This window comes from Pantoea sp. SM3 (assembly GCF_000963995.1).
GTDB lineage: Bacteria > Pseudomonadota > Gammaproteobacteria > Enterobacterales > Enterobacteriaceae > Pantoea > Pantoea rwandensis_B.
This window is the reverse complement of the sequence record NZ_JZRD01000026.1, coordinates 1-57403: the sequence shown is the minus strand read 5'-3', so window position 1 is coordinate 57403 and position 57403 is coordinate 1. Positions and strand designations below refer to the sequence as shown.

At 53.5% G+C, this 57403-nt stretch carries 56 protein-coding genes and 1 other RNA gene (1 of these 57 cut by a window edge); 34 read left to right on the top strand and 23 right to left on the bottom strand.

Going from position 1 to position 57403, the window contains the following annotated elements; translation table 11 throughout:
- The 6 genes from lepB to rpoE form a co-directional block, all read right to left on the bottom strand.
- Nucleotides 1-77, bottom strand: partial view of a signal peptidase I gene (gene lepB, locus VI01_RS15775; RefSeq protein WP_034825616.1) — the start only. The gene continues 895 nt to the left of window position 1, outside the view; the window shows 77 of its 972 coding nt (coding positions 1-77); its start codon is at nt 75-77; the stop codon falls past the left edge of the window.
- Nucleotides 78-86: 9 nt separating this feature from the next.
- Nucleotides 87-1886 (bottom strand): translation elongation factor 4, encoded by a 1800-nt coding sequence (gene lepA / locus VI01_RS15770; RefSeq protein WP_038645354.1) that lies wholly within the window; start codon nt 1884-1886, stop codon nt 87-89.
- Between the two features lie 218 nt (nt 1887-2104).
- Nucleotides 2105-2569, bottom strand: a complete 465-nt coding sequence (gene rseC, locus VI01_RS15765; RefSeq protein ID WP_038645352.1) for a SoxR-reducing system protein RseC — start codon at nt 2567-2569, stop codon at nt 2105-2107.
- On the bottom strand, nt 2566-3522 hold the full coding sequence (gene rseB / locus VI01_RS15760; protein WP_034825608.1) for a sigma-E factor regulatory protein RseB: 957 nt from the start codon (nt 3520-3522) through the stop codon (nt 2566-2568). The genes rseC and rseB overlap by 4 nt, the downstream gene beginning before the upstream one ends.
- Complete coding sequence (gene rseA / locus VI01_RS15755) at nt 3522-4181, bottom strand: anti-sigma-E factor RseA (RefSeq protein ID WP_034825605.1); 660 nt, start codon at nt 4179-4181, stop codon at nt 3522-3524. The genes rseB and rseA overlap by 1 nt, the downstream gene beginning before the upstream one ends.
- Before the next feature lie 27 nt (nt 4182-4208).
- On the bottom strand, nt 4209-4787 hold the full coding sequence (gene rpoE / locus VI01_RS15750; protein WP_045815861.1) for an RNA polymerase sigma factor RpoE: 579 nt from the start codon (nt 4785-4787) through the stop codon (nt 4209-4211).
- Between the two features lie 442 nt (nt 4788-5229).
- On the opposite strand from rpoE, the gene nadB reads away from it, so the two are divergent.
- On the top strand, nt 5230-6849 hold the full coding sequence (gene nadB, locus VI01_RS15745) for an L-aspartate oxidase (protein ID WP_045815860.1): 1620 nt from the start codon (nt 5230-5232) through the stop codon (nt 6847-6849).
- On the opposite strand, the gene VI01_RS15740 is transcribed toward nadB, so the two are convergent.
- Complete coding sequence (locus tag VI01_RS15740; protein WP_045815859.1) at nt 6834-7583, bottom strand: tRNA1(Val) (adenine(37)-N6)-methyltransferase; 750 nt, start codon at nt 7581-7583, stop codon at nt 6834-6836. The two genes, nadB and VI01_RS15740, sit on opposite strands and share 16 nt — an antisense overlap.
- 137 nt (nt 7584-7720) lie before the next feature.
- Between VI01_RS15740 and srmB the strand changes: the two genes are divergently transcribed.
- The gene (gene srmB, locus VI01_RS15735; RefSeq protein WP_034825597.1) at nt 7721-9049 is read left to right on the top strand and encodes an ATP-dependent RNA helicase SrmB; all 1329 of its coding nucleotides are present in this window, start codon (nt 7721-7723) and stop codon (nt 9047-9049) included.
- 196 nt (nt 9050-9245) lie between these two features.
- On the opposite strand, the gene grcA is transcribed toward srmB, so the two are convergent.
- Nucleotides 9246-9629 carry an autonomous glycyl radical cofactor GrcA gene (gene grcA / locus VI01_RS15730; protein WP_038645342.1) on the bottom strand — a complete coding sequence of 128 codons (384 nt, stop codon included), beginning with the start codon at nt 9627-9629 and terminating at the stop codon, nt 9246-9248.
- Nucleotides 9630-9893: 264 nt separating this feature from the next.
- On the opposite strand from grcA, the gene ung reads away from it, so the two are divergent.
- A complete protein-coding gene (gene ung, locus VI01_RS15725; protein ID WP_045815858.1) occupies nt 9894-10571 on the top strand; it encodes a uracil-DNA glycosylase in 678 nt (225 codons plus the stop codon).
- Between the two features lie 49 nt (nt 10572-10620).
- Here ung and grpE read toward each other — a convergent pair whose 3' ends face one another.
- Nucleotides 10621-11199, bottom strand: a complete 579-nt coding sequence (gene grpE, locus VI01_RS15720; RefSeq protein ID WP_038645340.1) for a nucleotide exchange factor GrpE — start codon at nt 11197-11199, stop codon at nt 10621-10623.
- Between the two features lie 122 nt (nt 11200-11321).
- Here grpE and nadK point away from each other — a divergent pair, with 122 nt between their 5' ends.
- The 3 genes from nadK (at nt 11322) to bamE (ending at nt 14479) form a co-directional block, all read left to right on the top strand.
- Entirely contained in the window at nt 11322-12200 is an 879-nt protein-coding gene (gene nadK, locus VI01_RS15715; protein WP_034825588.1) for an NAD(+) kinase, read from the top strand.
- 85 nt (nt 12201-12285) lie between these two features.
- Nucleotides 12286-13947 (top strand): DNA repair protein RecN, encoded by a 1662-nt coding sequence (gene recN / locus VI01_RS15710; protein WP_045815857.1) that lies wholly within the window; start codon nt 12286-12288, stop codon nt 13945-13947.
- 184 nt (nt 13948-14131) lie between these two features.
- Nucleotides 14132-14479, top strand: a complete 348-nt coding sequence (bamE, locus tag VI01_RS15705) for an outer membrane protein assembly factor BamE (protein WP_038645338.1) — start codon at nt 14132-14134, stop codon at nt 14477-14479.
- 54 nt (nt 14480-14533) lie between these two features.
- Here the strand turns inward: bamE and VI01_RS15700 are convergent, their stop codons facing one another.
- Both VI01_RS15700 and VI01_RS15695 read right to left on the bottom strand, forming a co-directional pair.
- On the bottom strand, nt 14534-14824 hold the full coding sequence (locus VI01_RS15700) for an RnfH family protein (protein ID WP_045815856.1): 291 nt from the start codon (nt 14822-14824) through the stop codon (nt 14534-14536).
- A complete protein-coding gene (locus VI01_RS15695; protein WP_034825580.1) occupies nt 14817-15251 on the bottom strand; it encodes a type II toxin-antitoxin system RatA family toxin in 435 nt (144 codons plus the stop codon). The genes VI01_RS15700 and VI01_RS15695 overlap by 8 nt, the downstream gene beginning before the upstream one ends.
- Before the next feature lie 158 nt (nt 15252-15409).
- Here VI01_RS15695 and smpB point away from each other — a divergent pair, with 158 nt between their 5' ends.
- From smpB to VI01_RS15685, 3 genes are all read left to right on the top strand, one after another.
- A complete protein-coding gene (smpB, locus tag VI01_RS15690) occupies nt 15410-15892 on the top strand; it encodes an SsrA-binding protein SmpB (protein WP_034825578.1) in 483 nt (160 codons plus the stop codon).
- 44 nt (nt 15893-15936) lie between these two features.
- Nucleotides 15937-16298: a transfer-messenger RNA gene (ssrA, locus tag VI01_RS24985) on the top strand.
- A 201-nt stretch (nt 16299-16499) separates the two neighbouring features.
- Nucleotides 16500-17354 (top strand): PA4780 family RIO1-like protein kinase, encoded by an 855-nt coding sequence (locus tag VI01_RS15685; protein ID WP_045815855.1) that lies wholly within the window; start codon nt 16500-16502, stop codon nt 17352-17354.
- Nucleotides 17355-17444: 90 nt separating this feature from the next.
- Here the strand turns inward: VI01_RS15685 and VI01_RS15680 are convergent, their stop codons facing one another.
- Nucleotides 17445-17786, bottom strand: coding sequence for an NIPSNAP family containing protein (locus tag VI01_RS15680; RefSeq protein ID WP_045815854.1), 342 nt, complete (start codon nt 17784-17786; stop codon nt 17445-17447).
- Between the two features lie 287 nt (nt 17787-18073).
- Between VI01_RS15680 and VI01_RS15675 the strand changes: the two genes are divergently transcribed.
- A complete protein-coding gene (locus tag VI01_RS15675) occupies nt 18074-18430 on the top strand; it encodes a hypothetical protein (protein ID WP_038645311.1) in 357 nt (118 codons plus the stop codon).
- A gap of 116 nt (nt 18431-18546) precedes the next feature.
- Entirely contained in the window at nt 18547-19203 is a 657-nt protein-coding gene (locus tag VI01_RS15670; RefSeq protein ID WP_038645309.1) for an epoxyqueuosine reductase QueH, read from the top strand.
- Nucleotides 19204-19242: 39 nt separating this feature from the next.
- On the opposite strand, the gene VI01_RS15665 is transcribed toward VI01_RS15670, so the two are convergent.
- The gene (locus tag VI01_RS15665) at nt 19243-19920 is read right to left on the bottom strand and encodes an SDR family oxidoreductase (protein WP_045815853.1); all 678 of its coding nucleotides are present in this window, start codon (nt 19918-19920) and stop codon (nt 19243-19245) included.
- Nucleotides 19921-20078: 158 nt separating this feature from the next.
- A complete protein-coding gene (mgtA, locus tag VI01_RS15660) occupies nt 20079-22802 on the bottom strand; it encodes a magnesium-translocating P-type ATPase (RefSeq protein ID WP_045815852.1) in 2724 nt (907 codons plus the stop codon).
- Nucleotides 22803-23603: 801 nt separating this feature from the next.
- On the opposite strand from mgtA, the gene VI01_RS15655 reads away from it, so the two are divergent.
- The 5 genes from VI01_RS15655 to VI01_RS15635 are packed head-to-tail and all read left to right on the top strand — an operon-like array spanning nt 23604 to nt 28559.
- A complete protein-coding gene (locus VI01_RS15655) occupies nt 23604-25172 on the top strand; it encodes an ABC transporter substrate-binding protein (RefSeq protein ID WP_045815851.1) in 1569 nt (522 codons plus the stop codon).
- Entirely contained in the window at nt 25172-26224 is a 1053-nt protein-coding gene (locus VI01_RS15650) for an ABC transporter permease (RefSeq protein ID WP_034825508.1), read from the top strand. Before VI01_RS15655 ends, VI01_RS15650 begins: the two co-directional genes overlap by 1 nt.
- A complete protein-coding gene (locus VI01_RS15645) occupies nt 26221-27078 on the top strand; it encodes an ABC transporter permease (protein ID WP_034825506.1) in 858 nt (285 codons plus the stop codon). Before VI01_RS15650 ends, VI01_RS15645 begins: the two co-directional genes overlap by 4 nt.
- Complete coding sequence (locus VI01_RS15640; RefSeq protein WP_045815850.1) at nt 27068-27901, top strand: ABC transporter ATP-binding protein; 834 nt, start codon at nt 27068-27070, stop codon at nt 27899-27901. The genes VI01_RS15645 and VI01_RS15640 overlap by 11 nt, the downstream gene beginning before the upstream one ends.
- A complete protein-coding gene (locus VI01_RS15635; RefSeq protein WP_045815849.1) occupies nt 27894-28559 on the top strand; it encodes an ABC transporter ATP-binding protein in 666 nt (221 codons plus the stop codon). Before VI01_RS15640 ends, VI01_RS15635 begins: the two co-directional genes overlap by 8 nt.
- 57 nt (nt 28560-28616) lie before the next feature.
- Here the strand turns inward: VI01_RS15635 and VI01_RS15630 are convergent, their stop codons facing one another.
- Genes VI01_RS15630 through VI01_RS15620 form a run of 3 tightly spaced genes read right to left on the bottom strand, consistent with a single transcriptional unit; the run spans nt 28617 to nt 31228 of the window.
- Entirely contained in the window at nt 28617-29402 is a 786-nt protein-coding gene (locus tag VI01_RS15630; RefSeq protein WP_045815848.1) for an ABC transporter ATP-binding protein, read from the bottom strand.
- The gene (locus VI01_RS15625) at nt 29402-30247 is read right to left on the bottom strand and encodes an ABC transporter permease (RefSeq protein WP_045815867.1); all 846 of its coding nucleotides are present in this window, start codon (nt 30245-30247) and stop codon (nt 29402-29404) included. The genes VI01_RS15630 and VI01_RS15625 overlap by 1 nt, the downstream gene beginning before the upstream one ends.
- 21 nt (nt 30248-30268) lie before the next feature.
- Entirely contained in the window at nt 30269-31228 is a 960-nt protein-coding gene (locus VI01_RS15620; protein ID WP_156149369.1) for an ABC transporter substrate-binding protein, read from the bottom strand.
- 229 nt (nt 31229-31457) lie between these two features.
- On the opposite strand from VI01_RS15620, the gene speG reads away from it, so the two are divergent.
- Nucleotides 31458-32003, top strand: a complete 546-nt coding sequence (speG, locus tag VI01_RS15615) for a spermidine N1-acetyltransferase (RefSeq protein WP_034825496.1) — start codon at nt 31458-31460, stop codon at nt 32001-32003.
- A 95-nt stretch (nt 32004-32098) separates the two neighbouring features.
- Here the strand turns inward: speG and VI01_RS15610 are convergent, their stop codons facing one another.
- The 4 genes from VI01_RS15610 to VI01_RS15595 all read right to left on the bottom strand — a co-directional run bounded on the left by VI01_RS15610 (nt 32099) and on the right by VI01_RS15595 (nt 35425).
- Nucleotides 32099-32521, bottom strand: coding sequence for a hypothetical protein (locus VI01_RS15610; RefSeq protein ID WP_038645291.1), 423 nt, complete (start codon nt 32519-32521; stop codon nt 32099-32101).
- A gap of 96 nt (nt 32522-32617) precedes the next feature.
- Nucleotides 32618-33553: a homocysteine S-methyltransferase gene (gene mmuM / locus VI01_RS15605; RefSeq protein WP_045815847.1), complete on the bottom strand. Its 936-nt coding sequence runs from the start codon at nt 33551-33553 to the stop codon at nt 32618-32620.
- Nucleotides 33543-34952, bottom strand: coding sequence for an S-methylmethionine permease (gene mmuP, locus VI01_RS15600; protein ID WP_045815846.1), 1410 nt, complete (start codon nt 34950-34952; stop codon nt 33543-33545). The genes mmuM and mmuP overlap by 11 nt, the downstream gene beginning before the upstream one ends.
- A 134-nt stretch (nt 34953-35086) precedes the next feature.
- Nucleotides 35087-35425 carry a DUF2002 family protein gene (locus tag VI01_RS15595; protein WP_038645285.1) on the bottom strand — a complete coding sequence of 113 codons (339 nt, stop codon included), beginning with the start codon at nt 35423-35425 and terminating at the stop codon, nt 35087-35089.
- 149 nt (nt 35426-35574) lie between these two features.
- On the opposite strand from VI01_RS15595, the gene VI01_RS15590 reads away from it, so the two are divergent.
- The 11 genes from VI01_RS15590 to emrB all read left to right on the top strand — a co-directional run bounded on the left by VI01_RS15590 (nt 35575) and on the right by emrB (nt 47907).
- Complete coding sequence (locus VI01_RS15590) at nt 35575-35892, top strand: DUF883 family protein (RefSeq protein ID WP_045815845.1); 318 nt, start codon at nt 35575-35577, stop codon at nt 35890-35892.
- Nucleotides 35893-36224: 332 nt separating this feature from the next.
- Nucleotides 36225-36467 carry a redoxin NrdH gene (locus tag VI01_RS15585; protein WP_038645282.1) on the top strand — a complete coding sequence of 81 codons (243 nt, stop codon included), beginning with the start codon at nt 36225-36227 and terminating at the stop codon, nt 36465-36467.
- 4 nt (nt 36468-36471) lie between these two features.
- A complete protein-coding gene (gene nrdI, locus VI01_RS15580; RefSeq protein WP_038645280.1) occupies nt 36472-36876 on the top strand; it encodes a class Ib ribonucleoside-diphosphate reductase assembly flavoprotein NrdI in 405 nt (134 codons plus the stop codon).
- Nucleotides 36855-38993 (top strand): class 1b ribonucleoside-diphosphate reductase subunit alpha, encoded by a 2139-nt coding sequence (nrdE, locus tag VI01_RS15575; protein ID WP_075564110.1) that lies wholly within the window; start codon nt 36855-36857, stop codon nt 38991-38993. Before nrdI ends, nrdE begins: the two co-directional genes overlap by 22 nt.
- Before the next feature lie 8 nt (nt 38994-39001).
- Nucleotides 39002-39961: a class 1b ribonucleoside-diphosphate reductase subunit beta gene (nrdF, locus tag VI01_RS15570; protein WP_045815864.1), complete on the top strand. Its 960-nt coding sequence runs from the start codon at nt 39002-39004 to the stop codon at nt 39959-39961.
- 412 nt (nt 39962-40373) lie between these two features.
- On the top strand, nt 40374-41570 hold the full coding sequence (gene proV / locus VI01_RS15565) for a glycine betaine/L-proline ABC transporter ATP-binding protein ProV (protein ID WP_045815844.1): 1197 nt from the start codon (nt 40374-40376) through the stop codon (nt 41568-41570).
- A complete protein-coding gene (proW, locus tag VI01_RS15560; RefSeq protein WP_045815843.1) occupies nt 41567-42787 on the top strand; it encodes a glycine betaine/L-proline ABC transporter permease ProW in 1221 nt (406 codons plus the stop codon). Before proV ends, proW begins: the two co-directional genes overlap by 4 nt.
- Before the next feature lie 63 nt (nt 42788-42850).
- Nucleotides 42851-43846: a glycine betaine/L-proline ABC transporter substrate-binding protein ProX gene (proX, locus tag VI01_RS15555; protein WP_038645275.1), complete on the top strand. Its 996-nt coding sequence runs from the start codon at nt 42851-42853 to the stop codon at nt 43844-43846.
- A 655-nt stretch (nt 43847-44501) separates the two neighbouring features.
- Nucleotides 44502-45032: a transcriptional repressor MprA gene (gene mprA / locus VI01_RS15550; RefSeq protein WP_034825472.1), complete on the top strand. Its 531-nt coding sequence runs from the start codon at nt 44502-44504 to the stop codon at nt 45030-45032.
- A gap of 149 nt (nt 45033-45181) precedes the next feature.
- Entirely contained in the window at nt 45182-46354 is a 1173-nt protein-coding gene (emrA, locus tag VI01_RS15545; protein WP_038649923.1) for a multidrug efflux MFS transporter periplasmic adaptor subunit EmrA, read from the top strand.
- A gap of 14 nt (nt 46355-46368) precedes the next feature.
- Nucleotides 46369-47907 (top strand): multidrug efflux MFS transporter permease subunit EmrB, encoded by a 1539-nt coding sequence (gene emrB, locus VI01_RS15540; protein WP_156149368.1) that lies wholly within the window; start codon nt 46369-46371, stop codon nt 47905-47907.
- Nucleotides 47908-47946: 39 nt separating this feature from the next.
- On the opposite strand, the gene VI01_RS15535 is transcribed toward emrB, so the two are convergent.
- Nucleotides 47947-49065 (bottom strand): tRNA/rRNA methyltransferase, encoded by a 1119-nt coding sequence (locus tag VI01_RS15535; protein WP_045815841.1) that lies wholly within the window; start codon nt 49063-49065, stop codon nt 47947-47949.
- Nucleotides 49066-49221: 156 nt separating this feature from the next.
- Here VI01_RS15535 and trxC point away from each other — a divergent pair, with 156 nt between their 5' ends.
- The 6 genes from trxC (at nt 49222) to VI01_RS15505 (ending at nt 55764) form a co-directional block, all read left to right on the top strand.
- Nucleotides 49222-49641, top strand: coding sequence for a thioredoxin TrxC (gene trxC, locus VI01_RS15530; RefSeq protein WP_045815840.1), 420 nt, complete (start codon nt 49222-49224; stop codon nt 49639-49641).
- 77 nt (nt 49642-49718) lie between these two features.
- Nucleotides 49719-50411: a tRNA-uridine aminocarboxypropyltransferase gene (locus VI01_RS15525; protein WP_038645265.1), complete on the top strand. Its 693-nt coding sequence runs from the start codon at nt 49719-49721 to the stop codon at nt 50409-50411.
- A gap of 85 nt (nt 50412-50496) precedes the next feature.
- Complete coding sequence (locus VI01_RS15520) at nt 50497-51267, top strand: YaeF family permuted papain-like enzyme (protein WP_045815839.1); 771 nt, start codon at nt 50497-50499, stop codon at nt 51265-51267.
- A gap of 43 nt (nt 51268-51310) precedes the next feature.
- Nucleotides 51311-53962, top strand: coding sequence for a bifunctional acetate--CoA ligase family protein/GNAT family N-acetyltransferase (locus tag VI01_RS15515; RefSeq protein WP_045815838.1), 2652 nt, complete (start codon nt 51311-51313; stop codon nt 53960-53962).
- 122 nt (nt 53963-54084) lie between these two features.
- Complete coding sequence (gene pssA, locus VI01_RS15510) at nt 54085-55440, top strand: CDP-diacylglycerol--serine O-phosphatidyltransferase (RefSeq protein ID WP_045815837.1); 1356 nt, start codon at nt 54085-54087, stop codon at nt 55438-55440.
- A 3-nt stretch (nt 55441-55443) separates the two neighbouring features.
- Nucleotides 55444-55764, top strand: a complete 321-nt coding sequence (locus VI01_RS15505; RefSeq protein ID WP_038645257.1) for a YfiM family lipoprotein — start codon at nt 55444-55446, stop codon at nt 55762-55764.
- Here VI01_RS15505 and VI01_RS15500 read toward each other — a convergent pair whose 3' ends face one another.
- Complete coding sequence (locus tag VI01_RS15500) at nt 55765-57069, bottom strand: MFS family transporter (protein WP_045815836.1); 1305 nt, start codon at nt 57067-57069, stop codon at nt 55765-55767.
- Nucleotides 57070-57403 lie beyond the last annotated feature (334 nt).

The window sequence follows — 57403 nt, the reverse complement described above, 5'->3', positions numbered from 1 at the left end:
TTAAAGCGATCGATACACCAGATAACACCCGTTATTAGCGTGGCGATCACCAGAATCAGGGCGAACATATTAGCCATTAAAATTCCTTATTTGCTGTCTTTACCGACATGCAGAATGGCAAGGAATGCTTCCTGCGGCAGCTCAACGTTGCCGACCTGCTTCATTCGCTTCTTACCATCTTTCTGCTTCTGCAACAGTTTCTTCTTACGGCTCACGTCACCGCCATAGCATTTCGCCAGGACGTTTTTACGCAGCTGCTTGACCGTTGAGCGAGCGATAATGTGGTTGCCGATTGCCGCCTGAATCGCAATATCGAACTGCTGACGTGGGATCAGATCTTTCATCTTCTCCACGAGGTCGCGGCCACGATACTGAGAGTTATCACGGTGGGTAATCAGCGCCAGCGCATCTACACGTTCTGAGTTAATCATCACGTCGACACGCACCATGTCAGAGGCCTGGAAACGTTTAAAGTTATAGTCCAGCGATGCATAGCCGCGAGACGTTGATTTCAGACGGTCGAAGAAGTCGAGTACCACTTCTGCCATTGGGATTTCATAGGTCAGCGCAACCTGTTTACCGTGGTAAACCATGTTGGTCTGCACACCGCGTTTCTCAATACACAGGGTGATCACGTTGCCGAGGAACTCCTGCGGCAGCAGCATGTGACACTCGGCGATCGGTTCGCGCAGTTCTTCAATATTGTTCAGCGGCGGCAGCTTGGATGGGCTATCGACATAGACAGTTTGACCATCGGTCGTCAGCACTTCATAGACCACCGTCGGCGCAGTGGTGATCAGGTCGAGATCGTATTCACGCTCCAGACGTTCCTGAATGATCTCCATGTGCAGCAGGCCAAGGAAGCCGATGCGGAAGCCAAAGCCCAGCGCCGTTGAACTCTCTGGTTCGTAGAACAGTGAGGCATCGTTCAGGCTCAATTTGCCCAGCGCATCACGGAATGCTTCATAGTCATCAGAGCTGATCGGGAACAGACCGGCATAAACCTGTGGCTTCACTTTTTTAAAGCCTGGCAACACTTTGTCAGCAGGATTTCGCTGCAGCGTTAAGGTATCGCCTACTGGCGCGCCGAGGATGTCTTTAATTGCACACACCAACCAGCCCACTTCACCGCAATTGAGTTCATTACGGTCAACCTGTTTCGGTGTAAAGATGCCTAAGCGATCAGCGTTATAGGTCTGACCGGTGCTCATCACCTTCACTTTGTCGCCTTTGCGCAGCGTACCGTTCTTGATACGAATCAGTGACACAACGCCCAGGTAGTTATCGAACCATGAGTCGATGATCAGCGCCTGCAGTGGGCCTTCCGGATCACCTTCCGGTGGTGGGATATCACGCACCAGACGCTCAAGCACATCCGGAACGCCAACGCCGGTTTTCGCCGAGCAGCGCACGGCATCAGCCGCATCAATACCAACGATATCTTCAATCTCTTCCGCCACGCGCTCAGGATCGGCCGCAGGCAAGTCGATTTTGTTCAGAACCGGTACCACTTCCAGATCCATTTCCATTGCGGTGTAGCAGTTCGCCAGCGTCTGTGCTTCAACGCCCTGACCTGCATCGACCACCAGCAATGCCCCTTCACAAGCCGCTAACGAGCGGGAAACTTCATAGGAGAAGTCAACGTGGCCGGGAGTATCGATAAAATTGAGCTGGTAAGTTTCACCGTTCAGCGCTTTGTAATCGAGCGTTACGCTTTGCGCTTTGATGGTAATGCCGCGCTCGCGCTCCAGATCCATAGAATCCAGAACCTGCGCCGCCATCTCACGATCGCTGAGGCCACCACAAATCTGAATCAAGCGGTCAGAGAGCGTTGATTTGCCGTGGTCGATGTGTGCGATGATGGAGAAATTTCGTATGTGCTTCATTTATATGAATATCTTCACGTAAAAAATCAGTGGAAAACTTGAGCACAGACACATTCAGGAAAGTGAGCTTTACCCGGAATCCTGTCAGCCTCATTAATGACGACGCATATTACACTGTTAACGCCGCGCGTTAAAGAATGGAACTGTGGGGAATCGCAACAGATTTCAGCGGGTAAGCCTAAATGAAAAAGCCGCGCATTGCGCGGCCCTGGCAGGGATCAACCTTCATTTTCTACGCGTATGGCATCGGGTGGTAACGCAACGCTGAGGATGATCGGCTGAAAGGCTTCCCGATGACCGAACACGCTGGAAACCCCTTTAGCCACAATAAAGCCACCAATGCCGCCTAACAGCGCACCGCAGGCCGCCGCCAGATCGCTGTGGAACAGCATCTGAAACAGACCTGCGACTAAAAACAGGCCAAACAGCGGCGTCATGTAAACCAGCAGTGCTGAACCCAGCAGACTGCTTTCACGGATACCCAATTCAATGCGCTGTCCGGGCTGTAAAGGCTCCGGGCTGGCAATGGTCATGACATGAGCATTTTTCGGCCCAAGTTGATTGAGCGCGTGGCTGCCGCAGCCTTTGCGGGCTGAACAGCTGTTACAGGAGGTTTTCGCTTCCGAGTGCAGCGTGGCAATGCCTTTTTCCCACGCCACCACGGTGGCCCATTCTCTCATCATTTTTGTGCACCTGAATCTATGCTGTCCGCGATACGTTTGGCCGTTGCAGGCGGTAATTCGCCCACCACGGTGATTTCACGATTATCGCGCACTTCTGTCTGCACCGTACGACGCCCAGTGCGCAATGACTGCGGCACACTGCTTTTATCGGCAGGCGTAATGTTGATAGCAAAGCTGAATAAGCCATCGCTGTACAGACGAGATTCTACGGTTTTGTTCATGGCTGGCATATCGCGGCGACTCTGCGAAATCAGTGTCATACCCGCAGGCAACCAGCCTGGCTGCCAGCTGAGCTGCACTTTATCGCCCGCCGGTAATGATAGCGTTGGCGGCAGATTGGCTTTTTCCAGCCCCTGCATCAGATTACGCACGCCTTCATCCACCGCAAAGCTGATGACACGGAACTGCTCGAGCGTTTCACCATCGCGATCCAGCAAATCAATGCGTAGCGGCAATTTAGTATCAACATCCAGCCACACGACATAGCTGTAGCGCGTGCCATCACGCGACACGATGCGCACCACTTCGCACATTTGATCGGCCATACGCGAACGTCCTACCGGAATAAAATCGTAGGCATCACCAAGGCGGGAGAAATCAGCAAACATCAATGCAGGCAGCGCATCAATAATGTGATTGCCCGGTAGCGAGAAGGGATCAAGCCCTGGCTCGAAGTAGCTGATGTCATTGCCACGCTGAATCACTTCACGGCGCGGCCCATCCATCTGCAACAGTTGGGCAAAGATACGATTATCGATAACTGCATGACGATAGCGCAGAGATTCAATGCCAAGACGAGAGACATTGATGTAGGCGAATTCGTAGTTGAGGTTCTGGCTTGCCTGCTCCATCTGCTGTAACAACGCCCCGGAAGCAGATGTCTGCGCCGGGGCGGTGGAGGACCAAAGCAGGCTGCCTGCCAGCAGGCTAACGGCACACCAAAGTTGCTTCATTACTGCTGTTGAGTTCCTAACGACTGATTTCCGGGAACGTTAGCTTGCGCCTGCTGTGGATCATTCTTTTCATCGAACTGGACCTGATCAGCATGCAGACGGCGTTGCAGTTCATAGTCCTGCAGCATGGCATTCACACGACGACGCTGTTCCTGCACCTGCTGGTTAGAGCTATTGGTGTCAAACGCGTCAGAAGGGACGCCAAGACTGACAGGAGAAGCTTTACCCATCATCGGCAGCGTATTAAACGCTGGAGAATCTGAGGTTTCCGTTGCACTGCTGCCAGGCTGAGTATTGTAGTGCTGAACACCCACAATCACTGCCAGCGAGACACAGGCAGCCACACCAATCTGCGCCAGTTGTGCAGTCCAGGTGCCGCCACGGCGCCAGAACGGCATTTTCTCCCAGCGTGATGGCTCAGGCTGCGCTTCAGGAATCAGCGGAGTCACTTTGCGCAATGGCTCATTTTCAATGGCCGCTGCAACGCGTGCGGAGATATCAAAATGCAGCACTTCACCGACATCACCTCGTAAGGTGTCGCGGATTAGATGGTAGCTCTCCCAGCTTTTTTGAAGATCTGCATCCTTCGACAACGACGCCAACAGCTCGTTATCGAGAGTTTCACCATCCATTAAAGCGGAAAGTTTTTCTTTCTGCATGCTTTGGTACCCTTCCAGTAGCCGTTATCACTGACGTTGGATAAGCGGTTGAACTTTATTATCAATGGCCTCTCGGGCACGGAAAATACGCGAACGAACGGTACCCACCGGGCAATCCATGATGGCGGCAATCTCTTCGTAACTTAAACCATCCAACTCCCTGAGGGTGATGGCCATACGCAGATCTTCGGGAAGCGCCTCAATGGTCCGAAAAACAATTTGTTTCAGTTCCTCTGACAACATTAAGTTCTCAGGGTTCGAAATTTCTTTTAATGCACCCGCACTTTCGAAATTTTCTGCATCGATCGCATCCACATCGCTGGATGGCGGACGACGCCCCTGAGCCACTAAATAGTTTTTTGCTGTATTCACCGCAATGCGGTACAGCCATGTATAAAAGGCGCTGTCGCCACGGAAAGATTCCAGTGCGCGATACGCTTTAATAAAGGATTCCTGAACCACATCAGGCACATCGCCTAAAGGGACATAACGTGAAACCAGGCTCGCCACTTTATGCTGGTATCGAATAACCAGTAAATTAAATGACTTTTGATCTCCTTTCTGAACCCGCTCAACGAGAACCTGATCCGTTAACTGCTCGCTCATCCGAGGTAATGTCTCCCCAAATCTCTTTTTATGCGTAAGTGAACTGCCAGCACATCTCATTGTTCTGAGCAAGCATGCGCTTAGAGTCATATGTTGGCCTGAAGTTCACCACGACCAGATATTTTCCGTATCGGAACCACGACATCATTGTTGTTGATTGTCTTTCAGTGTAGCGACTTGCTACGCCGTTGGCGTCATTTGCGGCACCGATAATCGCTGGGAGAGTACCCTATGACGCCCTAATTTTCACCTTTATTACCTGAATTTTCAGAGTGTTTGGTATAAAAAACACGATGTGCTTATTTTCGGACATAACTTACTGAAATCGCGTGATTATGTCGCCGCTCTGGATAATTTTACCGCGTAATTTGTTCAAAATACTTCACAGGACCGGCTTCCAGGCTTATGCTCGGGAAATCTTTTGTTTAGTAAATTAAACACCATGACGTCGAATCCTGATTACCAATGTGATGTGTTAATTGTGGGTAGCGGTGCTGCAGGCCTGTCTCTGGCGCTGCGACTGGCACCCTATTACCAGGTGACCGTGTTAAGCAAAGCACAGGTGAACGAAGGCTCGACGCTGTATGCCCAGGGCGGTATCGCCGCGGTGTTTGATGAAACAGACAGCATTGAGTCTCACGTCGAAGACACCTTGATCGCCGGTGCTGGTTTGTGTGAACGTGAAACCGTTAGTTTTATTGCCAGCAATGCGCGCCATTGCGTGCAGTGGTTGATTGATAACGGCGTGGCCTTCGACAAGGAACCGCAAATTGACGGCGAAGCGCGTTACCATCTGACGCGCGAAGGTGGGCACAGCCATCGTCGAATTCTGCACAGCGCCGATGCCACTGGCCGCGCGGTTGAAACCACGCTGGTGAGCCAGGCGCTGAGCCATCCCAACATCCGCATTATTGAACGCACTAACGCCGTTGATTTAATTCTTTCCGACAAATTGGGGCTGCCCGGTAAGCGTCGGGTGGTGGGCGCGTGGATCTGGAACCGCAATCGCGAACAGGTGGAAACCTGTCGTGCTCGCGCGGTGGTATTGGCCACTGGCGGTGCAGCAAAAGTGTATCAGTACACCACCAACCCGGATGTGGCCTCTGGTGATGGTATTGCGATGGCATGGCGTGCTGGGTGCCGTGTCGCCAATCTGGAATTCAATCAGTTCCACCCCACCTGTTTATTCCATCCTCAGGCACAGAACTTTTTGCTCACGGAAGCGTTACGCGGCGAAGGCGCATGGTTGCTGCGCCCGGATGGTACTCGTTTTATGCCTGATTTTGACGAGCGCGCTGAACTGGCCCCGCGCGATATCGTAGCGCGCGCTATCGATCATGAAATGAAGCGTTTGGGTGTCGATTGCATGTATCTGGATATCAGCCACCAGCCAGAGAGTTTTGTCCGCGCGCACTTCCCGATGATCTACGAGAAACTGCTGACCTTCGGACTGGATCTGACCAAACAGCCCATTCCCATTGTTCCTGCTGCGCACTACACCTGCGGCGGCGTGATGGTGGATCAGCAGGGCCGTACCGATGTCGATGGGCTGTATGCCATTGGCGAGGTGAGCTATACCGGCCTGCACGGTGCCAATCGTATGGCATCGAATTCTTTGCTCGAGTGTCTGGTGTATGGCTGGTCTGCGGCGGAGGACATGATTCGCCGCTTGCCGGAGGTTGCCGCCGTCGAGCAATTGCCGGCCTGGGATGAAAGCCGGGTCGATGACGCGGACGAACGCGTCGTTATTCAGCACAACTGGCATGAACTGCGCCTGTTCATGTGGGATTACATGGGAATTGTGCGCACCACCAAAAGGCTTGAGCGCGCACTGCGCAGGATTAATTTACTGCAGCAGGAAATTGATGAGTACTACGCGCATTTCCGTCTATCCAACAACCTGCTGGAGTTACGCAACCTGGTGCAGGTGGCGGAGTTGATGGTGCGCTGTGCGCTGGAACGCAAAGAGAGCCGTGGCCTGCACTTTACGCCTGATTATCCCGATCAACTCTCTGAGGCTTTACCGACTCAGCTCCAGCCAGAGCATTATCGGAACAGATAAAAATCACTCACCAGACTCAGCCAGTCAGCCGAGTAGCTCTTATCTTCATCACGAATGGCGAGACGCTCCAGCAACGTTTCGCCTGCTGTTGGCGAGAAACCTAACACCAGACGATTCGGCGGACGTTGTGCATAAGCCGCCACATCGTAGCGATACCGCAGATGCCAGCCTTCGGCCAGCGCCAGCTGAATGAGATTCTCTCCGGCATCCTCGGGCAGCACCACGCAAAAGAGACCTTCTTCTTCAATTAACTGAGCAGCACAGCGTAATAACGTGGGGTGGTCCAGCGTGGTGGTACTGCGCGCGTTATCACGCTCCGTGCTGGCTGACGCGGTTCCCGGCGAAAAAAAAGGCGGGTTGCTGACAATCAGGGAATAACGTTTTTCAGATTGCTCGCTCCAGCTGACGATGTTTTGTTGATGCACCGTGATGCGATCGGCCCAGGGAGAAGCCTGCACATTTTCTTCAGCCTGGTTGGCCGCACTGGCATCCAACTCGACCGCATCCAGCATCACCTGCTGTGGCGTACGCTGTGCCAGCATCAGCGCAATCAATCCGCTGCCGCAGCCAATATCCAGAATTCGTCGCGCGCCGGCCACCGGCGCCCAGGCACCCAATAACACGCCATCAGTGCCGACTTTCATCGCACAGCGGTCATGCGCCACGAAAAATTGCTTAAAGGTAAAACCATCTTTTCTTAACATTGCCCGCGTCTGCGGCTGGTCCTGAGACATACTTCACTACCGTTGAATTACCTACTGCGGGAAGTGTAACGTGGTCGTGAGGGGAATTCACCTTCACCTGCTGCACACAAACAGATGAAGATTATGTCTGTTCTGTCTATAATCAGCGCCCCAAACTGAGGTAGACCATGACCGTAACCACATTCTCCGAACTCGAACTTGACGAAAGCCTGCTGCAAGCGCTGCAGGAAAAAGGCTTCACGCGCCCCACTGCCATTCAGGCTGAGACCATTCCTGCCGCGCTGGAAGGCCGTGACGTTCTGGGTTCGGCGCCAACCGGAACGGGGAAAACCGCTGCTTTTCTGCTGCCCGCTTTACAGCATCTGCTCGACTTCCCACGCAAAAAATCGGGCCCGCCACGTATTCTGATCCTCACGCCAACCCGCGAACTGGCGATGCAGGTTGCCGATCACGCACGTGAGTTGGCTAAACACACTCACCTGGATATCGCCACCATCACCGGTGGTGTGGCTTATATGAACCACGCCGAAGTATTCAGCGAAAACCAGGACATCGTGGTGGCCACCACCGGTCGCTTGCTGCAGTACATCAAAGAAGAAAACTTTGACTGCCGCGCGGTTGAAACTCTGATTCTGGATGAAGCCGACCGCATGGTCGACATGGGCTTCGCGCAGGATATTGAAACCATCGCAGCGGAAACCCGCTGGCGCAAACAGACGCTGCTGTTCTCCGCCACGCTGGAAGGCGAAAATATCAAAGACTTCGCCGAGCGCCTGCTGAACGATCCGGTATCAATCGAAGCCGATCCCAGCAAAAGCGAACGTAAAAAGATTCAACAATGGTTTTATCGTGCTGACAACCTTGAGCACAAAACCAAGCTGTTGGTGCATCTGTTAAAACAGCCTGAAGCCAAGCGCGTGGTTGTGTTTGTGCGTAAACGCGAACGTCTGCATGAACTGGTGACCTGGCTACACGAAGCCGGTATTCGTACCAGCTATCTTGAAGGTGAGATGGTGCAGGTAAACCGCAATGAAGCGATTAAGCGTATCAACGAAAATCGCGTCAACGTGATGATTGCGACCGATGTTGCAGCACGCGGAATCGACATTGATGACGTCACCCACGTCATCAACTATGACCTGCCACTCACTGCCGATATCTACTTGCACCGCATTGGTCGTACGGCGCGTGCTGGACGTAAAGGCACGGCGATTTCGTTGGTTGAGGCACATGACCATGTGCTGCTGGGTAAAATTACCCGTTATATCAACGAGCCGATTAAAGCGCGCATCATCGAAGAGTTGCGTCCGGAATCGCGTGCACCGAGTGCTAAAGTCACGGGTAAACCCTCGAAAAAAGCCCTTGCGAAGCGTAAAGAGCGCAAAGAGAAAGAAGCTGAAAAACCGCGTGTTAAGCAACGTCATCGCGACACCAAAAATGTCGGTAAACGTCGTAAGGCGAGCGGCAGCAGCACACCAGAGAGCGGTGCAGAATAAATCAGCACGCACTCAATAAAGCGCCTCTGATGAGGCGTTTTTTTATCTTTAGCCTGCCAAAATAGCGCTTCGGTTATATTTTTTCTGTCAATCGCCCATCCCGCATTCCCTTTCAGGATCGATAAAAACAAAAAAGCCGCGCCGAAAGGTATCAGCGCCGCCTGGATTGCTGTGTGACTTTTCGTCAGCCGATCAATTACAGACTTTCAGTGAAAGTACGGGTAATCACATCGCGCTGCTGTTCAGGGGTAAGCGCATTAAAGCGCACCGCATAACCAGACACTCGAATAGTCAGCTGCGGATATTTTTCCGGATGCTTAACCGCATCTTCTAAGGTTTCGCGACGCAGCACGTTGACGTTCAAGTGCTGGCCACCCTCAATACGCACCTCGGGTTTCTGCTCCAGCGGGATTTCACGGTAAGCAATGTCGCCCAGATCGCTAATAGCAACGATCTGATCTTCCGTGAAATCGCCTTTTGCGCACAGGCAGCGGGCTTCCGCTTTCTCATCATCCAGCAACCAGAATGAGTTCAGCAATTGTGGGTTATTGGCCTGAGTAATTTGAATACCGGTAATCATAGTGACCTCCAGGGCTTTAGTGCGCGATATTTGATATCACGCGGTGAATCCATTGATCTGACACATTGATATATCACCGGGGCTTTGGGGCCGTTTTGACCTGTATCAATTATGCTGCCAGGCAAAACTCACCTCATCGCTAACAAATTGATTTAAAACCATTCCGCTCAAAAACTTTCTCTGCAATTTTTCAAATTATTTTTACCCTTCTGCTGCCGCGTGCGACACGTTAAGCTAGGCGCAAATTTTTGCAGGGAGTTAAAGATGGCTGAGAAGCTGACCTGGCACGACGTGCTGGCTGAAGAGAAAGAAAAACCTTACTTCGTCGAAACCTTAAAAGCGGTAGCCAACGAACGCGCAGCAGGTGTGACCGTTTATCCACCGCAGAAAGACGTGTTTAATGCCTTCCGTCTGACTGAGCTGGGCGACATTAAAGTGGTGATTCTGGGTCAGGATCCTTATCACGGCCCTAATCAGGCGCATGGTCTGGCATTCTCTGTGCTTCCCGGCGTGCCCACTCCTCCTTCGCTGCTAAATATGTACAAAGAGTTGGAGACGGATATTGCGGGCTTTACGCGCCCACAGCACGGCTTCCTCGAAAGCTGGGCCACACAAGGTGTGATGCTGCTGAACACGGTGCTAACGGTAGAAGCCAGTAAAGCGCATTCCCACGCGCGATTCGGCTGGGAAACCTTTACGGACAATGTGATTAGCGCGATCAATCAACATCGTGAAGGGGTGATTTTCCTGCTGTGGGGTTCGCATGCACAGAAGAAAGGCAGCATTATCGATACGCAACGTCACCATGTTTTAAAAGCGCCGCACCCCTCACCGCTTTCCGCCCATCGCGGCTTTTTTGGCAGTAAGCACTTCTCGCAGGCGAACGCGCTGTTAAGCCAGTCCGGCCAGACGCCTATCGACTGGATACCCGTTCTGCCGTAGAAATAAAAACGGCCGCAATCAGCGGCCGTTTTTGTATTCAGCAGGGTAATCAGCCTTTGGCTTTGGTTACTGCCACCATCGCTGGACGCAACAGGCGACCATTGAGGGTATAACCACGCTGCATCACCATCAGTACATGGTTCGGTGCCATGTCTTCTGATTCAATCATCGACATCGCCTGATGCACATCCGGGTTGAATGGCACGTTGGTTTCACCGACCACTTCAACACCATACTTACGCACGGCACCCAGCAGGGATTTCAGCGTCAGTTCGATGCCTTCAATCATCGAAGCCAGTTCGGTGTTCTCTTTATCAGCCACTTCCAGCGCGCGCTCGAGGCTATCAATCACCGGCAGCAGTTCGTTGGCAAATTTTTCCAGCGCAAATTTGTGCGCTTTTTCCACATCCATTTCGGTACGGCGACGGATGTTTTCAATCTCCGCCTGAGCGCGCAGCTGTGCTTCACGCACGCCGCCTTGCGACTGGGCTAATTCCGCTTCCAGTTGCGCGATACGCTCATCACGCGGATCCACCTCAGTTGCCGTCTCTGCGTCCACGTGCTGCTGATCCTGTTGAATTTCGTCTGAGACTTGCTCGTTAGGGGTGTTCTGTTCTTTACTACTCATGAATTTCTCCGCGTTTTGCACATTCATCTCGCTGGTTGGCTTATTATGGGGATCAGTTTGACGGTTTCAAGTGAACCCATCACATTGCCTGGCCGTTTTGGCTTATGAGGAACACGCGCTAAATGAACAAACACTTTAACTGCATTGGGATTGTCGGCCATCCGCGCCATCCTACTGCGTTAACCACCCATGAAATGCTCTGGCGCTGGCTGACAGCAAAAGGCTATGAGGTGATCGTCGAGCAGCAGATTGCGCGCGAACTGAACTTGAAAGATGTGGAAACCGGCAGCCTGGCGGAAATCGGCCAACGTGCCGATTTAGCCGTGGTAGTGGGCGGTGACGGCAATATGCTGGGCGCCGCGCGCGTGCTGGCACGTTATGACATCAAAGTGATTGGGATTAACCGCGGTAATCTCGGTTTTCTCACTGATCTCGATCCCGATAACGCACAGCAACAGCTGGATGATGTGCTGCAGGGCGAATACTTTGTTGAAAGCCGTTTCCTGCTGGAGGCGCAGGTGTGCAAAGAAGCGTGCTCGCCAAGGATTGGAAGCGCCATCAATGAAGTGGTACTGCACCCGGGCAAAGTCGCCCACATGATTGAATTTGAGGTGTATATCGATGAGGTTTTTGCCTTTTCCCAGCGTTCGGATGGGTTAATCATCTCCACGCCTACCGGCTCAACCGCCTATTCTCTCTCTGCGGGTGGCCCGATACTGACGCCATCGCTGGATGCCATCGCCATTGTGCCCATGTTCCCGCACACGCTTTCCGCACGTCCGCTGGTAATCAACAGCAGCAGCACCATTCGTCTGCGTTTTTCATCGTTGCGCAGCGATCTGGAAATCAGCTGCGATAGCCAGATTGCGCTGCCTATCCAGGAAGGGGAAGATGTGTTGATTCGCCGCAGCGCGCATCACCTCAACCTAATCCATCCTAAAAATTACAATTATTTTAATACCTTAAGCTCGAAACTCGGCTGGTCAAAAAAATTGTTCTGAAAATCACCGCCAGCCACTTTACTGTATAAAAAACCAGTTTATACTGTATGAAAAACCATATCTGTTTTTACATACAGGTGATTTCATGCTGGCACAACTGACCATCAGTAACTTTGCTATCGTTCGTGAACTGGAGATCGACTTTCACCGTGGGATGACAGCGATCACGGGGGAAACCGGCGCAGGTAAATCCATCGCAATTGATGCGCTGGGCCTGTGCCTGGGCGGCCGCTCTGAAGCAGATATGGTGCGTCAGGGGGCCAGTCGTGCCGATATCTGCGCGCGTTTCCAGCTCAAAGCTTCACCCTCCGCCCAGCGCTGGCTGGTGGAGAATCAGCTCGATGAAGGCAACGAATGCCTGCTGCGCCGCGTCATCAGCGCCGATGGCCGTTCCCGTGGCTTCATCAATGGCACTTCGGTGCCGCTGTCACAACTGCGTGAGCTGGGTCAGCTGCTGATTCAAATCCATGGTCAGCATGCGCACCAGCTGCTACTCAAGCCTGACCACCAAAAACATCTCTTGGATGCTTACGCGGCCCATGATGACCTGCTTGATGAGATGCGTCAGCACTACCAGCGCTGGCATCAAAGCTGTCGTGCGCTGGCTCAGCATCAACAGCTGTCGCAGGAGCGTGAAGCACGCCGTGAACTGCTGCAATATCAGCTGAAAGAACTTAATGAATTTGCCCCGCAGCCGGGCGAATTTGAGCAGATTGATGAAGAGTACAAACGCCTCGCCAACAGCGGACAACTGCTTTCTACCAGTCAGCAAGCCCTGCAAATTCTCGCCGATAGCGATGACACCAACCTGCATAGCCTGCTGTATAGCGCGCGCAATATGCTGGGCGAACTCGTGTCGCTGGATGACAAAGTGAGCGGCGTGCTCAATTTGCTGGAAGAGGCAGCGATTCAACTGAGCGAAGCCAGCGATGAGTTGCGCCACTATTGCGAACGTCTGGATCTCGATCCCAACCGTCTGCATGAACTGGAACAACGTCTGTCACGCCAGATTGCCCTCTCTCGTAAACATCATGTGTCGCCAGAGACGTTGCCGGTGCTGTATCAGCAGTTGCTGGACGAAGCAGAACAGCTCTCACAACAAGAGAGCGACCAGGAAACGTTGCAAAACGAAGTCGGTTCACACCATCTGGCGGCCGTCGCCTGCGCGGAAAAACTGCATCAATTGCGTCAACAGGCTGCGCATGAACTCAGCCAGCAGATCACCCAAAGCATGCGTACCCTGTCTATGCCGCACGGTCAGTTTGCCATTGAGCTGGAGTTCAAAGCCGATCAACTCACGGCAGATGGCGCCACACGCATCGATTTCCGTGTGACCACCAACCCTGGTCAGCCGTTACAACCGCTGGGCAAAGTGGCCTCGGGTGGTGAGCTTTCGCGTATTGCGCTGGCGATTCAGGTAATCACCGCTCAGAAAATGGAAACACCGGCCATGATCTTCGATGAAGTGGATGTCGGTATCAGCGGCCCAACCGCAGCGGTCGTCGGTCAGATGCTGCGCCAACTCGGTGAATCCACGCAGGTGATGTGTGTGACGCACTTGCCACAGGTTGCCGGTTGCGGACATCAGCACTTCTACGTCAGCAAAGAGACCGATGGCGAGATGACCGAAACCCACATGCAGCCGCTGGATAAACGCGCCCGCCTGCAGGAACTGGCTCGTTTGTTAGGCGGTAGCGAAGTCACGCGCAACACACTGGCCAATGCAAAAGAACTTTTAGCAGCCTGATTTCGCACTTTTTTCTGGCCCGGTGGTCATATGCTTGCTCTGTAGAGGTTTCCAATAGGACAAAGGTTTATTATCATCGGCAGTTATATCGCCATAATAAAGCCTGCCGTAAGCAGAGTTCAGAATTTGATGGCAACAAAACAGCCTGACAAAAGGCGTTTGGCCCCAGAAAAGGAATGTATAGATGCGCTGTAAAACGCTGACTGCCGCGGCAGTGGTAATGTTGATGATGACCGCCGGATGTTCCACCCTTGAGCGCGTTGTATATCGTCCGGATATCAATCAGGGCAATTACCTGGTCGCCAACGATGTTTCGAAGATTCACACCGGCATGACGCAGCAGCAGGTTGCCTACACTCTCGGCACACCGATGATGCACGATCCGTTTGGCAGCAATGTCTGGTATTACGTGTTCCGCCAGGAACCGGGCCATGAAGGCGTGAAGCAGCAAACCCTGACGCTGACCTTTGACAGCAACGGTACGCTGACCAACATTGATAACAAACCGAAACTCACTGGCAGTGAAGGCTAAGTGAGCGGCAACAAAAAAGGCGCTTAAGCGCCTTTTTTTGTGTCTGTCATTCCGCTACTTGTTGCTCGCCGAACGTTCTGCTCGCTGGCGACGCATCTCTTTGGGATCCGCAATCAGTGGACGATAAATCTCCACGCGGTCACCATCCTGAACGCCATCACCTAGCTTCACCGGCCGGCTAAAAATGCCCACCTTATTGCTTGCCAGATCGATGTCTTTGCGCAGTGATAACAAGCCCGAGGCTTTAATCGCCTGCTCGACGGTCGCGCCCTCTTCCAGCGTTACCGAACGCAGGTACTGCTTGTTGGGCAGCGCATAAACTACCTCAACGGTGATATCATGCACGGTAAACCTCTTTCGCGCGCTGACTGAACGCTTGCACCATACTGTTGGCCAGTTCTTTGAAAATACGACCGAACGCCATCTCCACCAACATATTGGTAAATTCGAAGTCGAGGCTCAGCTCAACTTTGCAGGCATCATCACCTAAAGACGTGAAGTGCCATCCACCGGTCAGCTTACGAAAAGGGCCATCAACCAGCTGCATTAAAATGCTCTGATTGCTGATCAACGTGTTGCGGGTAGTAAAGGTTTTACTGATGCCTGCTTTAGAGACATCTACCGCTGCCGTCATCTGATTTCCGCTATTATCCAATACGCGGCTGCCGGTGCAGCCCGGAAGAAACTGAGGATAAGCGTCCACATCATTCACGAGCTGGTACATCTGCTCAGCGCTATAGGGGACCAACGCCGAACGGCTAATCTGGGCCATAATGGTTCCTGTTCATCACAAAACCGTTGAATAATACCATTTTCGGACACCAAACAAAATTCACGGGTTTGCCAGCTGTGCTAAAATAGAGTGTTTTTTACCGCCCCCAGGACAGGGGGATGCGCCCACAGACTGAGTGATGTAGACTACGCCGCACTATGACAAAGAAAAAAGCTCACAAACCCGGTTCAGCCACTATTGCCCTCAACAAACGCGCTCGCCACGAATACTTCATTGAAGAAGAGTTCGAGGCAGGGATGTCGCTACAGGGATGGGAAGTTAAATCACTCCGCGCCGGTAAAGCCAACATCAGCGACAGCTACATTTTGCTGCGCGATGGCGAAGCCTATCTGTTCGGTTCCACCTTCCAGCCGCTGGCCGTTGCCTCTACACACGTGGTGTGTGACCCCACGCGCAGCCGCAAGCTGTTGCTGAAGCAGCGCGAACTCGATTCGCTTTACGGTCGTGTTAACCGCGAAGGTTTCACCGTGGTTGCACTGTCGATGTACTGGAAAAATGCCTGGGCCAAGCTGAAGATCGGCGTGGCGCGCGGTAAGAAAGAACACGACAAGCGTAACGATGTGAAAGATCGCGAATGGCAGATGGATAAAGCACGTATTATGAAGAATTCAAAGCGTTAAGCACTGGATTCAACCGTCACTTTTCTGTAGTATAAGAAGTTCTTGGGGCTGATTCTGGACTCGACGGGATTGTGAAGCCTTAGGTGCATGTCGAGGGGCGGTTTGCCTCGTTAAAAGCCGCAAAAAAATAGTCGCAAACGACGAAAACTACGCTTTAGCAGCTTAATAACCTGCCAAGAGCCCTCTCTCCCTAGCTTCCGCTCTTAAGACGGGGATCAAGAGAGGTCAAACCCAAAAGAGATCGTGTGGATGCCTTGCCTGGGGTTGAAGCACTAAATCTAATCAGGCTAGTTTGTCAGTGGCGTGTCTGTCCGCAGCTGGCCGGCGAATGTAAAGACTGACTAAGCATGTAGTACCGACGGTGTAGTAATTTCGGACGCGGGTTCAACTCCCGCCAGCTCCACCAAAATTCTTTCGCGGCGATACCAGAATCGTCCGCTGAAGTCCTGAAAGCCCGTAAGGTGAAAGCCTTACGGGCTTTTTTGTGCCAGTGGTTTTATGGGATGATGTAACTGGCCTCTGCAACTATCGATGCTTGTTTGGTTTTTCCCATGCAACTCACCATGTTCTTGATGCGGAAAGCCTAATAAATAAGGTATAAAGCCGCATGAAAATTCCAAACCGAATCCAACCGTTGGTCGATGATGGCCTGATCGACAATGTGCTGCAGCGTCTGAAAAGCGGCAAAGAAGCTGATGTTTACACTGTGATGTGCGGTGACAAAGTCCAATGCGCCAAAGTGTACAAAGAGGCTTCGCAACGCAGCTTTAAACAAGCCGTGCAGTATCAGGAGGGGCGTAAAGTTCGCAACTCCCGCAGTGCACGTGCGATGCAGAAAGGCTCCAAATTCGGCCGCAAGCAGCAAGAGGAAGTCTGGCATACCGCAGAAGTCGACGCGCTGTTCCGTCTTGCCAAAGCTGGCGTTCGCGTACCTGAGCCTTATATGTGTCTCGACGGCGTGCTACTGATGGAACTGGTTACGGATGCTGAAGGCGCCGTGGCACCCCGTCTCAGTGACGTGATTTTATCGGAACAGGAAGCACTGACTGATTTTGCGACGATGATTCGCAATATCGTACGTATGTTATGTGCCGGGATTGTGCATGGCGATCTGTCGGAATTTAACGTACTCCAGGATGAGCACGGTCCTGTGATCATCGATCTGCCTCAAGCAGTGGATGCCGCGGCCAATAACCACGCCGAATCGATGTTTGAGCGCGATGTGAACAACATCACCGCCTATTACGGTCAGTTCGCGCCACAGATTCTGGAAACGCGCTATGCCAAAGAGATCTGGCAGCTGTTCGAAGACGGCAAGTTAACACCTGAAAGCGCTTTGACCGGTCTGTTTGTAGAAGAAGTGCATGCTGTGGATATGGATTCATTGCTGGACGAAATTATCTCTGCTGAAGATGAGTATTACGACCGCCAGCGTGCCGCTAAAGAACGGGATGAAGAGTGATAAAGCCAGCATGCGGCTGGCTAATTACTGAGTGTAAACCTGCAACAATCGTTTAAGCTGTACTGCAACTCAATATGGGCGGTAATTCCCTTATACCGATTCGAAGCTTTTTCTTATCTCAGCTATCGCACTTTCCGAAAGCAAAAGCACAGATTTAAGGCTAACCTCAATTCGCTCAATGATCTCCTCTCGTGGCCCCATTCGCCATGCTTCGCTGGCGTAAAAATCCTCCAGCACAGATTCCAACTGTTCTTCGTTTTCAAAAGCGCGCATCAGAAAGTAACTATCGGCATCATGGCGAGAACAACCAAAAGCGATAATACGAATGCCCTGCCGGTTGTGAAGGGGAACGCTGGTATTACACATGATTTGATGGAAGGACTCACCAGTACCCGCTTTCAATCGGTATTGCAGGATTTCAACAGTCTTCACTTTTAACTCACCTCCTTGAGAATTTTTCTTACATTAATATGGACCTAAAATCTCCCATTTAACTCTCGTAGGTAAAGTGTTGCGTCTCTTTATCTGGGGTGAGTCACAACATTTAGCACCCAGAACAGCTTTTAGGCATGCGTAAGGTGACATGAACTGAAGTACACAATTTCCCCATCCTCCAAACCCGATGATTCAATTAAGGTTATTCCTGGAGCCAATTCTGGCAGAGCGTGCCATTGTTAACTACGCTCATAACTCACAGAGCGATTGATGAGGGAATATTCATGAAAAAGACAATTATCGCTGTATCTGCCCTGCTGCTGGCTTCTTCGGCGTTTGCCGCTACCACACATGCAACTGACGACACCGTCGCGAACGCGCAAGCGGGCGCAAACACCGCCAAAGAGAAGCTGCATCAGGCGCAGCATCAGGGCGAAGAGCAGAAGCTGAAAGCCAAGCATGCTGTTGAAGGTAAGAGCGACAGCACCAGCAGTAAAGTGAGCGAAGGCGCACAGAAAGGCTGGAACAAAACCAAAGAAGGCACTGAAAAAGGGTGGGATGCTACCAAAGAAGGTGCGACTAAAGGCTGGAATAAAACCAAAGAAGGTGCCAGCGATCTGAAGAAGAAAGTGACCGAATAACGTCTTCTGACAAAGTCCTGAAAGGCCGCGATTGCGGCCTTTTTCGTTTTTGCCGCTTTGCGTCCGACTCGATATCGACTTACACTTCGCCCAACACTCATTAACCATTTTTACTTATGTCTGACACCTTCAAACGCCAGCCCTTGCCTTTACCCAACGGTCACAACAAAGTGCTGTTGCACTCCTGCTGCGCCCCTTGCTCGGGTGAGGTGATGGAAGCGATGCTGGCTTCCGGTATCGATTACACCATCTTCTTTTACAACCCAAACATTCATCCGCTGAAAGAGTACGAACTGCGTAAAGAGGAGAATATCCGCTTTGCTGAGCAGTTCGGTGTGCCTTTCGTGGATGCCGATTACGATAAAGATAACTGGTTTGATCGAGCTCGCGGCATGGAGTGGGAACCGGAGCGAGGCATCCGTTGCACCATGTGTTTCGACATGCGCTTTGAACGCACTGCGCTGTATGCCCATGAACATGGCTTCCCGGTGATCACCAGTTCCCTGGGCATTTCGCGCTGGAAGGATATGAAGCAGATTAATGACTGCGGCGTGCGTGCGGCAGCGCACTATCCCGACATGCTGTATTGGGAGTTTAACTGGCGTAAAGGCGGTGGATCATCACGCATGATCGAGATCAGCAAGCGCGAGCGTTTCTATCAGCAGGAGTATTGCGGCTGCATCTACTCGCTGCGCGACAGCAACCGCCATCGCGTGGCCAGTGGGCGTGAACGTATCGAGATTGGTGTGCAGTACTACCAGCCAGACGAATAAAGAAGTCGCCTGCTGGCAGCGGTCAGCAGGCGCTTACTATCACCAGGCTAACTGCTTGCCGCTGTAATCGATATAGTGGTGCCCGCCCTGCCCGACAAAGCGATCCAGTTGCGCCACTAACCCTTGAGCACTTTCGACCGCCGTAATATCCGCATCATCCCCGCCCATATCGGTTTTGACCCAGCCCGGATGCAATGAGAGCAAAGTTGTGCCCCGCGTAGACATCTGCTGAACCAGAGCGCGGCTGAGCATATTCAACGCCACTTTACTGGCAGAGTAATAGGGTCGAATCGCTTCGGCATTTTCCGTCAGGCTGCCGAGACGCGATGTCGTGATGCCAAGCACGCCCTGTTTTTCCGACAGCAAGGGTAACAGGCCTTCAGCCATACGCACCGGTGCAACACTGTTGGTCATAAACAGTTGCATTAACTCTTCATCACTGGTGGCAATCAACTCCATCGAATCTGGGCCGAGAATACCCGCATTGATCAGCGCCCGATCAAACTGCTCACCCTTGAGTTGCGAGAGTAGCTGTTCACGCTGAGTGGCAACGGTAATATCCAATGGTAGCCAATGCAGCTTTTCATGCTGATATGAAACGGCAGTGCTGCGATAGGTGGCGGTGACGTCCCAACCGTCAGCAAGCAGTTGCTGCACGACGGCTAATCCAATCCCCTTTGAAGCACCGATAATTAACGCACGTTTTGAATAGCTCATTTGTCCCTTCCCGCAGTTTAAAGACGAAAAGGGCAGGATAACCTGCCCCTGGTTGACTAACGAAACAGCAACGTTAGCACGACGATGACCACCATCATGATCAGCAGATGGCACACCACTTTATTAAGATTCCGATTCCGCATAGCGCCTCCATGGAGTCAGAACCACTGGCCGAAGCGTTTGATGTAGAGCATTTTCATGCCCTGCGCGACCACGCAGTAACCTAACAACGTCGCAACCAGCCATGGGAAATAAGCCCACGGCAACGGCGTCAATCCCACCATTTGCCCCAATGGGGAGAATGGCAGCAGGATGCCTGCAATCATCACACATGCCGTGGTCAGCAGTACCGGTAACGCGGCGCGGCTCTGGATGAAAGGAATTTTCTGGGTGCGCAGCATGTGCACTACCAGCGTCTGTGACAGCAATCCTTCTACAAACCAACCGGACTGGAACAGTGACTGCATTTCCGGCGTATTCGCGGCAAATACGTACCACATCACAGCAAACGTCGTGATATCAAAGGTTGATGATGTTGGCCCAATCCACAGCATAAAGCGTTTGATATTGCGCGCGTCCCATTTGCGCGGTTTGCGCAGGAACTCACGGTCCATTTTGTCCCATGGCAATGCCAGTTGAGACAGGTCATACATCAGGTTCTGAATCAGCAGATGAATCGCCAGCATCGGCAGGAACGGAATAAAGGCGCTCGCTACCAGCACAGAGAACACGTTGCCGAAGTTGGAACTGGCCGTCATGTTCAGATACTTGATGATGTTGCCGAAGGTCTCACGACCTTTCATCACCCCCTCTTCCAGCACCATCAGATCCTTTTCCAGCAGGATGATGTCAGAAGACTCTTTGGCGATGTCCGCTGCGCTATCCACTGAAATCCCGACATCGGCATCACGCAGGGCTGGCGCATCATTAATCCCATCGCCGAGGAAACCGACGGTGTGCCCTTGCTGCTGCAATGCACGCAAGATGCGAGATTTCTGCAGCGGTGTCAGTTTGGCGAACACCGCGCTGTGTGCTGCCGCCTCCGCCAATTGTTCGTCACTCATCATCGCAATCTGATCGCCTGTCACGATCTCGCCGCTATCAATGCCCACCTGCTGGCAAATCCGTGCAGTGACCACCGGGTTATCGCCGGTCAGCACTTTGACGCTCACGCCATTGTCACGCAGCGCGGTAATGGCTTTGGCGGCACTCTCTTTGGGTGGATCAAGGAAAGTGAGCAGCCCTTCCACAGTTAACCCTTGTTCATCTGCGACGCTCAGCGCCTGCTGCAAGCCCGGCTCCTCCAGCACACGGCTCGCCACCAGCAGGACGCGGAAGCCCTGCTCATTATATTGATGTGCCAGCGCCAGCAACTCTGCGCGGCGTTTTTCGTCGAGCGGCTGAATCAGTTTTCCTTCACGCTCAGCCGTAGCGATGCTCAGCATCTCTTCTACGGCACCTTTGCAGATCAGCATCTGTTGATTGAGCCGGCGATCGCGCACCACCACCGATACACGGCGACGCACAAAATCAAACGGCAGCTCATCCACTTTGGCGTAATAGTCACCCATGTCCGCCGTCACACGATCTTTGCCGTAACGCAGAATGGCGCGATCCATCAGATTCGGCGTGCTGCTCTGATAGTGGCTGTTGAGCCAGCTCAGCATCAGTACGCGCGAATTTTCTACTCCAGCGCAATCCAGATGGTGCTCAAGAATGATGTTGTCCTGGGTCAGCGTGCCGGTTTTATCGGTACACAGGATGTCCATCGCGCCGAGGTTTTGAATCGCGTTCAGTCGTTTGACAATCACTTTGCGGCGCGACATGGCAATCGCACCTTTTGCCAGGTTGGAACTGACAATCATCGGCAGCATTTCCGGGGTCAGACCCACCGCCACTGCCAGCGCAAACAGCGAGGCATCCAGCCAGTCACCTTTGGTTAACCCGTTGATCAACAGCACGACCGGTACCATCACCAGCATAAAGCGGATCAGCAGCCAGCTGACGCTGTGCACGCCACGATCAAAAGCAGTTTGCGAGCGATTACCGACAATCGATTTCGCCAGGCTGCCAAAGTAGGTTTCGCCGCCGGTTGCCACTACCACGGCTTTGGCGCTGCCGCTGGAGACGTTAGTGCCCATCAGACACACGCTGCCGAGTTCCAGCAGTGAAGCCCCGTGATCGCTCGCTCCCGCGCCTTTGCTGGTGACGTGGCCCGTAACGTCATATTTCTCAACGGGCAGTGATTCACCGGTCAGGATCGCCTGGCTGATAAACAGATCACGCGAATCCAGCAAACGGACGTCAGCAGGCACCAGATCGCCAGCAGACAGATAGATAATGTCTCCGGGGACTAAAGTGGCAATATCCACTTCCTGTTTAGCCGGGGGCTGTTGGGCAGATTCCCGACGCAGCACGGTGGCAGTGGTGCGCACCATGGATTTCAACGCCTGCGCGGCTTTATTGGTGCGGAACTCCTGCCAGAAGCGCAGCAAACCGCTGAGCGTTACCATCGTCACAATGATGATGACACCAGTCAGGTCGGTCTCCTCGCCTTTACGTAATGGCAGCAGGTAGTCAGTGAAAAAACTCACCGCTGCCAGCGCCATTAATACGTAGATGAACGGGTTATTGAATGCCTGGATCAGCTGAATCAGCGCGTGTGGTGCTTTATCATGCGCCACTTGATTACGGCCATAGACTTCCAGACGCGCTTCGGCTTCGCGTTCGCTCAGGCCCAGCGCATCACTGCGCAGGCGAACCAGGGTTTCATCGGCGGTGAAACCGGCTTCATCTTCAATCAGATAGCGCGGCGTTTTCTGACGCTGCGGGCGTGCGTTGCTCCAGGATTTTTTTTCCTGGTTGAGTTTCATGTCAGTCATGATGACATTCCTCTATTTATTACGGCAATAACAGTCCCTGTGCGGGGAGCACATTAACGGGGATAATTTAAATTAACGACGATGCGTTAGTTGATTAAAAATAACCTATCGGGAATTTCCATATTACCTCCCGTAAATAAAAGACGAAGAAATTCGCTCGTTAAAATAACGAGAAATAGCGATGACGATGTCAATGATGCCGCAGAGAGCGATCTTCAGTCAGTCCAGATTTGCCAGTTAGCCTGACTATGGACGTGCTGAAACGCGCCATAACAGCGGTTAATTCTGCACGCTGAAGATCAGCGCGCGCATCGAGGCGGAGGAAAAAGTGCGTTTAAAATCATGTGCATGATGAAATCCCCACGGATATCTATCCGCTACTATCGTTAAAAGGGAACAATCATCAGAAAGGAGAGAGGATTGCTGCCCGCCGTGTTGGCAAGCAGCGACAAAAGAATTCGCGCGTCAGCTTGCCTTGTGTTGCCATCTAAAAGGGTGACTGTCCAACTGAATTCTCCTGTTTGAAGTTGGCGCCATTATATTCCTGAAGACTTCGAAGTAAAGTTAATTATTTCCGTTCAGCAACGAGTTTAAATTCCGTTGTGATTTGGTTGATGAAAGGACAAAAATTAGCGAGTCTGTAGCACTGCGCGGCACGATAACAATAACAGTATATTTAACAGGCTTATAACCAATCCGCCGCGCTTAGAACCGTAAAGCATATGCATAGCCATAAATTGACTATTCTTCATTACGGCGCTCTCGTAAACTCGCGTTACTTTTTTAAGGCAAGGAAACAACATGAAAAAAATCATTCCCTCACTGCTGGCGTTATCGCTGGTAGCCGCCTTCTCCTCTCAGGCCGCAACACCAAAAGATACGCTGGTGATTGCGCAGTCGACTGATGATGCTGATAGCTTTGATCCGGCGCAGGGCTTTGAACTCACCACGGTGCAAGCGTTTACTAACATCTATCAACGTCTGGTCCAGTCAGACCCGACCAATCCCACCGATTTGAAGCCAACGCTGGCAACCTCATGGACGCCAGGCAGTGACAATCGCAGTCTGACTTTTGAACTGCGTAAAGGCGCGCAATTCGCTAGCGGCAATCCGCTGCGTCCGGAAGATGTGATCTTCTCTCTGGGCCGTGTGGTGAAACTGAATCTCGATCCTTCTTTTATTCTGACGCAGCTCGGCTGGAATAAAGACAACGTCGATACCTTCCTGAAGAAAGTCGATGACAACCACGTACAGATCAGCTGGAGCGCCAACGTCAGCCCGGCCTATGTGCTGAGCCTGCTGTCTGCGCCGGTCTCTTCGATTGTGGATGAGAAAACCGCGCAGGCGAATGCCAAAAATGGTGACTTCGGCCATGCATGGTTAGGCACCAACTCAGCCGGTAGCGGCCCGTATCAGATCCGTAAAGTGGTGCTGCATGAAGTGGTGCTGCTGACCGCCAACCCGACGTCACCGGCTGGCGCTCCGAAGCTGAAAAACATTCTGATCAAGAACGTGCCGGAGCCAGCTGCCCGTCGTCTGCTGCTGGAGCAGGGCGATGTGGATATCGCACGTAACCTCGGTGCTGACCAAATCGCAGCGCTGAAAGGCAAAGCAGGCGTGAAGACCGAAGCGATTCCGATGGCCTCGCTCTACTACATCCAGTTCAACGTGGGTGAAAATCCAGTGCTGAAGAATCCAGCCCTGTGGGAAGCCGCTCGTTACCTGTTCGACTATAAAGGTATTGCCAACGACCTGCTGAAAGGCCAGTTCGAAGTGCACCAGACCTTCCTGCCAAAAGGTTTCCTCGGCGCGTTGAATGACACGCCGTACAGCTACGATCCGGAAAAAGCCAAGGCGATTCTGAAGAAAGCCGGCCTGACCAACGTCAGCTTTAAACTCTCCACCAGCAATCAGCCGCCGTATCTGGATATTGCGCAAGCCTTGCAGGGCAGCTTTGCTAAAGGTGGCGTGAAGGTAGAAGTGCAGCCGGGTCTGAGTTCTGAAGTCTCTACCCGCGTGAAAGCGCATCAGTACGAAGCCACGCTGAACGCCTGGGGCGCGGACTACTTCGATCCGAATACCAACGCCGCCTCCTTTGCTTATAACCCTGAAGATGGCAGTAAAACCATTGCTTACCGTTCAGACTGGCATATTCCAGAGCTGAGCAAACAGACGCTGGCCGCCACCGCCGAAGCGGACAGTAACAAGCGTGTTGAACTGTACCAGGCGATGCAGCGTGAAGTACTGAAGAACTCGCCATACGTGATCGGCTTGCAGGCCCGCAACCTGATTGCGCTGCGCGATAACCTGAAAGGCTATGTACAGGGGATTAACCCAGACATGGTGTATTACTCGCAGGTTTCTAAGTAATGGCAGTGTCTGCTTCACAGGCCGGGTTCGCCCGGCCACTCTGGCAACGTTTTAGCCGTCTGGTCACCAGCCTGTTATCGCTGCTGGTGACGCTGATCGGTTTGTTAGCGTTCACTTTCATGTTGTCGCACCTGTCACCGGTTGATCCGGTGCAGCAAATCGCCGGTGACCATGCCAGCGAGGCAACTTACGCTCAGGTGCGCCACGACCTCGGACTCGACCAGCCCGTCTTAGTCCAGTTCTGGCGTTATATCAGCCATCTGGCGCAGGGTAATTTAGGACTCTCGCATCTGACCAATCAGCCCGTCAGTGCGGATTTGATGCGCACCTTCCCCGCCACCATTGAACTCGCCACCTGCGCAATGATCTTTGCTGCCGTGTTTGGCATCACATTAGCCTTGCTGGCCGCGTGGAAGCCGGGCAGCGTGATCGATAACGTGGCGCGCTTTATCTCGCTGCTCGGCTATTCCGTTCCGGTATTCTGGCTGGGCCTGCTCGGTCTGCTGCTGTTTTACGCCGTGCTGCACTGGTCTGCCGGGCCGGGACAGTTGGATGATATCTGGATCTACACGCTGGAGCCGAAAACCGGCTTTGTGCTGATTGATAGCTGGCTGTCAGGCGACCCGGAGATGTTCCGCAATGCGATTGCGCACCTGTGGCTGCCGGTGGTGATTCTTGGCCTGTTAGCGATGGCCGGTATTACACGCTTATTGCGTGCCGCGCTGTTAGAAGAGAGCAGCAAAGAGTATGTGATTCTGGCGCGCGCCAAAGGCGCAGGGCGGACTCGCATCCTGCTGCGTCATATCTTCCCCAACGTGCTGGGGACGCTGATCACGGTCATCGCCCTCTCCTACGCCACCCTGCTGGAAGGCTCGGTGTTAACGGAAACGGTCTTCGCCTGGCCAGGTGTCGGACGTTATATGACCAACGCGCTATTTTCCTCTGATACACCAGCGATTCTCGGCTCAACCCTGCTGATAGGCAGCTGCTTTATTCTGCTCAACGCCGTGGCCGATGCCCTCACCTGGTTAACCGATCCGAGAACCCGATGACTCAACAACTCTCTGAACTGGAGACAGTTCGTCCGCGCCGCCGCCGTGCGCGTGTGACTTCACTGACCATCGGCCTGACGCTGGTGGTGATCGTGGTGGCAATGGCACTGTTCGCCCCACTGCTGGCACCGTTTGATCCTAACGCCCAGGTGATCGCCCAACGCTTACAAGCCCCTTCTGCGCTGCACTGGTTCGGTACCGATGGCTTTGGCCGCGATTTATTGTCACGCGTGATCTACGGTGCGCGTCCTACGCTGCTGCTGGTGTCACTGATTCTGGTGCTGACCATACCGGTTGGTCTGCTGGTCGGCATTACCGCTGGCTACGTTGGCGGCTGGACCGAGCGCGTGCTGATGCGCATCACGGATATCTTCCTGTCGCTGCCGAATCTGGTGATTGCTTTGGCGCTGGTGGCGATGCTCGGTCCGGGATTGATGAACGGTGCGCTGGCGCTGGCATTAACCAGCTGGCCGCCGTTTGCCCGTCAGGCACGTGCGGAAACCCTGGCACTGCGCCGCAGTGATTATCTGGCTGCCGCACGCATGCAGGGCATTACCGGTTTGCGTTTGATGTTCGGGCACATTTTGCCGCTGTGTTTGCCAACCGCCGTGGTGCGCGCGGCGCTGAGCCTCGGCGGCATCATTCTCTCCGCTGCGGGCCTCGGCTTCCTTGGCATGGGCGTGCAGCCGCCAACAGCCGAATGGGGTTCGATGGTAGCGGAAGGCAGTAAAGTGATCTTCGACCAATGGTGGGTGGCCGCCGCACCGGGTGGCGCGATTCTGTTCGCCAGCCTGGCGTTTAACCTGACAGGCGATGGCCTGCGCGACCGACTGGATACCCGTCATGCCAAATGATCTGTTAATTGATGCCCAGGGGCTGTCCATCCGCAGTGAAGGTACGCTGTTAGTGGATAACATCGCCTTCAAGATTGGCCGTGAACGCGTGGCGCTGGTGGGTGAGTCGGGTTCGGGCAAATCACTGACCGCCCGCTCTCTGATGGGGCTGCTCTCTCCTTCATTGCAGTTGCAGGCCGAACGCTTACAGGTGGTGGGTGCCGATGCGCTCAGCCTGCGCGAACGTGACTGGATCGCCCTGCGCGGCGGTAAAGTCGCGATGGTGATGCAGGACCCCAAATACGCCCTTAATCCAACACGTACCATTGGCTGGCAGGTCGAAGAGCCACTGGTGCTGCACCGCAAACTGAGCCGTGCTGAGCGCAAAGAGAAAGTGTGCGAGATGCTGGATGCGGTCGGTCTGCCGGATCCCCGTCAGTTGATGAAGCGTTATCCGCATCAGCTCTCTGGCGGTATGGGACAGCGCGTGATGCTGGCGATTGCATTGATCACCGATCCTGAACTGCTGATTGCCGATGAACCGACCTCGGCGCTCGATCATGCAATGCGCGATCAGGTGCTGGCACTGATTCGTCGTTTGGTGGAGCAGCGTAATATGGGCTTGCTGCTGATCAGCCACGATCTGCAGCAAGTGTCAGAGCACTGCGATCGCGTGATGGTGATGTACAAAGGTCGCCTGCTGGACACGCTGCCTGCGGCCCAACTCGCCAATGCGACTCACCCTTACACGCGCACGCTGTGGGCGTGTCGTCCCAGCAAAGCGACGCACGGTGAACGCTTGCCAGTGCTGGATCGCGCTGCGCTGGAGGCAGACCATGATTGAGTTAAACAATCTGAGCGTGTCGCACAAGCAGGGCTATGAGCTGCGCACCGTGGTGCATGACGTCTCTTTGCAGGTGGCCGCGGGCGAGTGTTTTGGCCTGGTCGGGCCATCGGGCTGCGGCAAGTCATCGCTGCTGTGGGTGATGGCCGGTTTGAACCCGTTCTGGAGCGGCAGCATGCAACTGGCCGGCACCGATGTGCAGCCAGGTAAAGCCTTTACCGGCCCGCTGCGTCGTGATGTGCAGATGGTGTTTCAGGATCCCTATGCCTCACTGCATCCACGCCATCGTCTGCGCCGTACGCTGGCCGAACCGTTGAAGATGCTGAAGCGCGATAATATCGACGATCGTATCAACGACGGTTTTCGCCATGTCGGTTTGGATCCAGCGCTGGCGGATCGTTATCCGCATCAGCTGTCCGGCGGCCAGCGTCAGCGCGTGGCGATTGTGCGCGCCCTGCTGCTGGAGCCGAAGATCCTGTTGCTGGATGAGCCAACCTCGGCGTTAGATATGTCGGTGCAGGCGGAAATCCTCAACCTGCTGAATGATTTAAAGCAGAATGATGGATTGACCATGGTGCTGGTGAGTCACGATCCTGATGTGATCGATCATATGTGCGATCGTGCAGCGCATATGGCACTGGGACGGATTGTAGGGTAAGACGTTAAGCAAAATCGTAGCGGTGCGATAAATTGCGCCGCTACACATTTGAGTCCTTCAATGCGCCATCGCCTGCATCGTTTCACTGCGAATCGACTCGGTCACTTCGGCCTTCAACGCCATAAACTCCGGTGAGGTTTTAATGGTGTAATCACGTCCTTGATTGAAATTCACCGCCACCTCCTGCTTGATGCGACCCGGCCGGGCGCTGAAAATCGCCACCTTGTTGGCCATAAAAATCGCTTCATCAATGTCGTGCGTCACGAACAATACAGTTTTGCGCGACTGCTCCCATACCGATAGCAACAGCTCCTGCATCATCACACGCGTCTGATTATCCAGTGCGCCAAAAGGCTCATCCATCAGCAGCACCTTGGGATCGTTGGCCAGCGCACGGGCAATCGCGGTGCGTTGCTGCATGCCGCCTGAGAGCTGGCGCGGATAGTGTTGAGCAAAACCACGTAATCCCACCTGCTGAATGTAATAATCGCTGCGCTCTTTCTGCTGGGCTGCACTGATACCGCGCTCCTGCAAGCCAAAGCGAATGTTCTCTTCCACCGTCAGCCACGGGAACAGTGTGTAGCTCTGGAACACCATGCCACGATCGGCACCCGGTCCTTCTACGCTTTTACCGTCCAGCCAGATTTCTCCACGCGTGGGCGTGTCCAGTCCGGCGATGATGCGCAGCAGTGTGGATTTCCCACAGCCCGAGGGGCCGAGAATGGTGATGAAATCATTCTCTTCCACCTGATAATGAATCGGCTGTAGCGCCTGAGTTTGCTCGCCTTTGGGGCCGGTAAAAATGCGCTCGACACCGCGCACGTTGAGTTTGCTGTGTTTCATTACAGAGTGCTCCATGCAAACAAGCGCCGGTTAAGCACTTTGAACAGATAATCAGAGATCAAGCCAATACAGCCGATAACGATGATGCCGAAAATGATCTGCCCGGTATTCAGTAACGCCTGGCTATCGACGATCATATGGCCGATGCCGCTTTCCGATCCGATCAGTTCGGCGACAATGACGTATGTCCACGCCCAGCCAAGCACCAGACGTAACAATTCGGCAATGCCCGGTGCCGCGCCGGGGATCAGCACACGACGCACGATCGAGCGGTTGCTGCATCCTAACGTGTACGCCGCCTCCACCAAATCGCGACGGGCACCGCTCACCGTTACCGCCACCATCAATACGATTTGGAAGAAGGAGCCGATAAAGATCACCAGGATCTTCTGGGTTTCACCGATACCGGCCCACAGAATCAGCAAGGGTACGAAAGCCGAAGCCGGTAAATACCGGCAAAAGGAGACGAAGGGTTCGAGAAAGGCTTCCCAGGTTTTGTAGGCGCCCATCATGATGCCCAGCGGCACACCTATCACGGCCGCCAGCAGGAAGCCCGACAGTACCCGCATCACCGTCATGCCAATATCCAGCGAGAAGTTGTACTCGGTGAACAACACCACGCCTTGTTGCAGCATGGTCAACGGATCGGCGAGGAAAGTGGGCGACACCATGCCGCCCAGCGTCACCAGCGTCCACACCGCGATAAACAGCACAAAGAACGCCACGCCGAGCGCAATACGTAACCGCAGCGAAATCGCTTTCAACGGCACCATTAACGGATTGTGCCAGCGCTGTGGCGCATCCGGCAGCGCGGCTGGCGGAGTGACGGGTTGGCTTTTACTCATCTCCATCTCCTTTCTCCTGCTTTACTGTACGAAGCTGGCGTCGTACAAACTCTTCACATCTGGCATTTTCTTGATCACGCCCGCACTCAGCAGCAGTTTGCCTGCTTCATCACTGAAGGTTTCAATTTCGCCATTGAAGAATTTCTTGTTCTCCTCCGGCCCTTGCCAGCGCAAGTAACTAGCCGACTCGGCAAACTCTTTTCCCGTCGACTTCACCGCTGCACCCATGATCTCATTGGACTTGTCCGGCTGCTGTTTGATCATCTCCAGCGCATCGTAATAGCTGGCCACCAGCGCTTTTGCGGCATCAGGGTGTGCTTTCAGGAAGGTAGGCGTGCAACCCAGCGTATCCATCACCATCGGGTAATCCAGCGTGGTGGCGAGGATCTTGCCGGCTTTAGGCTGATTGCGGATCACCGAGAGATAAGGTTCATAGGTCACCGCCGCATCGTTTTGACCCGCCGCAAAAGATTGAGCCGCCGCCTGAGGTGCCATGGTTGCCAGACGCACGTCTTTCATCGTCATGCCGTTTTTATCCAGCATCCAGGCGAGCAGGAAATACGGTGAGGTGCCGGGCGCATCCACCGCGATGGTTTTGCCTTTGAGATCTTTGATGCTGGTGATGTCACTGCGGGCGGCAAGGCCATCAGCACCATATGATTTGTCCAGCTGAACGATCTGCTTGATCGGTACACCTGCCGCGTTCCAGGAGATGTAGGTTTCCACCGTAGTCGCTGCACACTGAATGGTGCCGGAAGCCACCGCCAGATGTCGGCTGCTCTGCGGAATCATCTTCACATCGACATCAAGGCCGTGCTTTTTAAAGATCCCGGCTTTATCAGCCAGCGTCAGTGGGGCAAATCCGGTCCAGCCGGAAATACCGATAGCGACTTTGGTGTCGGCTGCCTGTGCGGCTAAAGCACTGGCGCACAGGACTGCGGCGGTTAATGCACGAACAACGTGTTTCACTGGCTTGCCCATCTTCCACTCCTGATAAAGGTGATGAAAAACAACGGTTGTATAGTCTTATCTATACAAGCCAAGCAATGGCTGTGCCAGATTGTGAAAACCCATTGTGATGGGGAAATGAGGTGGAGATCGCGCACTGAATCGGTGCAGAAATCCTCTGCTGGAGATCACACTGGTGCGAAAGCAACCTTTGGCGGATGGCGCTATACTCACGCCAGTTTTTCAACAGAAGGAACACCGTATGACGGTGAAATTGCGTCCGCTTGAGCGAGAAGATCTGCACTTTGTGCACCAATTGGATAACAACGCCAGCGTGATGCGTTATTGGTTTGAGGAGCCGTACGAAGCCTTTGTTGAGCTGTCGGATCTTTATGACAAACACATTCACGATCAAACCGAGCGCCGCTTTGTTGTCGAACATGACGGGCAAAAAGCGGGCTTGGTGGAGCTGGTTGAGATCAACCATGTGCATCGCCGGGCTGAGTTTCAGATCATTATCGATCCGGGACATCAGGGCAAAGGTTTAGCCAGCCAGGCAGCAAAGTTAGCGATGGATTACGGTTTTTCGGTGCTGAATCTCTACAAACTCTACCTGATTGTTGATCAGGAGAATGAGAAAGCGATTCACATCTACACCAAGCTGGGATTTGAAGTGGAAGGCGTGCTGAAGCACGAATTTTTCATCAATGGTGAATATCGCAATACCATTCGGATGTGCATTTTCCAGCAGCAGTATCTGGCACAGCATAAATCCGGTCATGCGATGGTGAAGCCGACAGCGCAGTAAGACTTGTGTGGTCTTTAACCCCATGCGCATGGGGTTAAAGAGCCACTCGCCGGCTTAAGTGAGCGGCATGTTGCCATTTCTGCCGCCCTCCGACCTTAACCGCCGCGCGCGCCCACCACGTTGAGACGCGGCTGCGGATGTTCGGGTTTTAGGTCGTACATGCCGCCATAGAACGGATCCACCAGCAGCCAGCCGGGGAAGCCCAGTAACGGGATGTTGCCTAACAGATACCACAAGTTGGCACTGGCCTCGATCGGCAGCGTCACCGGTACATAGCCCGGACTCTCCAGCATCACCTGATAATGCTTCTTACCAAAGTAATTGCCGGTGGATTTTGCCAGCTCGACGGTTTGTGGCGTGTAGCCCTGCGCCACCGCGCGGCCCGTCTCATCCTGTACGGTGAAACGGGCACCTTGCGGGACAGAATCGATTTTTACCGGCTGCGTTTCCGTGCCGACAATGGTGGCACAGCCGCTCAGCAGCAATGCAGTGGCAGGAAGAAGATGTCGCAGGTTCATGGCAGGTCCGCAATAGAATCAGATAGGACAGTCTAAACTGCCCTATCGCGCTTTTCACTCGCCTCAATCGCGCTATCAGTGCTGCTTTTCTGGTCTTTATTGCGGTTGACAACAGGCGGCAATCGCCGCGATATCCTGTGGCGTGGTGCGGCAACAGCCACCAATCAGCCGCGCGCCCGCTTGCTGCCACTCAGGGAATTTATCGTGCAGCGTGCAGCCCGACGGTGCCGAGTGCCAGGTTTTGCTGCTGGCATCATACTGTTCGCCTGAGTTGGGATAGACCAGCAGCGGCCTGGCACACAGTGCCTGCAGGGCTTGCAGCGCCGGTGTCACGCTCTCCAGCGCCACACAGTTGATGCCCATCGCCACCACCTGCGGTGCGTTATTCACCAAATCGGCGACCTGGCTCAGCAGCGTACCGTCGCTGATGTGTTGCGCATCACGCAGCGTGAAGGAGAACCATGCGCTGCTGTCCGGAAACTCTGCCAGCAAACTCACCAGCGCCTGCGCTTCAGCAAACGACGGCAGGGTTTCACACGCCAGCAAATCCACGCCCGCGTCCAACAGCGCCTTGATGCGTGGGCGATGGAAATCTTTCATCTCCGCTTCTGGCAGGGCGTAATCACCGCGATACTCAGCACCATTAGCAAGATAAGCGCCATAAGGCCCAACGGAGCCGGCCACCAGCAAAGCGGCTTCACTGCCTGATGCCGCACGATAATCATCACGCGCACGCTGTGCCAGCTTCACACTTTGCGTAATCAATTCCAGCGCCTGCGCCTCATCCAGTCCCCGCGCCGCAAAGCCTTGCGGTGTGGCCTGATAGCTGGCGGTGATCGCCACATTGGCTCCAGCAGCAAAATAGTCGTAATGCACCTGATAAATCAGCTCAGGATTTTCCATCAGCACTTTGGCAGACCACAACGCATCGGCGAGATTGCAGCCGCGCGCCTCCAGTTCGGTGGCCAGCGCACCATCCAGAATCAGTGTGTCGTGTTGAGTTAACGCTTCTGCGACAGGATTACGCGACATCATTGGCCTCCCCGGCCTTCAGGTTACGTCGATGCGTGACATGGTATGCGGCATAGCAGAACAGCACAAATGGAATGCCGCACCACAGCGCAATACGCTGTGAAGGATCGAAGGCCAGCCCCACACACGCCAGCAGGCACAGCAGGAAACCGAGAATCGGCGTTAAAGGATAGAGTGGCGCGCGATAGGCGAGTTGTTGCAGCGAACCGCCTGCGGCCAGATGGCGACGACGGAACACATAGTGCGAGGCACAGATACTCAGCCACACCGCCACCACCGCAAAACCTGAAATGGCTGACAGCGCCACAAACACGGTATCCGGCGCGATCACGCTGGAAAACAGCGCCAGCAAGCCACCGATCATACTGACGGTGATCGCCAGCACCGGTATCCCACGGCGGTTCACCTGGGCGAAACAGCGCGGCAACGTGTTCTCATTCGCCAGTGACCACAGCATCCTGCCCGATGCATACAGCCCCGAGTTGGCGGCGGAAAGGATCGCCGTCAGGATCACGAAATTGAAGATATCAGCCGCATAGGGAATGCCGATCTTCTCGAACACCAGCACAAACGGGCTTTTGACGATGCCGGCCTGATCCATCGGGATCAACGCCGCCAGCACAAATACTGTACCAATAAAGAAGATAATCAATCGTGCTACGGTGGTGCGAATTGCCAGCGGCAGGGCTTTCTGCGGCTGCTCGGTTTCACCGGCGGCGATACCTATCAACTCTGTGCCGGAAAAGGCAAAGTTCACTGCCACCATGGTCATCAAAATGGGCAAGGTGCCGTGCGGTAACCACCCTGAAGCCGTCAGGTTACTTAATCCCGGTGCGGCACTGCCATCCTTCATCGGGATAAAGCCAAACATCGCGCCTGCGCCAAGAATGATAAAGGCAATGATGGTGACCACTTTGATGATAGAGAACCAGAACTCCCCTTCCGCGAAGAAACGCGTGGAGACGATATTCAGCAGATAGATGGCGATGCAGAACACCAGGCACCATAACCACACGGGCGTGGTGGGGAACCAATACTGCATGCAGAAACCAGCGGCTGTCAGGCTGGAGCCAAGCGCCACCGTCCACGTCAGCCAATAGAGCCATGCCACGGTGTAGCCGGTTGCCGGGCTGAGATAGCGCGCGGCGTAGACATGAAACGCGCCGGTTTCCGGCATCGCCACGGCCAATTCCCCCAGGCACACCATCACCAGCCACACCACCAGCGCCCCGATCAGATACGCCAGCAGCGTGCCCGCTGCGCCGGTGGTCGAGATGATATAGCCGGTGTTAAAGAAGAGTCCGGTACCAATCACGCCGCCGAGTGACAGCATCACCAGATGCCGCACTTTCATGGTGCGCTTAAAGTTTTCCTGCGAAGAAGTATCCTGCGTTTGCATTATTTTTATCCGTATGGACGTCTGAACATCTATATGGACACAGGGTTATACGCGCCAGCGTAGCAATTTGCAACGTGGCAAAGGGTAAGGGTTTTAAATATCGAGGGGTGGCCCCGCGTCAACGGGGCACAACATCAGGCGCCAAATACGCCTTGCAGATAGCGCTCAAGCGCAATACGCGAGCTAAAACCGTGCGGAATACCGTAGTGTTCCTGGGATTCACCCATCAGATAAAGCGGGAACTGCGTGTAGTGATCGCAGGTTTTCATTTCTGAGGCGGGCTCGGCAAAGTGCTGACTTTTCTCTTTCAGCGTGGGGTGAATGATCAATGCGGTGCGGCCCATGCGCGCTTCGCGATTGACGTAGACATAGCTTTCACCACGACGATAACCGTAGATTTTCGGCGTCAGGGCGTCCATTTCGAACCCTGCCTTTTCCAGTACGCGCGCTACCTCATCCGGACGTAAATACATGCTTGCTCCTCTCTTCTCACAGCCCCGCAACCTTACAACAGCCCGAGATACAGGACATTCGGAATTTCCCTAAAGCCTGGCATACGCCTGCGTTTAGTCACGTTTCGTCTACACTAAGTATTACTTGTTAAATCAAAGGGAGCGAAAAAATGTTTAATCGCGTAAGCAAAAACGATGACATTGATATTAATCAGGATGTGAATGAGCTGGCAGATTCGCTCGAAGCATTACTTAAATCTTACGGCAGCGAAGCCAAAGACGAAGTAGACAGCGCGCGCAGCAAAGCGCAGTCGCTGTTAAAACAGACTCGCGCAAAACTGAATAACGGTAACAGCCGTGTTTCTCAGGCAGCGCGTGACGCCAGCTATCAGGTTGATGCCTATGTGCATGATAAACCCTGGCATGGCGCAGGTGTCGGTGCAGCTGTGGGTCTGGTGCTTGGGGCACTGTTGATGTCACGCCGTTAACCGCCACTGGCGTTTAAAGAGAGCCTCGCGATTGCGGGGCTTTTTTATGCCTGTAGTGAATGAATACGCACAAAATTTGACCTAAATTTCACGCCCTGCGCCTTTACAAAAAAAATTTCGGGCCTGGAAGGCGCATGATCTCTGGTGTTAGCGATTATCCGAAGATCAAAATAACAAAACCCTATATCTGGTGGGCTTGACCACCGTGAGCACTACATCTAGTATTCAACCCATCAACTCGCTACCAGATGTCGTCAAGGACGAAGTTCGCTGCAAATAGGATTTTGCTTCGTATCTCGCATCCAGACCGCAATCAAAGGGAAATACGAATCATGCGCATTATTATTTACACTAAAAACAACTGTGTCCAGTGCAACGCGACAAAAAATGCCATGGACCGCAAAGGTATCGACTATCAGCTGATCAACCTCGATACCCAACCGGAAGCCATTGATAACCTCAAATCCCTCGGCTATCGCCAGGTGCCCGTTGTCATGACCCATGATGACCACTGGAGCGGCTTCCGCCCTGACAAAATCGCCAGCCTGCGCCAGCTCGCTGCAGTCGGGGGATAAGGCGATGTTCCCACTGGTCTACTTCTCTAGCCAGTCGGAAAACACGCACCGATTTATCACTCGTCTGGGACTGCCTGCTCGCCGCATTCCGGTGGATGGCAAGCAGTGCCTCAATATCGACCAGCCCTATATCTTAGTGGTGCCGAGCTACGGCGGCGGCAGCGCGCGAGGTGCGGTGCCCAGACAAGTGATTCAATTCCTTAATGATGACGCCAACCGACGCGGTATTCGCGGGGTGATTGCTGCCGGTAACCGCAACTTCGGTGAAGGCTACTGCCTGGCGGGCGACATTATTGCGCAGAAATGTCAGGTTCCTTATCTCTACCGCTTTGAGCTGATGGGAACCCCCGACGATATCGCTAATGTAAAAGCGGGAGTAACCCAATTTTGGCAACGACAGACACCCTGAACAGCACGCAGCTGGACTATCACGCGCTCAACGCGATGCTGAACCTGTATGACGCCGATGGCCGCATTCAGTTTGAAAAAGATCATGAGGCCACGCGCCAGTTCTTCCTGCAGCACGTAGAGCCGAATACCGTACAGTTCGCCTCGGCGGGCGATCGCCTGCGCTATCTGGTGGCGGAAGGCTATTATGAAGCCACGGTACTGAATCAGTACGACTTCAATTTCCTATGCCAGTTGCACGATGAAGCCGATGCCTGGGGTTTCCGTTTTCACACCTTCCTGGGGGCGTGGAAGTTTTACACCAGCTACACGCTGAAAACCTTCGACGGTAAACGTTATCTGGAAACTTTCGAGCAGCGCGCCTGCATGGTGGCGCTGACGCTGGCACGCGGCAACGAATCGCTGTCACGCGAATTGCTGGCAGAAATGCTCAGCGGCCGCTTCCAGCCTGCCACCCCAACCTTCCTCAACTGCGGTAAACAGCAGCGTGGTGAATTGGTGTCCTGCTTCCTGCTGCGCATCGAAGACAACATGGAATCGATTGGCCGTGCGGTGAATTCGGCGCTGCAACTGTCCAAACGTGGCGGCGGCGTGGCATTCCTGCTCTCCAACCTGCGTGAATCCGGTGCGCCTATTAAACGTATCGAAAACCAGTCGTCTGGTGTGATTCCGGTGATGAAGATGCTGGAAGATGCGTTCTCTTATGCGAATCAGCTCGGCGCACGTCAGGGCGCGGGCGCAGTGTGGCTGAACGCGCACCATCCGGATATTTTCCGCTTCCTCGATACTAAGCGCGAAAACGCTGACGAGAAGATCCGTATCAAAACGCTGTCACTGGGCGTGGTGATCCCCGATATCACCTTCCAGCTGGCGAAAGAGAATCGCGATATGGCGCTGTTCTCGCCGTACGACGTTGAGCGTATTTACGGCAAGGCATTTGGTGATATCAGCATCAGCGAGCTATACGAAGAGATGCTGGCGGACGATCGCATCCGCAAGACTTACATTAAGCCACGTGATTTCTTCCAGACGCTGGCCGAAATTCAGTTTGAGTCTGGCTATCCCTACATCATGTACGAAGACAGCGTGAACCGTCATAACCCGATTGCTGGTCGCATCAACATGAGCAACCTGTGCTCGGAGATTTTGCAGGTGAACAGCGCCAGCGAATTCCATGACGATCTCAACTATCGTCGCGTGGGCAAAGATATCTCCTGCAACCTCGGTTCGCTGAACATTGCCCATGCCATGGATTCCCGCAATCTGGCACAAACCGTGGAAACGGCGGTACGCGCCTTAACAGCGGTTTCTGAGATGAGCGAAATCAACTCGGTGCCGTCGGTGGCGGAAGGCAATCGTCGTTCACACGCGGTGGGCCTGGGTCAGATGAACCTGCATGGTTACCTGGCGCGTGAAGGCATGGCTTATGGCTCGGAAGAGGCGCTGGATTTCACCAATCTTTACTTCTACAGCGTGACCTATCACGCGGTGCGCACCTCTAACCTGCTGGCACAAGAGCGTAAACAGCGCTTTGATGGTTTTGACCAGTCGCAATACGCCAACGGTCACTACTTCGATAAATATGTGGATCGCCCCTGGCAGCCGCGCACCGCGCGCGTGGCACAGATCTTCGCCGATGCAGGCATTGCACTGCCGACGCAGGCCGACTGGCAGGCATTGCGCGAATCAGTGATGCAGCATGGCCTGTACAACCAGAACTTACAGGCGGTTCCGCCTACCGGTTCAATTTCGTACATCAATCACGCCACCTCGAGTATTCACCCGATTGTGTCGCGTATTGAGATCCGCAAAGAAGGCAAAACCGGCCGCGTGTACTATCCGGCGCCGTTTATGACTAATGACAACCTGGATCTCTATCAGGATGCGTATCAGATTGGCCCGGAAGCGATTATTGATACCTACGCCGAAGCCACACAACACGTCGATCAGGGCTTGTCTTTGACACTGTTCTTCCGCGATGACGTCACCACGCGTGATATCAACAAAGCGCAAATTTATGCGTGGAAGAAAGGCATCAAAACGCTCTATTACATTCGTCTGCGCCAGATGGCGCTACAAGGCACTGAGGTGCAGGGCTGCGTCTCCTGCTCATTGTGATGAAAACTATGCAACTTAAACAAATTCAAGCGATTAACTGGAACCGTATCCAGGACGAAAAAGATCTCGAAGTGTGGAACCGTCTGACCAGCAACTTCTGGCTGCCGGAAAAAGTGCCGTTGTCCAACGATCTGCCTGCATGGCAGTCACTGGACCACCGGCAACAGCAGCTGACTATCCGTGTGTTTACCGGGTTAACGTTGCTCGACACCATCCAAAACGTGATCGGCGCGCCGGGCCTGATGGAAGACGCCATCACGCCGCATGAGGAGGCGGTGCTATCGAATATCAGCTTTATGGAAGCAGTGCATGCGCGGTCCTATAGCTCAATTTTCTCCACCCTGTGCAACACCGCCGATGTCGATGCCGCGTATCGCTGGAGTGAAGAGAACGAAGCGTTGCAGAACAAGGCGAAGATTGTGCTGGAGCACTATCGTGCCGATGATCCGCTGAAGAAGAAAATCGCCAGCGTGTTCCTGGAATCGTTCCTGTTCTACTCCGGTTTCTGGCTGCCGATGTACTGGTCAAGCCGTGGCAAATTGACCAACACCGCTGACCTGATTCGTTTGATTATTCGCGATGAAGCGGTGCACGGATATTACATCGGCTATAAGTACCAGAAGGCACTGGAAAAAGTCGACGATGCACGCCGTGAAGAGCTGCAGCAATTTGCCATCGATTTGCTGCTGGCGCTGTATGAAAACGAAGTGGAGTATACCGAAGCGCTGTATGCGGATGTCGGTTGGGCGGAAGAGGTAAAAACCTTCCTGCACTATAACGCCAACAAGGCATTGATGAATCTGGGATATGAGGCCCTGTTCCCATCAGAGCTCACCACGGTGAATCCGGCGATTCTTTCTGCTTTGTCACCGAATGCCGATGAAAACCACGATTTCTTCTCCGGTTCAGGTTCTTCCTACGTGATGGGAAAAGCCGTGGAAACCGAAGACGAGGACTGGAATTTCTAGCCTCAGGCCTGCAGCACAGGGCGCGCCACAGCGCGCCCTTTCATCGCTTTCATATTTCCTCTTCAGACTGACAAATATTCCCCCGTTATTTCCCTTTCTCAGCTTCATTATTTTGTCATTTTAGCGCCATTCATTCGTCCATTATATCGTCTACATAAGCGCAATTTATTCGTTTTTCACTGAGCATTTGCCATGAAAGCGGGTTAAATTCACAAAAAATTCAGAAAAAAATGATTCGCCCTCATCCCTTGTGAACACTGGAATTATCGCCAATCTGCGCACGCTCGCTCAACCAAATATCCGCACCAAGGGTTGTCAGATATTCTCACTATGCTAGGTTATAGGGCGCTTAAATTTAATCGAGATCATTACAAGAAATAGCTAAACATTTAACCGGGAAATTAATTACTGCATGGCAATTAAACTCGAAGTAAAGAATTTATATAAGGTATTTGGAGATCACCCCGAAAAGGCATTTAAGCTGATTGAGAAAGGCGAAAGCAAAGAGACGATTCTGGCGAAAACCGGTCTCTCAGTCGGCGTAAAAGATGCCAGTCTGGCCATTGAAGAAGGCGAGATCTTCGTCATCATGGGGCTCTCCGGTTCAGGGAAATCCACCATGGTTCGCCTTCTCAATCGTCTGATCGAGCCCACTCGCGGCCAGGTGATCATTGACGGTGTCGATATTGCGAAAATATCGGATGCTGAACTGCGTGAAGTGCGCAGAAATAAGATCAGCATGGTATTCCAATCCTTCGCATTAATGCCCCATATGACGGTTCTCAATAATACCGCCTTCGGCATGGAATTAGCGGGCGTGGCGTTACAGGAACGTCAGGAAAAAGCGCTGGAAGCATTGCGTCAGGTGGGACTGGATAATTATGCCCACGCCTACCCGGATGAACTCTCTGGCGGTATGCGTCAACGCGTCGGATTAGCCCGCGCGCTGGCAATCAATCCCGATATATTATTGATGGATGAAGCCTTCTCCGCCCTCGATCCGCTTATCCGCACTGAAATGCAGGATGAGTTGGTGAAACTGCAGGCGAAACATCAGCGTACCATCGTGTTTATCTCTCACGATCTCGACGAAGCAATGCGTATTGGCGATCGCATCGCCATCATGCAGGGCGGCGAAGTCGTGCAGGTCGGCACGCCGGATGAGATTCTGAATAATCCCGCGAACGATTATGTGCGCACCTTCTTCCGGGGTGTCGATATCAGCCATGTGTTTAGCGCTAAGGATATCGCCCGTCGTAGCGCTGGCGCACTGATTCGTAAAGCGGCCGGTTTTGGCCCGCGATCCGCCATCAAACTGCTGCAGGATGAGGACCGCGAATTTGGCTATGTGCTGGAGAAACAGAAATTTGTCGGCGTGGTTTCAACCGATTCACTTAAAGCAGCACTGGCCGCGGGTGAAGGTCTGGATAGCGCCCTGCTTGAGACGCCGTTAGCGGTTCCTGCGGATACCTCACTGAACGATTTGCTTTCCCACGTTGCCCAAGCGCCCTGCGCGGTGCCGGTGGTCGGCGAAGAGAATCAGTACGTCGGTATTATTTCCAAAAGCATGCTATTGCGCGCTTTAGATCGTGAAGGAGCCCAGTCATGAGTGAACAAACCAGCAATCCGTGGGACAGCGCCAGCCAGACCACGCCGCAACCCGCCACAACAGATTCGAGTGCGGCGGCCAGCAGTAGCGATCCCTGGGGCGGGAGTTCTGCCCCGGCGGATAGCAGTGCCAGTTCAGGTTCTACTGATGCCTGGGGCAATGCCTCCAGCACCGGTTCGGATGCCGCCTCCAGTGCAGGCCATGATGCAGCCTCCAGCGCAGGCCATGATGCGGCCTCCTCGGCGGCCAGTAGCAGCGACTGGCTAAGCAGCGCGCCGGCGCCTAAACCTGAACATTTCAATATTATGGACCCCTTCCACAACACCATGATCCCGCTGGATCGTTGGGTGACGGAAGGCATCGATTGGGTGGTGAACCATTTCCGCCCGGTGTTCCAGGGCATTCGTGTGCCAGTGGATTATATCCTCAGTGCCTTCCAGAATCTGTTGATGGGGTTGCCTGCACCCGTTGCGATTGCGTTGTTTGCGCTGATCGCCTGGCAGATTGCCAGCCCGGCGATGGGTATTGCCACGCTGATTTCACTGGTGCTGATCGGCATGATCGGCGCCTGGTCGCAAGCGATGGTGACGCTGGCGCTGGTGCTGACCGCCCTGCTGTTCTGCATCATCATTGGATTACCGCTCGGTATCTGGCTGGCGCGCAGTGAGCGTGCGGCGAGAATTGTGCGTCCATTACTGGATGCGATGCAGACCACACCCGCCTTTGTGTACCTGGTGCCAATCGTGATGCTGTTCGGTATCGGTAACGTGCCTGGTGTGGTGGTGACCATTATTTTTGCGTTGCCGCCGATTGTCCGTCTGACCATTCTTGGCATTAAACAGGTGCCCGCTGATCTGATTGAAGCCAGCGAGTCCTTTGGTGCCAGCCCCCGCCAGATGCTGTTTAAAGTGCAGTTGCCGCTGGCGATGCCAACCATCATGGCGGGTGTCAACCAGACACTGATGCTGGCACTGTCGATGGTGGTGATCGCCTCAATGATCGCTGTTGGCGGTCTTGGTCAGATGGTCCTGCGCGGTATTGGTCGCCTGGATATGGGCCTCGCCAGTGTTGGCGGTGTCGGTATCGTTATCCTCGCGATTATTCTTGACCGCCTGACACAATCTGTTGGCCGTGACAGCCGCAGCCGTGGTAGTCGCCACTGGTATAACACCGGCCCCGTTGGCTTGTTATTACGCCCCTTCAGTAAAAAAGTCTGATTTCTTTGGACGGCCCGCTGTGGCCGTCCGTCTCCGACGCTACACGTAAAATAAGGAATGACTATGCGCAAGACAGCTCTATTCGCCGCCGTCCTGACGACGTTTGCCGCAACCCACGTGTCCGCCGCCGACCTGCCCGGTAAAGGCATTACGGTTAAACCCGCTCAGAGCAATATTTCCGAAGAGACTTTCCAGACGCTGCTGGTGAGCCGTGCGCTGGAAAAACTGGGCTACACCGTCGATAAGCCTAGCGAAGTGGATTACAACGTGGCTTACACCACCATCGCGGCGGGTGATGCCACCTTTATCGCCACCAACTGGAAACCACTGCACGATGACATGTACGCCGCTGCCGGTGGCGATCAGAAATTCTACCGTGAGGGCACTTACGTGACCGGCGCGGCACAAGGCTATTTGATCGACAAGAAAACAGCGGATCAGTATCACATCACCAATCTTGAACAGCTAAAAGATCCTAAGATCGCCAAGCTGTTTGATACCAACGGAGATGGCAAAGCCGACCTCACCGGCTGTACACCAGGCTGGGGCTGTGAAGCGGTGATTAACCACCAGATTGATGCCTTCAAGCTGAGCAACACCGTTGAGCACAACCAGGGCAACTACTCGGCGATGATTGCCGACACCATTACCCGCTTCAAACAGGGTAAACCGATTCTTTATTATACCTGGACGCCTTACTGGGTGAGTGATGTGCTAAAACCGGGCAAAGATGTGGTGTGGCTGCAGGTGCCGTTCTCATCCATGCCGGGCGCGCAGAGCAAAGTGGATACCAAACTGCCTAACGGCATGAACTATGGCTTCCCGGTCAACACCATGCATATCGTGGCTAACAAAGCCTGGGCTGAGAAAAACCCGGCGGCGGCAAAACTGTTTGCGGAAATGAAGCTGCCACTGGCTGATATCAATGCGGAGAATGCGGCGATGCATGCGGGCCACGCGTCTGAAGCCGACATTAACAGCCATGTAGACGGCTGGATCAAAGGCCATCAGGCCGAGTTTGATAAGTGGGTTTCTGACGCACAGGCTGCGGCGAAGTAATCCTCTTTCCCTTATAGAGCGGCCTTTTGGTCGCTCTTCTCCATCATCCCCGCACATTTCGTGCGTTATAGCGCACTGGTACGTCCTGTCAATTAACACACCATTGAAATTATTTTTTGGGTTACTATTAACCACAAATGATTATCTTCGTTTTTCTTCCGCTGTGAATACGGCTAAGCCGAGACGCATCTCTGCACTATCTGAGGTTAAATCCTCTCAACGAATGCAATTCATCATTTTAATTGGTACGGTATTGATACCGTAAATGTTACAGCTTAGTTAATTAACCCATTGATTTGGTGATGTAATATCCGCAGCGAAAGTGTTTAAAAAGCGTAAAGACCCACCCAATCACGTGAGTGAGACTATTCATTGATGATTGAGTTTGTTATGGTTAGCAGCACAGTTATTCACCAGAGTTATTTTTTCTCTCGAAATTATTTTTTCTTAAAAATATTTCATGATGCGAATTGATGACAATGTAACCATCCTGCGTGGCAAATTGTCAGGGCGAACTGCCCAAGGTTATGGAACGACCTGGAACGCCAGATGTTGACAATGTGATCGTGCGAACAATCACTGGCGGAAAATATGACTACGCTTAATCTGTCACCATCCTTACTATACCAGTTGCAACTAAGAGGTTTTTTTTAAAATGGAAAGTTCGTTTACTCCCATTGAACAGATGCTGAACATCCGTGCTAACCGCCATAAAGATTTTCCGTTGCAGGAAATCATCCTGACTCGTCTGTGCATGCATATGCAGGGAAAACTGCTGGATAACCGCAACAAGATGTTGAAGGCGCAGGGAATTAACGAGACCTTATTCATGGCGCTGATCACACTTGATGCGCAAGAAAACCAGAGCATCCAGCCTTCTGAACTGAGTTCTGCGCTGGGTTCCTCACGTACTAATGCAACACGTATTGCTGATGAGCTGGAAAAACGTGGCTGGATCGAGCGCCGCGAGAGCGATAATGACCGTCGCTGCCTGCATCTGCACCTGACAGAAAAAGGTAACGAATTCTTACGTCAGCTGCTGCCGCCGCAGCATCAGAGCCTGCAGTACCTGTGGTCTTCGCTCTCAACATCCGAGCAGGATCAGCTGGAAGCGATTACGCGCAAGCTGCTTAACCGTCTTGATAAAATGGATGAAGATCAGGTTATCGCTTCCCTGTCGCGCTAATAGCAAGAAGTGCGACACAATCACCTTCCGAAATCGCTATTTTAATCCCCTTTTATCCGGCCAGCGTCTCATACGCTGGCTTTTTCGACTCGGGAAACCGTGTTGAAGGATCAACACAGCCCGGCTAAATGGAAAACGTGGAGAACAAGATGAGTGCGACCGCGGAAGCGCAAAGCCCGCAACAGCCAGCGAATAAAAAGAAGAAGCGCAAAGGTGTGCTGATCCTGCTGGCTATCGTGTTTGTATTGATTGGGGTGGCGTATCTGGCTTACTGGTATTTGGTGCTGCGCCATTTCCAGGAAACCGATGACGCCTATGTGGCAGGGAACCAGGTGCAGGTGATGGCACAGGTTTCCGGCAGCGTGAATAAAGTCTGGTTCGATGACACTGACTTCGTGAAAAAAGGCGACATTCTGGTGTCGCTGGATAAAACCGATGCGGAGCAGGCGTTTGAAAAAGCGCAGACTGCACTGGCCACCAGCGTGCGCCAGACGCATCAATTGATGATCAACGGCAAGCAGTATCAGGCCACCATCAAGCTGCAACAGACCGCTCTGGATCAGGCTGAAGCCGATCTGAAACGTCGTGAGCCGCTGGGTGCGTCAAACCTGATTGGTCGTGAAGAACTGCAGCACTCACGTGATGCCGTGGCCACGGCGAAAGCACAACTCGATGTCGCCGTGCAGCAGTACAACGCGAACCAGGCGATGATCCTGAATACCGATCTGGAACAGCAACCCGCCGTCAAACAAAGCGCGGCTGAATTGCGTGATGCCTGGCTGGCGCTGCAGCGTACCGATATCCGTAGTCCAATGGATGGCTATATTTCACGGCGTAGTGTTCAGGTCGGTTCGCAGATCTCCACCAGCACGCCGCTGCTGGCGGTAGTGCCTGCCACTAATTTGTGGATTGATGCCAACTTCAAAGAAACGCAGCTTTCCGGCGTGCGCATCGGTCAACCTGCGACCGTGGTCAGTGATATTTACGGTGATGACGTGGAGTATCACGGTAAAGTTGTCGGCCTGGATATGGGCACGGGTAGCGCCTTCTCTCTGCTGCCGGCACAGAATGCGACAGGTAACTGGATCAAAGTGGTTCAGCGTTTACCGGTGCGTATTGAGCTGGACCCGCAACAGGTGGCTGAACATCCACTGCGTATTGGTCTCTCCACCTTAGTCAAAGTGGATACCCAAAACAAAGACGGGGCCACACTGGCCAGTAGCGTGCGTCCACAAGCGGCGTATGAAAGTAACGCATTGGCAATCGACCTCGCGCCGGTTAACAAGCTGATTACTGATATCGTTCGTGCCAACGCCGATTAATTCCGCGGGAGGCTGTGATGGCACAAAAACCGCTTGAAGGTGCGCCGTTAGTCCTGATGACCATCGCCTTATCCCTGGCGACGTTTATGCAGGTTCTCGACTCCACCATTGCTAACGTGGCGATCCCGACGATCGCCGGTAACCTTGGTGCCTCGAACTCACAGGGCACCTGGGTAATTACCTCATTCGGGGTGGCAAACGCCATCTCGATACCGATTACCGGTTGGTTAGCCAAACGTATCGGTGAAGTGAAGCTATTTACCTGGTCGACCATTCTGTTTGTGCTGGCCTCATGGGCCTGCGGCATGTCAGAGAGTCTGGAGATGCTGATCTTCTTCCGTATCATCCAGGGTGTGGTCGCCGGTCCGTTGATTCCACTGTCGCAAAGTTTGCTACTGAACAACTACCCGCCAGCCAAGCGCAGCGTGGCGCTCTCGCTGTGGGCGATGACGGTGATCGTGGCCCCGATCTGCGGCCCGATTTTAGGCGGCTGGATCAGTGATAACTACCACTGGGGTTGGATCTTCTTTATCAACGTTCCGATTGGTGTGGTCGTCGTCGCGCTGACTCTGCAAACCCTGCGAGGACGCGAAACCAAAACCGAAATCCGACCGATTGATATCGTCGGCCTGGTGCTGTTGGTGGTGGGGATTGGTTCGCTGCAGGTGATGCTCGACCGGGGTAAAGAACTCGACTGGTTTGGCTCCACGGAGATCATTGTACTCACGGTAGTCGCCGTGGTGGCGCTGGCGGTGCTGTTGGTGTGGGAGCTAACGGACGACCATCCGATTGTCGATTTGTCGCTGTTTAAAAAGCGCAACTTCACCATCGGCTGTTTGTCGATCAGTCTGGCTTACATGCTTTACTTCGGCTCGATCGTGTTGCTGCCCCAGTTGCTGCAGGAGGTATACGGCTACACCGCCACCTGGGCAGGTTTGGCGTCAGCGCCGGTCGGCATCATTCCGGTCATCCTGTCGCCGATCATTGGTCGCTTTGCCCACAAGCTGGACATGCGGCGGCTGGTGACCTTCAGCTTTATCATGTACGCCGTCTGTTTCTACTGGCGCGCGTATACGTTTGAGCCGGGGATGGATTTTGGTGCGTCGGCATGGCCGCAGTTTATTCAGGGCTTTGCCGTGGCCTGCTTCTTTATGCCACTGACCACCATTACGCTGTCAGGCTTGCCGCCAGAGCGTATGGCAGCAGCATCGAGCCTGTCGAACTTTGTGCGTACGCTGGCCGGTTCAATCGGTACGTCGATCACCACCACCATGTGGACGGATCGTGAATCGATGCACCACAGCTACCTGTCGGAATCGGTGAATCCCTTCAATCCGAATTCGCAGCAGATGTATGACCAACTGCAAAGCTTGGGCATGACGCAGCAGCAAGCTTCAGCCTACATTGCACAGCAAATTACCAATCAGGGCCTGATTATCTCAGCGAATGAGATCTTCTGGGCATCAGCGGGAGTATTTTTGATCTTGCTGGTTCTGGTGTGGTTTGCACGTCCGCCATTTGGTGCGGGCGGTGGCGGCGGTGGAGCGCACTAAAGAGTAGAAACAAAAACGGGCCTTTCGGCCCGTTTTCATTTATGCGTTCTGGCGCCACCATTCGGCAAGCAGAATGCCAGTCGCAACGGAGACGTTAAGACTCTCGACGTTGCCGGTACCGCCAATCGACAGGCTGATATCACCCTGCTGGAAGGCGCTGTCGGACAGACCTTCACGCTCCTGGCCCAGTACCAGAACCATTTTGGCTGGCAGCTCAGCTTTCGCCAGCGGCGTGCCTTCATGGCTTGAAGTCGTCACAATGGTGTAACCCGCTTTGCGGAAAGCTTCCAGACCGCTGGCAAAACTTTCACCACTGATGGCCTGCACATGCTCAGCACCGCCCTCGGCCGTGCGCACAGCGGCGCCAGACTCCAGCAGTGAAGCATCGTTAACCAGCAAACCTTTCACACCGAAGTGCGCGCAGCTACGCATGATGCCACCGAGGTTGTGCGGGTTGCTGACATCTTCCAACGCCAGCACGCAATCCTTAGTATCCGCTTTTTTCAGCCACTCAGAGACTTCCATGCCCATACGCTTCTTGATGATGAAGCACACGCCGCCGTGGTGTTCGGTGCCTGAAGCCTTAGTCAGCTCGGCATCATCCACCACGTGGTAGGCTTTACGGTTGGCCGCTAACCAGCGCAGCGTTTCGCGGAAGCGTGGCGTCACGCTCTGGATAAACCAGGCACGCACGATACTCTCTGGACGGCTGGCAAACAGCGCCTGGCAGGCATTTTCACCGTAAACGCGCGTCTCTTCCTGACGCTGACGGCGAATCTGCTCGGGGTCGATGACTGGCTTGTTGCTCGCGGCCTCATCAATCTGGCTATCGTCCGCTACCGGTGGGCGTGAAACGGTGCGCCACGGTGAATCACCGAAGCTGCGGTTGTCATCGCCACGATCGTCACGACGGCCAAAGCTGCGACCGCGCTCGCTGTTGCGTGCATCACGCGCTGGCGTTCCGCGACCACCTGCACTGCTGCGGCGACCTTCTTCATTATCACGTGCAGTACGAGGACCAGAACGACGATTATCTTCCTGGCGCGCAGCAGGACGGCCGCCTTTGCCGGTACGGGGATTTGGCTTTTGGCCTGCATCCTCATCACGTACATACATCACTTTTACCTTGCCGCTTTTGCCTTTAAATTCGTCGTTCATTTGTTCCTCCTGCATTGAGAGCGCGAAGATTACCTGATGTGCTGGAGCTTAGCTATCAACTATTGAACCTATTGGGCAATCCAGATTGAGCATAGCACTCAACCTTTTCATAATGTTCGGCAATCATAACATTTACAGGTCCGGTTTGAGGTGACGATGAATACTGTATGTGCCTCCTGTCAGGCAACTAACCGCGTTCCCGAGGAACGTATTGCCGATGGCGCCAAGTGTGGTCGCTGTGGCGACGAGCTTTTCAATGGTGAAGTCGTGAATGCTACCGCAGCCACGCTGGATAAATATTTGCAGGACGATCTGCCCGTGGTGATCGACTTCTGGGCGCCGTGGTGCGGACCGTGCGTGAACTTCGCGCCTGTTTTTAAGGATGTCGCTGACGAACGCCGCGGTAAAGTGCGCTTTGTGAAAGTGAACACGGAAGCCGAACCGACACTCAGCTCACGCTTCCGCATCCGCAGTATCCCGACCATTATGGTGTTCAAAAAAGGTGAGATGGTCGACATGTTAAACGGAGCAATGCCCAAAGCGCCGTTTAATGAGTGGCTCGACGAATCACTTTAACCACCTCAGGCCAGCCCCTGTGCTGGCCTTGCCATTAGCCTTCTATTAAACTGGCGTTTTTTCCTGCCTGCGATTCTATGTCTGAAAATGCCGTTCTGCGCTTACGTGCGCAACGTTTAGCACGCGCTACGCGCCCGTTTCTTGCCCGTGGCAATCGCGTGTTGCGCTGCCAGCGTTGTCTGCTGCCGCAAAAAAACTGCCTGTGCGCCACCCTGCAGCCGCAGCAAGCACGCAGCCGTTTTTGTCTGGTGATGTTCGATACCGAGCCAATGAAGCCCAGTAATACGGGGCGACTGATCGCCGATATCCTGCCTGATACGCTGGCGTTTGGCTGGTCACGCACCGAACCTGATGACGCGATGCTCGCCGCAGTGAAAACTGACGAGTATCAGCCACTGGTGGTGTTTCCGGGCTCGTATGCCGATGCAGGCAGGGAAGTGCTCACCACACCTCCGCTCACCGGCAAACCACCGCTATTTATTATGCTGGATGGCACCTGGACCGAAGCCCGCAAGATGTTCCGCAAAAGCCCCTGGCTGGATGCGTTCCCGGTGATGTCACTCAACGTTTCCACACCGTCGCGCTACACGCTGCGGGAAGCGCACGGCGAGGGCCAGCACTGTACCGCTGAAGTGGCCGCCGCGCTGCTGGAACAGGCGGGAGATGTTGAGGCAGCAAGCGCGTTACAGCAGCATTTTGAGCATTTCCGTCACGCTTATCTGGCAGGCAAGCCGCATCATCCGGTGCACTATCAGGAAAGCGTGCTGTAGGGATCGCCTGATTTTTTAACTTGTCCGTTTGATTTATAGTCGCACATCGCCATGGAGTTGGCTCCCTACATAAGGATGATGCGCTATGAAAGTCTGGTGGCTTGTTGTGCTACTGATAGCGGGCTGTAGCACGGCCCCGCAAACTGACCGCCCTTACCCACTGCAGTTACAATCCGTTAGCACACGCCCGGGTGGCATCATTAGCGTTGCTGAATTGCAGCCCGGTGATTTGCTGCTCTCCTCCGCCACCTCGCCTCAATCCTGGGGCATTCGCCTGATCAGCTTCAGCGGTGTCAGCCATGCCGCAATCTATCTGGGTGATCGACAAGTGGCGGAAGCCGTGGGCAGTGGTGTCAAAATCATTCCGCTGCAACAGGCTATTGAGGAGAGTAATAACTTGTTGGTGCTACGCGTGCCCAGCCTCACTCAAGACCAAAGCTCGCTGTTGCGCGAATTTGCCCACCAGCAACAAGGCAAAAAATACAATTTCAAAGGTATCGTGATGTTCATGCCGTTTATGGTTTCGCGCCGCGTCTGCGAGCTGCCGCTGATGCATGAAAATCTACGCAGTGCCTGTCTCACTGCATTAGCGCGCGTGCAACTCGCCGACGTTGACGATCCTCAAGCCAATCGCTTCTTCTGCTCAGAATTCGTCATGGCAGGATATCGCCATGCAGGCGTCGAGCTACTTCAGGGACAAGCGAGCTGGGTCAGTCCCGCTGATCTCATGCATCTGCGTGATGGAGATGTCTCAGCATGGCATAGCGAGCAGAATATGCAGTACATCGGCCATTTAAAGCGCTGGAACCTTAAAGAGATCCTCAGCCTGCGATCGGCGAGTCGGCAAGCAGAGTAAAAAGCGTTTACAATCATGCCAATCTTGATGTCGGGAGCGGATGATGAGCCAACGCGGACTGGAAGCACTGTTACGACCTAAATCAATCGCGGTGATTGGTGCGTCAGTTACACCGGGGCGCGCCGGCTACTTTATGATGCGTAATTTGCTGGCAGGCGGATTTAGCGGTCCGGTGCTGCCGGTCACGCCGAAGTATAAAGCCGTGAGCGGTGTGCTGGCCTGGCCGGATATTGCCAGCCTGCCGTTCGCGCCCGATCTCGCCATTATCTGTACTCATGCCAAACGCAATCTGGAACTGCTGCAGCAGTTGGGTGAAAAAGGCTGCAAAGCCTGCATCATTCTCTCCGCGCCCGCCAGTCAGTTGGAAGAATTGAAAGCCTGTGCCAGCCAGTGGCAAATTCGCCTGCTCGGCCCGAACAGTCTGGGATTACTGGCCCCCTGGCAAGGATTAAACGCCAGCTTCTCGCCGGTGCCGATCGCAAAAGGACGCATTGCCTTTATTTCTCAATCCGCTGCGGTCTCCAACACCATTCTTGATTGGGCTCAGCAGCGCAATCTCGGCTTCTCCTGGTTTATCGCTTTGGGCGACAGTCTGGATATTGATGTTGATGATTTGCTGGATTTCCTGGCGCGTGACGGCAAAACCAGCGCTATTTTGCTCTATCTTGAGCATCTCAGTGATGCGCGACGTTTTGTTTCGGCCTCTCGTAGCGCCTCACGCAATAAACCGATTCTGGTAATCAAAAGCGGTCGCAGCCATCAGGCACAAGCGATGATTGGCACACTCAGCGGGCTGGATGCCGCATGGGATGCCGCGATTCAGCGTGCCGGTTTGCTGCGTGTACAGGACACGCATGAACTGTTTTCAGCGGTGGAATCGCTGAGCCATATGCGCCCCTTGCGCGGTGATCGTTTAATGATCATCAGCAACGGCGCAGCCCCCGCAGCCTTAGCACTGGATGAGCTGTACGCGCGTAATGGCAAACTGGCTACGCTGAGTGATGAGACCTTACAAGCCCTTGCCACGTTGTTACCGGAAGGCGTTGGGCGCGGTAATCCGCTGGATCTCAAGGACGATGCCACACCCGCGCGCTATGTTGCCTGCATAGAACAACTATTGGATAGCCATGAACTCGATGCATTAATGATTATCCATGCCCCGAGCGCCGTGTCTCCCGCCAGTGAAACGGCCGAACAAATTATCGCGGCTGTGGCTAAACATCCTCGCGGCAAGCAGGTAACACTGCTCACTAACTGGTGTGGCGAATACTCGTCACAAGCCGCTCGTCGTGCTTTCACTCAGGCCGGAATCCCCACCTGGCGCACGCCAGAAGGCACTGTTACCGCGTTCATGCATCAGGTCGAATATCGCCGTAATCAGAAGCAACTGCGTGAAACACCCGCCTTGCCGATCGGCCTGACGCAAAACAGCGCGCAGGCGCACCAGTTGATTCAACAAGCGCTGGATCAGGGGATTAACACCCTGGATACCCACGAAGTCCAGCCGGTGCTACAAGCCTATGGATTAGCTACGCTGCCGACCTGGATTGCGAGTGACAGTCGCGAAGCGGCCAGCATTGCCGACCAGATTGGTTACCCCGTGGCGCTCAAGCTGCGTTCACCGGATATCCCACACAAGTCTGAAGTTCAGGGGGTAATGCTTTATCTGCGCAGCGCTGCGGAAGTTGAGCAGGCCGCTGAGGCGATTTTTGATCGTGTGCGCAATACACATCCACAAGCGCGTATCGATGGCTTACTGGTGCAAAGCATGGCAAACCGTGCCGGCGCACAAGAATTACGCGTGGTGGTGGAACAAGATCCGCTGTTTGGTCCGATTATCATGCTGGGTGAAGGCGGGGTGGAGTGGCAGCCGGATAAACAGGCTGCCGTGGCATTACCCCCGTTGAATATGACGCTAGCGCGTTACCTGGTGATTCAGGCGATGAAGAGCGGCAAAGTGCGCAGTCGCAGTGCGTTGCGTCCACTGGATATTGCCGGGCTGAGCCAATTGCTGGTGCAGGTTTCTAACCTGGTGGTGGATTGCCCGGAGATCCAGCGGCTGGATATCCATCCGCTGCTGGCCTCCGCGAATGAATTCACCTTGCTGGATGTCACATTGCAGCTCGCGCCATTTACCGGTGATAACGAAGCACGCCTGGCGATTCGCCCTTATCCACACCACCTTGAAGAGCAGGTGCAGTTGAAAGATGGACAGCATTGCCTGTTCCGCCCGATCCTGCCGGAAGATGAACCGCAACTGCGCGCATTTATCGCTCAGGTAACGAAGGAAGATCTCTATTATCGTTATTTCAGTGAGATCAATGAGTTCACACATGAGGATCTCGCCAACATGACCCAAATCGACTATGACCGAGAGATGGCCATTGTTGCAGTACGACAGCGCGACGGGAATGACGAGATTATTGGTGTGACGCGTGCGATCTCGGATGCCGATAACATTGATGCGGAGTTTTCGGTGCTGGTGCGCTCCGATCTGAAAGGACTCGGGATGGGCAGACGATTGCTGGAAAAGATGATCCGCTATACGCGCGATCATGGTCTGCAACAATTGAACGGTATCACCATGCCACACAACACCGGCATGATTACGCTGGCACGAAAACTGAATTTTCGTGTGAATATTCAATTGGATGATGGCATTGTCAGCCTGAATTTACCGCTCGGTGAGGCGTGATGATGTCCTGTACAGAAAGGTAAAAATCCTCCTTATCAGGCCGGTTGGTGTTATTATTTACCGTTAGGATCATGATTTGATGGCAAAAGGCCATGCAATGAACAGAGAAGAAGTGCACTGTGATGTTGTCTAAATTTAAACGCAATAAACACCAACAACACCTCGCACAGCTGCCTAAACTGTCACAATCCGTGTCGGATGTGACCACGCTTTACTCGCCTGCTGAGTTCCGTGAGACCCTGCTGACGAAAATCGCTGCGGCTGAAAAACGCATCTGTATCGCCGCGCTCTATCTCGAGAACGACGACGGCGGGCGTGGCATCATGCAGGCGCTCTATGCTGCGCGGCAGGCACGTCCGGAGCTGGATATCAGCATTCTGGTGGATTGGCATCGCGCGCAGCGTGGCCGAATTGGCGCCGCTCGTGGACTGACCAACGCAGACTGGTATTGCGAGATGGCAGCACAGCATCCCAATATCGCTATTCCAGTGTATGGCATTCCCGTTAACACGCGTGAAGCACTTGGCGTACTGCATCTGAAAGGCTTCATCATTGATGACACCTTGCTGTACAGCGGCGCCAGCCTGAATGATGTTTATCTGCATCAGCATGATAAATATCGCTACGATCGCTATCAGTTAATCCGTAATCCACAATTGGCGGACACCATGTACGCGTGGATTTGCGAAAATCTCAAGCAGTCCGATGCGGTTAATCGCCTTGACCAGACTGAGCGTCCATCCAGCCCTGAAATTAAGAACGAAACACGCCAGTTCCGTCAGGATTTGCGCAGTTTTAATTACCAGTTCGCGGGGAATGCTGACAATGAGTCACTGGCGGTCACGCCGCTGGTGGGCCTTGGCAAACGCAGTCTGCTAAATAAAACCATCTTCCATTTGATGCCGTGCGCTGAGCGTAAACTTACGCTGTGCACGCCTTACTTCAACCTGCCTGCGATCCTGGTGCGTAATCTGATTCATCTGCTGCGTCAGGGTAAAGAGGTGGAGATCATCGTGGGCGATAAAACCGCCAATGATTTCTACATCCCGCCTGAGCAGCCGTTTAAAATCATCGGCGCACTGCCCTATCTGTATGAGATCAACCTGCGACGCTTTCTGAGCCGTTTGCAGTATTACGTCAATAACGGCCAGTTGACCGTGCGTCTGTGGAAAGACGGCGAAAACAGTTATCACCTTAAAGGTATTTGGGTGGATGACGAGTGGATGATGATTACCGGCAATAACCTTAATCCGCGCGCCTGGCGACTGGATTTGGAAAATGCGGTGCTGATCCATGATCCTAAGAATGAGCTGGCAGAACAGCGCGAGAAAGAGCTGGCGTTGATTCGTGAACATACCACGACGGTTCAGCACTTCCGCGAATTAGAGAGTATTTCTGACTATCCGGCGAAAGTACGTAAGTTAATCCGTCGTCTACGCCGTATCCGTATTGACCGTCTTATCAGTCGCTTACTCTAGCCGATGCGTGCGCTCATCCTCTGCGTAGTTTTACTTTGTAGTGGATGTGCGCATGTGGCACAAGATAACTGGACCGGTAAAGACAAAGCCGAACACTTCTTCTCTTCTGCCGTGCTAGCCGCTGCCGGCAGCGAAATCTCCCAACACCAGCATCAAAGCCGTGGACAAAATTTACGTTTTGGCTTTTTGTTCTCGCTGAGTTTTGGCGTAGGAAAAGAGTTATATGACAGCCGCTCTTCGGGGAGCGGCTGGAGTTGGAAAGATCTTAGCTATGACGTAGCGGGAGCGGCCACTGGCGTTGCCTTGTGGAATTTAAGCCAATAATCACAGTGTAATGCCCTTCCCTTTGCGATGGAGCATCAGGGAAATAACGAAGGCCAATGCCCCCATCGCCGACACATACCAGAAGAAACTGGTTTCAATCCCCTCTTTCTTCAGCAGTAAAGCGACATACTCGGCCGAACCACCAAAGATCGCATTAGCCACCGCATAAGATAAGCCAACGCCAAGCGCGCGCACTTCTGGTGGGAACATTTCCGCTTTCAGAATGCCGCTGATAGCGGTATAGAAACTGGTGATAATCAGCGCCAGCATAATCAGCGCAAATGCAGCCCAACTGCTCTGCACATTTTGCAGCATCATCAGGATCGGTACGGTACAGATCGCTGCCCCCGCTCCAAAGATCATCATCGAAGATCGACGACCGATCTTATCTGACAGCGCCCCGACGATCGGCTGAATTAGCATGAAGACGAATAATGCGGCTGTCATCAATCCACTGGCGCTGCGTGCATCCATCCCCGCCGTATTGACCAGATACTTTTGCATATAGGTGGTGAAGGTATAGAAGCTCAGTGAACCGCCGGCAGTAAAGCCCAATACCATCAGAAACGCGCGTGAGTGATTGCGCAGCAAACCCATAACGCTGCCCGCATCTTTATGTTCACGATTCTTTTTCTCGGAGGTTTCATTCAGTGAGCGACGCAGCCACAGTGCGACAACGGCCAGCACGGCACCGAGGAAGAAGGGGATGCGCCAGCCCCAGTTGCGCAACTCTTCGTCGCTGAGGATCTGTTGCAGCACCACTACAGTGAGCACGGCTAACAGCTGGCCGCCAATCAGTGTCACGTACTGGAATGAAGCATAAAAACCTTTGCGGCCTTCTAAAGCGACTTCACTCATGTAAGTGGCGCTGGTGCCATACTCTCCGCCCACTGACAACCCTTGAAACATACGCGCCAGTAGCAGGATCACCGGTGCCGCCACGCCAATTTCGCCATATCCTGGCAGGCAAGCGATAACCAGGGATCCTAAACACATCATGCAGACAGAAATCAGCATTGAGTTTTTACGTCCATGGCGATCGGCTATATAGCCAAATAACCAGCCACCAATCGGACGCATCAAAAATCCAGCGGCGAATACGCCTGCGGTTTGCAGTAACTGTGTGGTGGTATCACCTGCGGGGAAGAATACATGCGCGAAATAGAGTGAGAAAAAGGAGTAAACGTAAAAGTCGAACCATTCGACCAGATTGCCTGATGATGCGCCCACAATCGCCCAGATGCGCTGTTTGCTGTTTATCGTTGATTCAGATGGTGCCACTTTTTGTTGTAGTGAGTCGGTCATGTCTTACCTCATTTCCTTGCGATAAATTAATGCCAAAGGATTCAGTAAAGCACGTGTTGGGCGGTTTCGGGAATTGGATAACGTTGAAGGTGCTAATTTGTGATTAGTAAGGGATTTTGGGGTGAAATCAGGGCGATTTTTCAGTACTGGTTGAAGGCTTTGAAGGTGAGTCTGTACCCAAAATCGCGCTGTGGCGGCGTGGTGTCAAAGGTGAAGTGGCTGATTTACTGGATGGATATGTGATTGCGCTGGCCAGCGATGAGAAATTAACGATCGACCGCCTTCTTCTTGATATTAATCAGCCGGTTATCGTGGCTGATTTTATCGAAAACTG

Bases quoted from the DNA above. Each gene is read 5' to 3' on its own strand.
- lepA (WP_038645354.1), bottom strand. From the start codon at position 1,886: ATGAAGCACATACGAAATTTCTCCATCATCGCACACATCGACCACGGC.
- rseC (WP_038645352.1), bottom strand. From the start codon at position 2,569: ATGATGAGAGAATGGGCCACCGTGGTGGCGTGGGAAAAAGGCATTGCC.
- rseB (WP_034825608.1), bottom strand. From the start codon at position 3,522: ATGAAGCAACTTTGGTGTGCCGTTAGCCTGCTGGCAGGCAGCCTGCTT.
- rseA (WP_034825605.1), bottom strand. From the start codon at position 4,181: ATGCAGAAAGAAAAACTTTCCGCTTTAATGGATGGTGAAACTCTCGAT.
- rpoE (WP_045815861.1), bottom strand. From the start codon at position 4,787: ATGAGCGAGCAGTTAACGGATCAGGTTCTCGTTGAGCGGGTTCAGAAA.
- nadB (WP_045815860.1), top strand. From the start codon at position 5,230: ATGACGTCGAATCCTGATTACCAATGTGATGTGTTAATTGTGGGTAGC.
- VI01_RS15740 (WP_045815859.1), bottom strand. From the start codon at position 7,583: ATGTCTCAGGACCAGCCGCAGACGCGGGCAATGTTAAGAAAAGATGGT.
- srmB (WP_034825597.1), top strand. From the start codon at position 7,721: ATGACCGTAACCACATTCTCCGAACTCGAACTTGACGAAAGCCTGCTG.
- grcA (WP_038645342.1), bottom strand. From the start codon at position 9,629: ATGATTACCGGTATTCAAATTACTCAGGCCAATAACCCACAATTGCTG.
- ung (WP_045815858.1), top strand. From the start codon at position 9,894: ATGGCTGAGAAGCTGACCTGGCACGACGTGCTGGCTGAAGAGAAAGAA.
- grpE (WP_038645340.1), bottom strand. From the start codon at position 11,199: ATGAGTAGTAAAGAACAGAACACCCCTAACGAGCAAGTCTCAGACGAA.
- nadK (WP_034825588.1), top strand. From the start codon at position 11,322: ATGAACAAACACTTTAACTGCATTGGGATTGTCGGCCATCCGCGCCAT.
- recN (WP_045815857.1), top strand. From the start codon at position 12,286: ATGCTGGCACAACTGACCATCAGTAACTTTGCTATCGTTCGTGAACTG.
- bamE (WP_038645338.1), top strand. From the start codon at position 14,132: ATGCGCTGTAAAACGCTGACTGCCGCGGCAGTGGTAATGTTGATGATG.
- VI01_RS15695 (WP_034825580.1), bottom strand. From the start codon at position 15,251: ATGGCCCAGATTAGCCGTTCGGCGTTGGTCCCCTATAGCGCTGAGCAG.
- smpB (WP_034825578.1), top strand. From the start codon at position 15,410: ATGACAAAGAAAAAAGCTCACAAACCCGGTTCAGCCACTATTGCCCTC.
- VI01_RS15685 (WP_045815855.1), top strand. From the start codon at position 16,500: ATGAAAATTCCAAACCGAATCCAACCGTTGGTCGATGATGGCCTGATC.
- VI01_RS15675 (WP_038645311.1), top strand. From the start codon at position 18,074: ATGAAAAAGACAATTATCGCTGTATCTGCCCTGCTGCTGGCTTCTTCG.
- VI01_RS15670 (WP_038645309.1), top strand. From the start codon at position 18,547: ATGTCTGACACCTTCAAACGCCAGCCCTTGCCTTTACCCAACGGTCAC.
- VI01_RS15665 (WP_045815853.1), bottom strand. From the start codon at position 19,920: ATGAGCTATTCAAAACGTGCGTTAATTATCGGTGCTTCAAAGGGGATT.
- mgtA (WP_045815852.1), bottom strand. From the start codon at position 22,802: ATGACTGACATGAAACTCAACCAGGAAAAAAAATCCTGGAGCAACGCA.
- VI01_RS15655 (WP_045815851.1), top strand. From the start codon at position 23,604: ATGAAAAAAATCATTCCCTCACTGCTGGCGTTATCGCTGGTAGCCGCC.
- VI01_RS15650 (WP_034825508.1), top strand. From the start codon at position 25,172: ATGGCAGTGTCTGCTTCACAGGCCGGGTTCGCCCGGCCACTCTGGCAA.
- VI01_RS15645 (WP_034825506.1), top strand. From the start codon at position 26,221: ATGACTCAACAACTCTCTGAACTGGAGACAGTTCGTCCGCGCCGCCGC.
- VI01_RS15640 (WP_045815850.1), top strand. From the start codon at position 27,068: ATGCCAAATGATCTGTTAATTGATGCCCAGGGGCTGTCCATCCGCAGT.
- VI01_RS15635 (WP_045815849.1), top strand. From the start codon at position 27,894: ATGATTGAGTTAAACAATCTGAGCGTGTCGCACAAGCAGGGCTATGAG.
- VI01_RS15630 (WP_045815848.1), bottom strand. From the start codon at position 29,402: ATGAAACACAGCAAACTCAACGTGCGCGGTGTCGAGCGCATTTTTACC.
- VI01_RS15625 (WP_045815867.1), bottom strand. From the start codon at position 30,247: ATGAGTAAAAGCCAACCCGTCACTCCGCCAGCCGCGCTGCCGGATGCG.
- VI01_RS15620 (WP_156149369.1), bottom strand. From the start codon at position 31,228: ATGGGCAAGCCAGTGAAACACGTTGTTCGTGCATTAACCGCCGCAGTC.
- speG (WP_034825496.1), top strand. From the start codon at position 31,458: ATGACGGTGAAATTGCGTCCGCTTGAGCGAGAAGATCTGCACTTTGTG.
- VI01_RS15610 (WP_038645291.1), bottom strand. From the start codon at position 32,521: ATGAACCTGCGACATCTTCTTCCTGCCACTGCATTGCTGCTGAGCGGC.
- mmuM (WP_045815847.1), bottom strand. From the start codon at position 33,553: ATGTCGCGTAATCCTGTCGCAGAAGCGTTAACTCAACACGACACACTG.
- mmuP (WP_045815846.1), bottom strand. From the start codon at position 34,952: ATGCAAACGCAGGATACTTCTTCGCAGGAAAACTTTAAGCGCACCATG.
- VI01_RS15595 (WP_038645285.1), bottom strand. From the start codon at position 35,425: ATGTATTTACGTCCGGATGAGGTAGCGCGCGTACTGGAAAAGGCAGGG.
- VI01_RS15590 (WP_045815845.1), top strand. From the start codon at position 35,575: ATGTTTAATCGCGTAAGCAAAAACGATGACATTGATATTAATCAGGAT.
- VI01_RS15585 (WP_038645282.1), top strand. From the start codon at position 36,225: ATGCGCATTATTATTTACACTAAAAACAACTGTGTCCAGTGCAACGCG.
- nrdI (WP_038645280.1), top strand. From the start codon at position 36,472: ATGTTCCCACTGGTCTACTTCTCTAGCCAGTCGGAAAACACGCACCGA.
- nrdF (WP_045815864.1), top strand. From the start codon at position 39,002: ATGCAACTTAAACAAATTCAAGCGATTAACTGGAACCGTATCCAGGAC.
- proV (WP_045815844.1), top strand. From the start codon at position 40,374: ATGGCAATTAAACTCGAAGTAAAGAATTTATATAAGGTATTTGGAGAT.
- proW (WP_045815843.1), top strand. From the start codon at position 41,567: ATGAGTGAACAAACCAGCAATCCGTGGGACAGCGCCAGCCAGACCACG.
- proX (WP_038645275.1), top strand. From the start codon at position 42,851: ATGCGCAAGACAGCTCTATTCGCCGCCGTCCTGACGACGTTTGCCGCA.
- mprA (WP_034825472.1), top strand. From the start codon at position 44,502: ATGGAAAGTTCGTTTACTCCCATTGAACAGATGCTGAACATCCGTGCT.
- emrA (WP_038649923.1), top strand. From the start codon at position 45,182: ATGAGTGCGACCGCGGAAGCGCAAAGCCCGCAACAGCCAGCGAATAAA.
- VI01_RS15535 (WP_045815841.1), bottom strand. From the start codon at position 49,065: ATGAACGACGAATTTAAAGGCAAAAGCGGCAAGGTAAAAGTGATGTAT.
- trxC (WP_045815840.1), top strand. From the start codon at position 49,222: ATGAATACTGTATGTGCCTCCTGTCAGGCAACTAACCGCGTTCCCGAG.
- VI01_RS15525 (WP_038645265.1), top strand. From the start codon at position 49,719: ATGTCTGAAAATGCCGTTCTGCGCTTACGTGCGCAACGTTTAGCACGC.
- VI01_RS15520 (WP_045815839.1), top strand. From the start codon at position 50,497: ATGAAAGTCTGGTGGCTTGTTGTGCTACTGATAGCGGGCTGTAGCACG.
- VI01_RS15515 (WP_045815838.1), top strand. From the start codon at position 51,311: ATGAGCCAACGCGGACTGGAAGCACTGTTACGACCTAAATCAATCGCG.
- pssA (WP_045815837.1), top strand. From the start codon at position 54,085: ATGTTGTCTAAATTTAAACGCAATAAACACCAACAACACCTCGCACAG.
- VI01_RS15505 (WP_038645257.1), top strand. From the start codon at position 55,444: ATGCGTGCGCTCATCCTCTGCGTAGTTTTACTTTGTAGTGGATGTGCG.
- VI01_RS15500 (WP_045815836.1), bottom strand. From the start codon at position 57,069: ATGACCGACTCACTACAACAAAAAGTGGCACCATCTGAATCAACGATA.